General features: G+C 68.7%; 54 protein-coding genes (2 of these 54 only partly in view). 23 read left to right on the top strand and 31 right to left on the bottom strand.

All coding sequences use genetic code 11. The features are described 5' to 3' along the window. Both ABZ382_RS16585 and ABZ382_RS16580 read right to left on the bottom strand, forming a co-directional pair. Positions 1-1,129: the 5' portion of a wax ester/triacylglycerol synthase family O-acyltransferase gene (locus tag ABZ382_RS16585; RefSeq protein WP_357089360.1), read on the bottom strand. 230 nt of this gene lie to the left of the window's left edge; only the first 1,129 of its 1,359 coding nucleotides appear in the window; the start codon lies at positions 1,127-1,129; its stop codon lies beyond the left edge, outside the window. 328 nt (positions 1,130-1,457) lie between these two features. Then, on the bottom strand, positions 1,458-1,640 hold the full coding sequence (locus tag ABZ382_RS16580) for a hypothetical protein (protein ID WP_357089357.1): 183 nt from the start codon (positions 1,638-1,640) through the stop codon (positions 1,458-1,460). A 154-nt stretch (positions 1,641-1,794) separates the two neighbouring features. Here ABZ382_RS16580 and ABZ382_RS16575 point away from each other — a divergent pair, with 154 nt between their 5' ends. After that, complete coding sequence (locus ABZ382_RS16575; RefSeq protein ID WP_357089354.1) at positions 1,795-2,658, top strand: LLM class flavin-dependent oxidoreductase; 864 nt, start codon at positions 1,795-1,797, stop codon at positions 2,656-2,658. A gap of 71 nt (positions 2,659-2,729) precedes the next feature. Here ABZ382_RS16575 and ABZ382_RS16570 read toward each other — a convergent pair whose 3' ends face one another. Beyond that, positions 2,730-3,131 (bottom strand): hypothetical protein, encoded by a 402-nt coding sequence (locus tag ABZ382_RS16570; protein ID WP_357089351.1) that lies wholly within the window; start codon positions 3,129-3,131, stop codon positions 2,730-2,732. A gap of 251 nt (positions 3,132-3,382) precedes the next feature. Here ABZ382_RS16570 and ctaD point away from each other — a divergent pair, with 251 nt between their 5' ends. Next, a complete protein-coding gene (gene ctaD / locus ABZ382_RS16565) occupies positions 3,383-5,119 on the top strand; it encodes a cytochrome c oxidase subunit I (RefSeq protein ID WP_357089350.1) in 1,737 nt (578 codons plus the stop codon). A 258-nt stretch (positions 5,120-5,377) separates the two neighbouring features. After that, positions 5,378-6,907, top strand: a complete 1,530-nt coding sequence (locus ABZ382_RS16560; protein WP_357089348.1) for an AMP-binding protein — start codon at positions 5,378-5,380, stop codon at positions 6,905-6,907. A 73-nt stretch (positions 6,908-6,980) separates the two neighbouring features. Here the strand turns inward: ABZ382_RS16560 and ABZ382_RS16555 are convergent, their stop codons facing one another. Beyond that, positions 6,981-7,742, bottom strand: coding sequence for an SDR family oxidoreductase (locus tag ABZ382_RS16555; RefSeq protein WP_357089345.1), 762 nt, complete (start codon positions 7,740-7,742; stop codon positions 6,981-6,983). Between the two features lie 91 nt (positions 7,743-7,833). On the opposite strand from ABZ382_RS16555, the gene ABZ382_RS16550 reads away from it, so the two are divergent. Continuing rightward, entirely contained in the window at positions 7,834-8,676 is an 843-nt protein-coding gene (locus ABZ382_RS16550; protein WP_357089343.1) for a helix-turn-helix transcriptional regulator, read from the top strand. A gap of 15 nt (positions 8,677-8,691) precedes the next feature. Here ABZ382_RS16550 and ABZ382_RS16545 read toward each other — a convergent pair whose 3' ends face one another. The 5 genes from ABZ382_RS16545 to ABZ382_RS16525 all read right to left on the bottom strand — a co-directional run bounded on the left by ABZ382_RS16545 (position 8,692) and on the right by ABZ382_RS16525 (position 12,155). Then, positions 8,692-9,681, bottom strand: a complete 990-nt coding sequence (locus tag ABZ382_RS16545) for a cation diffusion facilitator family transporter (RefSeq protein WP_357089341.1) — start codon at positions 9,679-9,681, stop codon at positions 8,692-8,694. A gap of 110 nt (positions 9,682-9,791) precedes the next feature. Next, a complete protein-coding gene (locus tag ABZ382_RS16540; RefSeq protein ID WP_357089339.1) occupies positions 9,792-9,968 on the bottom strand; it encodes a hypothetical protein in 177 nt (58 codons plus the stop codon). Between the two features lie 194 nt (positions 9,969-10,162). Beyond that, positions 10,163-10,819: a hypothetical protein gene (locus tag ABZ382_RS16535; protein WP_357089337.1), complete on the bottom strand. Its 657-nt coding sequence runs from the start codon at positions 10,817-10,819 to the stop codon at positions 10,163-10,165. Positions 10,820-10,980: 161 nt separating this feature from the next. Further along, a complete protein-coding gene (gene dmpI / locus ABZ382_RS16530) occupies positions 10,981-11,166 on the bottom strand; it encodes a 4-oxalocrotonate tautomerase DmpI (RefSeq protein WP_036545806.1) in 186 nt (61 codons plus the stop codon). Between the two features lie 101 nt (positions 11,167-11,267). Then, positions 11,268-12,155, bottom strand: a complete 888-nt coding sequence (locus ABZ382_RS16525; protein WP_357089334.1) for a LysR substrate-binding domain-containing protein — start codon at positions 12,153-12,155, stop codon at positions 11,268-11,270. A gap of 190 nt (positions 12,156-12,345) precedes the next feature. Between ABZ382_RS16525 and ABZ382_RS16520 the strand changes: the two genes are divergently transcribed. After that, positions 12,346-13,581, top strand: coding sequence for a cation:proton antiporter (locus tag ABZ382_RS16520; RefSeq protein ID WP_357089332.1), 1,236 nt, complete (start codon positions 12,346-12,348; stop codon positions 13,579-13,581). Here ABZ382_RS16520 and ABZ382_RS16515 read toward each other — a convergent pair. The 3 genes from ABZ382_RS16515 to ABZ382_RS16505 form a co-directional block, all read right to left on the bottom strand. Further along, positions 13,565-15,043, bottom strand: a complete 1,479-nt coding sequence (locus ABZ382_RS16515; protein ID WP_357089330.1) for an NAD(P)/FAD-dependent oxidoreductase — start codon at positions 15,041-15,043, stop codon at positions 13,565-13,567. The two genes, ABZ382_RS16520 and ABZ382_RS16515, sit on opposite strands and share 17 nt — an antisense overlap. Before the next feature lie 4 nt (positions 15,044-15,047). Further along, positions 15,048-16,118, bottom strand: coding sequence for an FO synthase (locus ABZ382_RS16510; protein ID WP_357089328.1), 1,071 nt, complete (start codon positions 16,116-16,118; stop codon positions 15,048-15,050). A gap of 128 nt (positions 16,119-16,246) precedes the next feature. Then, a complete protein-coding gene (locus tag ABZ382_RS16505) occupies positions 16,247-16,879 on the bottom strand; it encodes a DUF4097 family beta strand repeat-containing protein (protein WP_357089327.1) in 633 nt (210 codons plus the stop codon). Positions 16,880-17,028: 149 nt separating this feature from the next. Here ABZ382_RS16505 and ABZ382_RS16500 point away from each other — a divergent pair, with 149 nt between their 5' ends. Next, entirely contained in the window at positions 17,029-20,190 is a 3,162-nt protein-coding gene (locus ABZ382_RS16500; protein WP_357089325.1) for a BTAD domain-containing putative transcriptional regulator, read from the top strand. On the opposite strand, the gene ABZ382_RS16495 is transcribed toward ABZ382_RS16500, so the two are convergent. Next, positions 20,174-20,986 (bottom strand): ABC transporter permease, encoded by an 813-nt coding sequence (locus ABZ382_RS16495; RefSeq protein WP_357089323.1) that lies wholly within the window; start codon positions 20,984-20,986, stop codon positions 20,174-20,176. The two genes, ABZ382_RS16500 and ABZ382_RS16495, sit on opposite strands and share 17 nt — an antisense overlap. Next, positions 20,983-21,927 carry an ATP-binding cassette domain-containing protein gene (locus ABZ382_RS16490; RefSeq protein ID WP_357089321.1) on the bottom strand — a complete coding sequence of 315 codons (945 nt, stop codon included), beginning with the start codon at positions 21,925-21,927 and terminating at the stop codon, positions 20,983-20,985. The genes ABZ382_RS16495 and ABZ382_RS16490 overlap by 4 nt, the downstream gene beginning before the upstream one ends. A 128-nt stretch (positions 21,928-22,055) precedes the next feature. Between ABZ382_RS16490 and ABZ382_RS16485 the strand changes: the two genes are divergently transcribed. Further along, a complete protein-coding gene (locus ABZ382_RS16485) occupies positions 22,056-22,337 on the top strand; it encodes a hypothetical protein (RefSeq protein ID WP_357089319.1) in 282 nt (93 codons plus the stop codon). A 198-nt stretch (positions 22,338-22,535) separates the two neighbouring features. Beyond that, positions 22,536-23,459, top strand: a complete 924-nt coding sequence (locus ABZ382_RS16480; RefSeq protein ID WP_357089925.1) for a formylglycine-generating enzyme family protein — start codon at positions 22,536-22,538, stop codon at positions 23,457-23,459. Here ABZ382_RS16480 and ABZ382_RS16475 read toward each other — a convergent pair. Continuing rightward, positions 23,422-24,783 carry an AarF/ABC1/UbiB kinase family protein gene (locus ABZ382_RS16475; RefSeq protein ID WP_357089317.1) on the bottom strand — a complete coding sequence of 454 codons (1,362 nt, stop codon included), beginning with the start codon at positions 24,781-24,783 and terminating at the stop codon, positions 23,422-23,424. The genes ABZ382_RS16480 and ABZ382_RS16475 overlap by 38 nt on opposite strands. Positions 24,784-24,898: 115 nt before the next feature. On the opposite strand from ABZ382_RS16475, the gene ABZ382_RS16470 reads away from it, so the two are divergent. Further along, the gene (locus tag ABZ382_RS16470; RefSeq protein WP_357089314.1) at positions 24,899-25,561 is read left to right on the top strand and encodes a TetR/AcrR family transcriptional regulator; all 663 of its coding nucleotides are present in this window, start codon (positions 24,899-24,901) and stop codon (positions 25,559-25,561) included. Positions 25,562-25,601: 40 nt separating this feature from the next. On the opposite strand, the gene ABZ382_RS16465 is transcribed toward ABZ382_RS16470, so the two are convergent. After that, positions 25,602-26,807, bottom strand: a complete 1,206-nt coding sequence (locus tag ABZ382_RS16465) for an alpha/beta fold hydrolase (protein WP_357089312.1) — start codon at positions 26,805-26,807, stop codon at positions 25,602-25,604. 282 nt (positions 26,808-27,089) lie between these two features. On the opposite strand from ABZ382_RS16465, the gene ABZ382_RS16460 reads away from it, so the two are divergent. After that, a complete protein-coding gene (locus tag ABZ382_RS16460) occupies positions 27,090-28,118 on the top strand; it encodes a MaoC family dehydratase N-terminal domain-containing protein (protein ID WP_357089310.1) in 1,029 nt (342 codons plus the stop codon). Here ABZ382_RS16460 and ABZ382_RS16455 read toward each other — a convergent pair. Continuing rightward, positions 28,102-29,325, bottom strand: a complete 1,224-nt coding sequence (locus ABZ382_RS16455; protein WP_357089308.1) for a helix-turn-helix domain-containing protein — start codon at positions 29,323-29,325, stop codon at positions 28,102-28,104. The genes ABZ382_RS16460 and ABZ382_RS16455 overlap by 17 nt on opposite strands. Positions 29,326-29,532: 207 nt before the next feature. Beyond that, a complete protein-coding gene (locus ABZ382_RS16450) occupies positions 29,533-29,943 on the bottom strand; it encodes an LppP/LprE family lipoprotein (RefSeq protein WP_357089305.1) in 411 nt (136 codons plus the stop codon). A gap of 430 nt (positions 29,944-30,373) precedes the next feature. On the opposite strand from ABZ382_RS16450, the gene ABZ382_RS16445 reads away from it, so the two are divergent. Both ABZ382_RS16445 and ABZ382_RS16440 read left to right on the top strand, forming a co-directional pair. Continuing rightward, the gene (locus ABZ382_RS16445) at positions 30,374-30,721 is read left to right on the top strand and encodes a DoxX family protein (protein ID WP_357089303.1); all 348 of its coding nucleotides are present in this window, start codon (positions 30,374-30,376) and stop codon (positions 30,719-30,721) included. A 40-nt stretch (positions 30,722-30,761) separates the two neighbouring features. Beyond that, complete coding sequence (locus ABZ382_RS16440; RefSeq protein ID WP_357089300.1) at positions 30,762-31,232, top strand: carboxymuconolactone decarboxylase family protein; 471 nt, start codon at positions 30,762-30,764, stop codon at positions 31,230-31,232. Positions 31,233-31,316: 84 nt separating this feature from the next. On the opposite strand, the gene ABZ382_RS16435 is transcribed toward ABZ382_RS16440, so the two are convergent. The 4 genes from ABZ382_RS16435 to ABZ382_RS16420 are packed head-to-tail and all read right to left on the bottom strand — an operon-like array spanning position 31,317 to position 34,844. Continuing rightward, entirely contained in the window at positions 31,317-31,967 is a 651-nt protein-coding gene (locus ABZ382_RS16435; protein ID WP_357089297.1) for a GAP family protein, read from the bottom strand. Continuing rightward, positions 31,964-32,983 carry a hypothetical protein gene (locus ABZ382_RS16430; RefSeq protein WP_357089294.1) on the bottom strand — a complete coding sequence of 340 codons (1,020 nt, stop codon included), beginning with the start codon at positions 32,981-32,983 and terminating at the stop codon, positions 31,964-31,966. Before ABZ382_RS16430 ends, ABZ382_RS16435 begins: the two co-directional genes overlap by 4 nt. Then, entirely contained in the window at positions 32,980-34,311 is a 1,332-nt protein-coding gene (locus ABZ382_RS16425) for a peroxidase (RefSeq protein ID WP_357089292.1), read from the bottom strand. The genes ABZ382_RS16430 and ABZ382_RS16425 overlap by 4 nt, the downstream gene beginning before the upstream one ends. An 11-nt stretch (positions 34,312-34,322) precedes the next feature. After that, positions 34,323-34,844 (bottom strand): hypothetical protein, encoded by a 522-nt coding sequence (locus tag ABZ382_RS16420; protein WP_357089922.1) that lies wholly within the window; start codon positions 34,842-34,844, stop codon positions 34,323-34,325. 164 nt (positions 34,845-35,008) lie between these two features. Here ABZ382_RS16420 and ABZ382_RS16415 point away from each other — a divergent pair, with 164 nt between their 5' ends. After that, positions 35,009-36,022: an AraC family transcriptional regulator ligand-binding domain-containing protein gene (locus ABZ382_RS16415; RefSeq protein WP_357089290.1), complete on the top strand. Its 1,014-nt coding sequence runs from the start codon at positions 35,009-35,011 to the stop codon at positions 36,020-36,022. Here the strand turns inward: ABZ382_RS16415 and ABZ382_RS16410 are convergent. Beyond that, positions 36,019-37,887: an acyl-CoA synthetase gene (locus ABZ382_RS16410; protein ID WP_357089287.1), complete on the bottom strand. Its 1,869-nt coding sequence runs from the start codon at positions 37,885-37,887 to the stop codon at positions 36,019-36,021. The two genes, ABZ382_RS16415 and ABZ382_RS16410, sit on opposite strands and share 4 nt — an antisense overlap. After that, positions 37,884-38,750, bottom strand: coding sequence for a fumarylacetoacetate hydrolase family protein (locus tag ABZ382_RS16405; protein WP_357089284.1), 867 nt, complete (start codon positions 38,748-38,750; stop codon positions 37,884-37,886). The genes ABZ382_RS16410 and ABZ382_RS16405 overlap by 4 nt, the downstream gene beginning before the upstream one ends. A 100-nt stretch (positions 38,751-38,850) precedes the next feature. Between ABZ382_RS16405 and ABZ382_RS16400 the strand changes: the two genes are divergently transcribed. The 5 genes from ABZ382_RS16400 (at position 38,851) to ABZ382_RS16380 (ending at position 46,198) form a co-directional block, all read left to right on the top strand. After that, complete coding sequence (locus tag ABZ382_RS16400) at positions 38,851-39,414, top strand: TetR/AcrR family transcriptional regulator (protein ID WP_357089282.1); 564 nt, start codon at positions 38,851-38,853, stop codon at positions 39,412-39,414. Positions 39,415-39,501: 87 nt separating this feature from the next. After that, on the top strand, positions 39,502-40,017 hold the full coding sequence (locus ABZ382_RS16395; protein ID WP_357089280.1) for a VOC family protein: 516 nt from the start codon (positions 39,502-39,504) through the stop codon (positions 40,015-40,017). Beyond that, positions 40,014-41,666: an FAD-dependent monooxygenase gene (locus tag ABZ382_RS16390; RefSeq protein ID WP_357089277.1), complete on the top strand. Its 1,653-nt coding sequence runs from the start codon at positions 40,014-40,016 to the stop codon at positions 41,664-41,666. Before ABZ382_RS16395 ends, ABZ382_RS16390 begins: the two co-directional genes overlap by 4 nt. Positions 41,667-41,691: 25 nt before the next feature. After that, on the top strand, positions 41,692-45,177 hold the full coding sequence (locus ABZ382_RS16385; protein WP_357089274.1) for an indolepyruvate ferredoxin oxidoreductase family protein: 3,486 nt from the start codon (positions 41,692-41,694) through the stop codon (positions 45,175-45,177). A gap of 97 nt (positions 45,178-45,274) precedes the next feature. Next, complete coding sequence (locus ABZ382_RS16380; RefSeq protein ID WP_357089272.1) at positions 45,275-46,198, top strand: SGNH/GDSL hydrolase family protein; 924 nt, start codon at positions 45,275-45,277, stop codon at positions 46,196-46,198. Positions 46,199-46,310: 112 nt separating this feature from the next. On the opposite strand, the gene ABZ382_RS16375 is transcribed toward ABZ382_RS16380, so the two are convergent. Beyond that, a complete protein-coding gene (locus ABZ382_RS16375) occupies positions 46,311-46,748 on the bottom strand; it encodes a DoxX family protein (protein ID WP_357089269.1) in 438 nt (145 codons plus the stop codon). 219 nt (positions 46,749-46,967) lie between these two features. Here ABZ382_RS16375 and ABZ382_RS16370 point away from each other — a divergent pair, with 219 nt between their 5' ends. Beyond that, complete coding sequence (locus ABZ382_RS16370) at positions 46,968-47,840, top strand: SGNH/GDSL hydrolase family protein (protein WP_357089267.1); 873 nt, start codon at positions 46,968-46,970, stop codon at positions 47,838-47,840. A 3-nt stretch (positions 47,841-47,843) separates the two neighbouring features. On the opposite strand, the gene ABZ382_RS16365 is transcribed toward ABZ382_RS16370, so the two are convergent. After that, positions 47,844-49,112 (bottom strand): erythromycin esterase family protein, encoded by a 1,269-nt coding sequence (locus tag ABZ382_RS16365; protein WP_357089264.1) that lies wholly within the window; start codon positions 49,110-49,112, stop codon positions 47,844-47,846. A gap of 15 nt (positions 49,113-49,127) precedes the next feature. Further along, on the bottom strand, positions 49,128-49,793 hold the full coding sequence (locus ABZ382_RS16360) for a CatB-related O-acetyltransferase (protein ID WP_357089262.1): 666 nt from the start codon (positions 49,791-49,793) through the stop codon (positions 49,128-49,130). A gap of 112 nt (positions 49,794-49,905) precedes the next feature. On the opposite strand from ABZ382_RS16360, the gene ABZ382_RS16355 reads away from it, so the two are divergent. Next, positions 49,906-50,790: a LysR family transcriptional regulator gene (locus ABZ382_RS16355; protein WP_357089260.1), complete on the top strand. Its 885-nt coding sequence runs from the start codon at positions 49,906-49,908 to the stop codon at positions 50,788-50,790. A 198-nt stretch (positions 50,791-50,988) separates the two neighbouring features. On the opposite strand, the gene ABZ382_RS16350 is transcribed toward ABZ382_RS16355, so the two are convergent. After that, the gene (locus tag ABZ382_RS16350; RefSeq protein ID WP_357089257.1) at positions 50,989-52,191 is read right to left on the bottom strand and encodes a helix-turn-helix transcriptional regulator; all 1,203 of its coding nucleotides are present in this window, start codon (positions 52,189-52,191) and stop codon (positions 50,989-50,991) included. Positions 52,192-52,362: 171 nt separating this feature from the next. On the opposite strand from ABZ382_RS16350, the gene ABZ382_RS16345 reads away from it, so the two are divergent. After that, positions 52,363-52,599, top strand: coding sequence for a helix-turn-helix domain-containing protein (locus ABZ382_RS16345; RefSeq protein ID WP_357089256.1), 237 nt, complete (start codon positions 52,363-52,365; stop codon positions 52,597-52,599). Positions 52,600-52,870: 271 nt separating this feature from the next. Next, complete coding sequence (locus tag ABZ382_RS16340; RefSeq protein ID WP_357089253.1) at positions 52,871-53,122, top strand: hypothetical protein; 252 nt, start codon at positions 52,871-52,873, stop codon at positions 53,120-53,122. Positions 53,123-53,172: 50 nt separating this feature from the next. On the opposite strand, the gene ABZ382_RS16335 is transcribed toward ABZ382_RS16340, so the two are convergent. After that, positions 53,173-53,484 carry an EthD family reductase gene (locus ABZ382_RS16335; protein ID WP_357089251.1) on the bottom strand — a complete coding sequence of 104 codons (312 nt, stop codon included), beginning with the start codon at positions 53,482-53,484 and terminating at the stop codon, positions 53,173-53,175. A gap of 131 nt (positions 53,485-53,615) precedes the next feature. Between ABZ382_RS16335 and ABZ382_RS16330 the strand changes: the two genes are divergently transcribed. Further along, complete coding sequence (locus ABZ382_RS16330; protein ID WP_357089248.1) at positions 53,616-54,518, top strand: LysR family transcriptional regulator; 903 nt, start codon at positions 53,616-53,618, stop codon at positions 54,516-54,518. A 371-nt stretch (positions 54,519-54,889) separates the two neighbouring features. On the opposite strand, the gene ABZ382_RS16325 is transcribed toward ABZ382_RS16330, so the two are convergent. Both ABZ382_RS16325 and ABZ382_RS16320 read right to left on the bottom strand, forming a co-directional pair. Continuing rightward, the gene (locus ABZ382_RS16325; RefSeq protein WP_357089245.1) at positions 54,890-55,135 is read right to left on the bottom strand and encodes a hypothetical protein; all 246 of its coding nucleotides are present in this window, start codon (positions 55,133-55,135) and stop codon (positions 54,890-54,892) included. 607 nt (positions 55,136-55,742) lie between these two features. Then, positions 55,743-55,859, bottom strand: the final stretch of a protein-coding gene (locus ABZ382_RS16320) for a DUF4189 domain-containing protein (RefSeq protein WP_357089243.1). It continues 294 nt past the right edge of the window; the window shows 117 of its 411 coding nt (coding positions 295-411); its start codon lies beyond the right edge, outside the window; the stop codon is at positions 55,743-55,745.

The following is a 55,859-nucleotide window of genomic DNA, read 5'->3' as shown; positions in this document are numbered from 1 at the left end:
AGATCACCAGGTTGAACGGCATGCGCGGCAACGCCTCGAAACCGGGTAGCAGGGAGACGCCCAGCGGCGTCATCAGCGCGGCCGACAGCAGCATCGCCTCCAGCTTCGGCAGCTGCGTGAACACCTGCTTGGCGTCGCGCATGGAGGTGCGGACCTGTTCGAGTCGCGCCACCGGGTCGGCGAGGTGGGTGCCGAGGTTCGCCAGGCAGGCCGCGACCATATTGCCCTCGGAGGTGTCGGCCTCGGCGGCATTGCGGATATTGACCGGCACCATGGCGATCAACGGCTCGTCGGGCAGCGCGTCCCGCTCGAGCAGGTAGGCGCGCAGCGCGGCGGAGCTCATGGACAGCACCACGTCGTTGACGGTGGCGCCGGTGGCCTGCCGGATGTCGTTGATCCGTTCCAGCGGCCAGGACCGCACCGCGATGCGCCGGGCCCCGCCGATGGAGGTGTTGAGCAGGGTGCGCGGCGCGGTCATGGGCAGGGTGAGCCGCCCGTCGAGGGCGCCCCGCAATGGCGCGGCGATCGATCCGCTCGCGCGCAGCAGCCGCGGCACCGCCTTCCGCGCCTGGGCCCACGGGCTTTCGGGCTCGGCGCTGTCGTCGCGCGGCACCGGCGGCGTGCCCCAGGGGACGGCGATCCGGGTGTCGAGCGGGTCGTCGGTGAGGGTGCGCTGCATCAGCCGCATGGCCGAGACGCCGTCGATGAGGGCGTGGTGCATCTTCATGTAGAGCGCGAAGCGGCCGTCGCTCAGACCCTCGATGAGGCGGCCCTCCCATAGTGGCCGGTGCCGGTCCAGCAGGATGCCGTGCAGACGCTCGGTGAGATCCAGCAGATCACTCATGCCGCCGGGCGCGGGCAGCGCGGATCGGCGCAGGTGGTAGCCGAGATCCACGGTGTCGGCATGCGACCAGGCGAGGCTGGAGAAGCCGCCCAGCAGCCGGCTGGGTTTGCGGCGGAAGCGGGTGCGGACCTGGGTGCTCGCGGCCATGGCCTCGAACAGTTCGTGGGTGTAGTCGGGGCCCGCGTCGGCGGGCGGCTCGAACAGCTGGAGGCCACCCACGTGCATGGGGTGCTCGCGGGATTCGATGGCCAGGAAGATCGCGTCGAGCGGATTGAGAAGGTCCATGGATGCCGCCTTTGCCGGGTGGGCACAACTGCCCGGAGCGGATACGGTGCGGCGACGCTGCCCCCCGCTGCGTTAACAGGAAATCAGGCTATCACTGTCTGTGATTCGGCTCTCGTTGAGACTTTGAGCAAAGTTACGGCATCACCGTCCGTCCGGGCCGCAAAGGACATGGCGACGGTGGTTCGTCGGCTGTGCGCGAACGGGTGCGCGCGATGCGGCGTGGTGTCGGTGCGGAGCGGGTGTACGCCACCGTCTGAGCGAAGCCGCCCTCGGCCGGGGGTGGGCACTCCACCACCGGATCCAGCGTGAAAGCGTAAGCGTCCCAATGTCATCGGCCGAGCGTGTCGGCGTGTCGGCGGCGGCTGACGTGGAAGCGCTCGGATTCGGGGCGGGGCAGCGGGGGTTCGGCCGCGATCACGGACAGGCTGTGCCGCAAGGGTTCACGGTCGTAGAGCTGGGGGAGGCGGGCGGTGTGGGCGGCGACGCCGTGTTGTGAACCCGCATCACGCACGCCCTTTCGGATTCGATCGTATTGCGTTGTCCGGCAACGACTGTGGAGTTGGGTTTCCGCTCGATCACGATCCGAGACGAATACCCCGCTGGACGCGCCGAATCGGCCCGATATCGCCCGCGCCCCGGGTCAGCGCGGTAGCTTGATAATTGCTATGGCGGATTACGGGCATGAGCTCAGGTTCGGCATCTTCGTCCCGCCCGATGCGGCGCGCGGGCGTGCCCTGCTGCGCCTGGTCCGGCAGGCCGACGACTCCGGGCTGGAAGTGCTGGCCGTCCAGGATCATCCGTATCAACCCGCCTTTCTCGACACCTGGACCCTGCTGTCCTATCTGGCCGGCGTCACCCGCACCCTGACCCTGATGCCCGCGGTCGCCAACCTGCCGCTGCGCCCGCCCGCGGTGCTGGCCCGCAGCGCCGCCAGCCTGGACCTGCTCAGCGGGGGCCGCGTCGAGCTGGGTCTCGGCGCGGGCGCGTTCTGGGACGCCATCGAGGCCATGGGCGGCGCCCGCCGCACCCCGGGCCAGGCCCTGAGCGCGCTGCGCGAGGCCATCGGCGTGCTGCGGGCGCTGTGGGGTGAGGCCGACCGCTCCCGCCTCCCCGGCGACTTCTACCCGCTGCGCGGCGCGAAACCCGGCCCGCGCCCGGCACATCCGATCGGCATCTGGCTCGGCGTCTACGGCCCCCGCGCGCTCCGCGTGACCGGTGAACTCGCCGACGGCTGGCTCGGCAGTGCCGCGTACGCCCCGCCTGTCACCCTCCCGGCCCGGATGGCCGCCATCGACGACGCCGCCCGATCCGCGGGCCGCATCCCCGCCCTGATCCGCCGCGCCTACGTCATCGACCCCACCATGGGCCCGGCCCAGCTCACCGATCTCGCCCTGACCCAGGGCATCAGCCAGTTCCTGCTCCCGGTCGACCCCGATGGCGAGCGTCCCACCCACCATTTCGCGGCCGAGACCGCACCTGCGGTTCGAGCGGCGGTCGCCGCGGCGCGCGCCGGGCACCCGCCTCTCTAGGGGTGCGGGGCGGACCCCCTCGAATCTCGAGGGGGTTCGGGGGCGAAGCCTCTGAGAGTTCCGAGAGTTGATCAGGCCCCGAAGAAGTGGTGGTGCATGATCTGGCGGATCGGGGAGAGCAGTCCGTCGAAGGCGACGCGGTCCGACTTCACGGTGTGCAGGCTGGCGTCACCGCGTTTGGGGTCCTCGCAGATCACCCGTAGTCGTTTGCCGCCGCGATACGCCGCGCCGAGGGTGAGGTTCACCGTCCCGTCGGCTCCGACGACCCCCCACGGCCCGCTCACGTCGTGTCCCGCGATCTGGCACTTGTTGTTCGGCTTCTCGCCGGTGACGTGCGCGGTCACCTCGCCCCGCCCCTGGATGACTGCCCGGGGTTCGCCGTGGGCGGTGGTGGCCGACCCGACGGCGAGCAGGAGGCCGAGGCTGCCGACCACGGTGACGGTGAGTACGCGGTTGCGCAGCGATCGAGACATAACACTGATATTGGACCGCGCCATATGAGCTTTTGATGATGTCGCGGCGTGAATCGCTGGTGAACAACACGCCAAACCTGGGCGGCGGCCGCTGTGAGCGTCACGGTTGCCCTGCAGTATCTTGCATTTCGATCGCTATCCGTGCCGACCGGAGTGTTTTCGGCGAAGATCTAATTGCTGTCGGTACGCTGTGCGCCGTTCTATGTGCCCCGATTGGTAGAGCTGGACGGAACCCTCCCGAGGAGGATGTGGTGACTGCGGTATCTCCAAAGCCCGAACAGGACCTCGAGGCGGTCCGGCCCTACCCGCCCCGGAAGCGCTCCAAAGGATCGTTCATCTATCAATTGGTCACCACGACCGACCCCAAGATGCTCGGTCAGATGTACCTGTTCACGTCGATCTCGTTCTTCCTGATCGGCGGTCTGATGGCGCTGCTCATGCGCGGTGAGCTGGCGCGGCCCGGCATGCAGTTCCTCTCGACGGAACAGTTCAACCAGCTGTTCACCATGCACGGCACCATCATGCTGCTGTTCTACGCCACCGCCGTGGTGTTCGCCTTCGCGAATATCATTGTGCCGCTACAGATCGGCGCGCCCGACGTCGCCTTCCCGCGACTGAACGCGCTGAGCTACTGGCTGTACCTGTTCGGCGCCAGCATGGCGACCGCCGGCTTCCTCACCCCCGGCGGCGCGGCCGACTTCGGCTGGACCGCCTACACCCCGCTGTCGGACATCGTGCACACCCCGGGCGTCGGCGGTGACCTGTGGATCCTGGGTGTCGCCGTCTCCGGTCTGGGCACCATCCTCGGTGGCGTCAACTTCATCACCACCATCGTGGTGTTGCGCTGCCCGGGTATGACCATGTTCCGGATGCCGATCTTCACCTGGAACATCCTGATCACCAGCCTGCTGATCCTGCTGGCCTTCCCGATCCTGACCTCGGCCGCGCTGGCCCTGTTCTACGACCGGCACCTGCACGGCCACATCTACGACCCGGCCAATGGCGGCAATCTGCTGTGGCAGCACCTGTTCTGGTACTTCGGCCACCCCGAGGTGTACATCATCGCGCTGCCGTTCTTCGGCATCGTCTCGGAGATCTACCCGGTCTTCAGCCGCAAGCCGATCTTCGGTTACACCACCCTGGTGTACGCGACCATCGCCATCGCGGCGCTCTCGATCGCGGTGTGGGCGCACCACATGTACGCCACGGGTGCGGTGCTGCTGCCGTACTTCTCGTTCATGACCTTCCTCATCGCGGTGCCGACCGGGGTGAAGTTCTTCAACTGGATCGGCACCATGTGGCGAGGTCAGCTCACGTTCGAGACACCCATGCTGTGGTCGCTCGGCTTCATCGTGACGTTCCTCTTCGGCGGTCTGTCGGGCGTCATCCTGGCGAGCCCGCCACTCGACTTCCATGTGTCGGACTCGTATTTCGTGGTGGCGCACTTCCATTACGTGCTGTTCGGCACCATCGCCTTCGCGACCTTCGCGGGCATCTACTTCTGGTTCCCGAAGATGTCGGGCCGCATGCTCGACGAGCGCCTGGGCAAGTGGCACTTCTGGACCACGTTCATCGGTTTCCACCTGACGTTCCTGGTGCAGCACTGGCTGGGCAACATGGGTATGCCGCGCCGCTACGCCGACTACCTGCCGAGCGACGGGTTCACCACGCTGAACACCGTCTCCACCATCGGCTCGTTCATTCTCGGGGCGTCGATGGTGCCGTTCGTCTGGAACGTCTTCAAGTCCTACCGCTACGGCGAGGTCGTGACGGTGGACGACCCGTGGGGCTACGGCAACTCGCTCGAATGGGCGACCTCCTGCCCGCCGCCGCGGCACAACTTCTACGAACTGCCCCGAATCCGTTCGGAGCGACCGGCTTTCGAGCTGCACTACCCGCACATGGTCGAGCGGATGCGCGCGGAGGCCCACGTGGGCTGGGGTTCGGGCCAGCACACGGTGCACGAGACCGAGAAGGCCTCCACCTAGCTTCCCGCACGTCGAACGCGGCGGTCGTCTTCGGACGGCCGCCGCGTTCGCATGTCAGGGCCGGGGCTGGATCACAGCGTCGGGCGCCACCGCGGCCGCGGCCTGATCGGCCGTCCATATATCCCCTGATCGTGCGTCCATTTGCGGCACGAAAGGAATAGCAGCAGACTTGCTGCCTCGGTGCTGTACTGTCCGCAGCGGGAGCGCGAAACCGCCGCGCTCCGGCGCAATCCGCAGGTCTCGACTTCGGGAGGGACAATGCTCGCCGATTCTCCGGATGTTTGCGATGCCGCACCGGCTTTCGCCCGTCGCACCGCCGAGTCCATCGACTCGCCCTACGACTGGCAACGGCAACTACGGCGCTGGAACGACACCAGCACGGCCGTCGCGCTGACCCTGCCCCGCCTGCTGACCCGGGCCGCCTCCTACGATCCGGAGGCCCCGGCCGTGGTGTGCGGGGGCCTGACCCTCAGCTATCGCGAACTGGACGCGCACGCGAACAGACTGGCGCGCAGGCTGATCGGTGCGGGCATCGGCCCCGAGGACGTGGTGGCGGTGGCGCTGCCGCGGTCGCCGGAATGGGTGGTGGCGGTGTGCGCGGTGGCCCACGCCGGGGCCGCCTTCCTCGCGGTCGACCCGGACGCGCCGATCACCCGGATCGCCCCGATCCTCGCGGATTCCGGTGCGGTCGCGGGGATTACGGCCGATTATCGACGGGAATCGCTACCCGCGTTGGGCGCCGGTCCGTGGCTGAGCATCGGCCCGGTCACGTCCTTCGACGGGGACGGTGACGACGCGCTGGCGGTGCTCGACGCGCGGGCCCGGGAACTGGTGGCCGAGGGCGCCGACGCGCCGCTGCACCGGACCAGTGGCGAGAGCGCGCCCGGCCCGGCCGGGGTGTGGGCGGCGCCGCTCGCCGAACCGGTCACCGATGCCGAGCGGGTCCGCCCACTGCACCTGCGGAATCCCGCCTACCTCGTCTACCCGCTGGAATCGAGCGGTGTGGTGCGGGGCGCGACCATGACCCATGCCGCGCTCGCCCATCTCGTGGTGACCCAGGCGCAGCGCTGCGACACCGATCCCGACGCCCGGGTGCTGGCCGCCGCCACGCCGGGTCGTGACACCGCCATCTGGGAACTGTTGCTGGCCTTGGCCTCCGGGGCCACCCTGGTGCTCGCTCCGGCCGGGCCGTACGCGGGTGCGGACCTGTACGAACTCATGCGGGACGCCCGGGTCACCCACGCCGTGCTGACCCCGTACATCCTGGCCACCCTGCCCGGCGCGGAACCGCTCCCGGACCTGCGGCTGCTGGCCACCACGGGTGCGGCCTGCCCCGCCAAGCTGACCGGAATCTGGTCGGCCGGGCGGTCGTTCGTGAGCGGCTACGGCTGGGCCGAGACCGGCCTGCACGCCACCGTGAGCCGCCCCCTGACCCCGGTCGCGCCGCACGTGGCGGTCTCGATCGGCGGCCCGGTGGTCGGCACCCGCTGCTACATCCTGGACGAGAAGCTGAACCCGCTCCCGCCCGGCGTGATCGGCGAAATCTATGTCGCCGGTGCGGGATTGGCCCGCGGCTACCACCGCCGCCCGGCCCCCACCGGCGAGCGCCTGGTCGCCGACCCGTTCGGCGATCCGGGCGACCGCATGTTCCGCACCGGCGAGATCGGCTGCTGGCGCGGCGACGGCGAACTCGACCATCACGGCCGCCTCGGCATGCTCCCGATCGGCCAACTGGTCGGCTACGGCGACGGCACCGTCCTCAACAACACCGCGGCCGTCTGGCGCTGACGGAGGTCTCGGAGTCGATCTAAAAGTGCTGCCGCGCGGCTGATTTCGCCGCGCGGCAGCTGCTGTCGGGGATTCACGCCTGCTGGGTCGGGAGCACGATGACCTGACGGAGATTCACGTGCGCCGGCCGGCTGGTGGTGTAGGCGATCAGGTCGGCGATGTCGGCCGCGCCGAGGGCGTCGATGAGACCGAACATGCCGTCGAGCTGGCCGCTGATCTCCGGATTGTCGATGTGGGTGCCGAGTTCGGTGTCGGTGAGACCGGGCTCGATATTGGTGACGCGGACCTTGCGGGCGCCGAGTTCGGTGCGCAGGGTGGCGGAGAGCTGGGTGATGGCGGCCTGGGTGGCCCCGTACACCGAGTAGGCGGGGAAGGTGACGTGCGCGCCGATGGAGGAGATGTTCACCAGGTCCGCGGGGCGGCCCGCGTCGGCGGCGGCGAGCAGGTCGGGCAGGAAGGCGCGGATGACGCGCAGGCGGCCCGCGACATTGGTGTCGAGCATGCGGGTCCACTCGTCCTCGCGGCCCTCGGTGATCGGGTTGGGCAGCATCACGCCCGCCGAGTTCACGACGAGGTCGGCGGGGCCGAGGGCGGCGTGCACGGTGGCGGCCGCGGCGGTCACGCTCGCCGAGTCGGTGACGTCGACGGTGACGGCCAGCGCGGTCCCGCCGTCGGCCTCGATCTTGGCGGCCAGGGTTTCCAGGCGGTCGGCGCGGCGGGCCAGCAGGGCGACGCGGGCCCCGTTGCGGGCCAGCAGCAGGGCGGTGGCCTCGCCCATGCCGCTGGCGGCTCCGACGATGACGGCGGTACGGCCGGACAGGTTCTCGTAAGTCATGTCCTCATCCTGCGAGCGTTTTCAGCGCGTAACGAGGGTTGCGCTTTTCCTGGGTCTGCCGGTACCAGGATGGGTTCGTACGCTGGATCCCATGCAGAACGGCCTCGGTGACTTCCTGCGCTCCCGCCGCTCCCGTATCCAGCCGGGCGACGCCGGGCTGCGGGAATACGGCCGCCGCCGGGTCCCGGGCCTGCGCCGCGAGGAGGTGGCGCAGCTGGCCGGGGTGAGCGTCGACTACTACATCCGCCTGGAACAGGGCCGCGGCAAACATGTTTCGGACGCCGTGCTGGACGCCGTGGCCCGCGCGCTGCGGCTCACCGATCCGGAGCGGCTGCACCTGTACGCGCTGGCCCGGCCGGGCGGCACCGTCGACGCGCATCCCACCACGGCGTCGGGCGTGTACAGCGCCGCCATCCATCCGGGTGTCCGCCTGGTGCTCGACGCTCTCACCGCACCGGCTTTCGTGCTGGGCAGGCGGATGGATGTGCTGGCCTGGAATGCCCTGGGCGACTCGGTGTCCGGTTTCTCCCGGGTTCCGGCGGAGGAGCGCAATCAGGCCCGCTACCTGTTCCTGGAGCCCGCCGCGCCGGCCTATTACCCGGAGTGGGAGACGGTGGCCGGTGAGACGGTCGCGTTCCTGCGCCGCGACGCGGGGCTGCATCCCGACGATCCGCGCCTCGCCGCCCTGGTCGCGGAGCTGTCCGAGCGCAGCCCGGATTTCCGGCGGCTGTGGGAGTCGCATCCGGTCAAGGAGAAGACGCGCGGCGCGAAGCTGATCCAGCATCCCGAGGTGGGCCGTCTCGAACTCGGCTACGAGACCTTGGCGCTGCCCGCCGATCCGGATCAGCTGCTGGTGGTCTACACCGCCGTGCCGGGTTCGCCGACCGCCGAGGCGCTGGCCCGGCTGGCGGGCCTGCGGTCGGTCGGCGTCTGATCCGCGGGCCGGATCTCAGTTCGTCGCAATGGTCTTGCGGTGCACCGGGCCGTGCGCGTCCTGGCAGTGCGGGACGTGGTCGTGGTCGTCGTCGGGGCATTCCGCGTGGTCGGTGTAGTCGACCTGCAGCACGCTGTGGTCGATGTGGTGCTTCTCGGCCAGCATGTGGGCGACCGCGGCCCGCACCGCCTGGCTGTCGGCGTCCTCGGCGACCAGGATGTGCGCCGACAGCGACGGGGTGCCCGAGGTGATCTCCCAGATGTGCAGGTCGTGCACCTCGATCACGGAGTCGACCGCGGCCATCTCGGCGCCGATCTCGACCGGGTCGAGGTAGGCGGGCGCGGCCTCGAGGAAGATGCGGCCCGAGGCGCGGACCAGGCCCAGGCCGGCTTTCACCATGAGCACCACCACGATCAGGGTGGCGATGCCGTCGGCGCGGGCGAAGCCGGTGAGCATGATGATCAGACCGGCGACCGCGGTGGCGATGAAGGCGAACAGGTCGTTGAGGATGTGCTGGTACGCGCCCTCGACATTGAGGCTGGTGCGGTTGGCCTTGCTGATCATCCAGCCGGCCAGCACGTTCACCACGATGCCCGCCAGCGCGGTGACCAGCACCAGGCCGCCGGTGACGTCGGGCGGGTCGATGAGGCGGCGGATGGCCTCGTAGGTGAGCCAGCCCGCCAGCCCCAGCAGGGTGAGGCCGTTGGCCTGGGCGGAGAGGATCTCGGCGCGCTTCCAGCCGAAGGTCATGCGGCCCTCGGCGGGCCGGGCGGCCAGGCGGATGGCCCACAGCGCCAGCACGATCGAGGCGGCATCGGTGAGCATGTGCGCGGCGTCGGAGAGCAGGGCCAGCGATTGGGCGACCAGGCCGACGACGACCTCGCCGAGCAGGAACACGACGATGACGGCGAGCGCGCCGGCCAGCCAGCGCTTGTCGCTGTCGGCGGTCGCGCCGTGCGAATGCCCGGCGTGATCGTGTCCGTGTGAATGCCCGTGGTCGCTCATAACCCTCCTCCGTTGCCGCTCGAACAAGACCATATGCATAAATCGCTATGTGTGCAATGTTTGTGACACGTTCGATTCGACCGGATTGCCGGAAATATGCTTCGACCTGGTCATGAGAGATCGCGGAAGGTCATGAGGAACCCGGCGAAGGCGATCACGAACAACGCGATGAAACCCAGCGCCCGCAGCCACAGCCAGGGCCAGTCCCGGACCCAGAGTCCGGTGAGCATGACCCCGACCAGCATCAACGCCCCGTAGAGGGGGGTCCGCTGCGGATGGCGACCCATAACTCCTGCATACGCCTTTTCCCGCGATCGGGCATGCGTGACCCGCCGGGTCCATAAAATCGAGAGGTGGACGCAATCCTGACAACCATCGGTGTCGTCGCGGTGATCGGTCTCTCGGGCGCGGCCTACGCGGCCTTCCTGCTGCTACGGGGGCGTAAATAATTCGCTGACAACGGTTTTCACACCGTCCACGATCAGCTCTGCACGCGCGGCCAGGGGTAGAAGGCCAGGTGGATCAGCAGCACCACGAGTCCGGCGAGCAGGAGCGCGGCGACCGGGTGCGCGCGTCGCTCCAGGTAGCCGATGGTGCGAAACAGCGTGGGGAACGGGACATCTCGGGTGAAGACCATGGCCAGCACGCTGGGCACGATGACCCACATCAGGGCGATCAGTCCGTAGAGCACGTACGCGCCCAGGTAGGAGTGCGGGTTCATGCCGCGGTCGGTGATGGCGAACAGGACGCCGAAGGCGTAGGTCGCGAAGGCTGCCGTGAGATAGCCCGCGCCCAGGAGCGTGATCACCGAATCCGTCTTGGTGACACGGCCGTTCACGGTGATGGTGCGTCCCGCCACCTGCTGCACGACGGGTTCGGGCGGGGTGGTCAACTGCGGGACCGCGTAATAGGCGAGCAGCACGATCACCGTCACCACGACCACCCGCACGATCGAATGCTGGGTCTCGAGATGGCCGACCGTGTTCGAGATGGTGGGCCAACTCGCCAGGCCGAACACCGATGCCAGTTCCGATACGGCAATGGCCAGCGCGGCCAGCCCCCACATGCAATAGCCCCAGAATTCGACCGAGTGACCCGCGGGTGTGGGTACGAGCTTGGGGACGACAACCTCCGTCATGCTGCCGTTGTATCACTGAAATTGGGCTCTACCTGCGAGTATGTGCAGTCGATGCCAGGTTGTCACGGGGCCGACATCTCGCGGTACCGGCGGGTCGGTTCAGGTCTGCCGCAGTCGATTAGGACCGCGGGGTCCGGTTCCAGCGACCCGCCGGTTCACCGCTACTTGCCGTCCGCGGTCAGACGTCCGGCGGTGCCCCAGCTGTCCGCGGGGGTCTCGTGGATCCAGACCTGCACGGCCTCGGCCGGAATCTGATACGCGTCCACGAACGCGTCGGTGATGCGGCGCACCAGATCCCGCTTCAGCTCGACGGTGCGAGGGCCCTGCTGCACGGTGACGATCGGCATGATGTGTTCTCCTTCGTGAAATCCATTGGGACCGAGAACAGTTCACCGGATTCTCCGAAGCGGACCAATGGGCGGCTCGTACACGTAGCGATAAGCGATCCTTATCGCGCGCCCGCCAGTAGCGCGCCCAGCAGGCGCAGATTCGGCGAGGCGGCATCCGCTCGCACGGCCAACGCGATCGGCAGGCTCATTCCCGGATCGGTGAAGGGCCGGAACGCGACCCGAGGGTTGTGTACCTGCCGGGCATTGGAGGCGTACACCACCGTCCACATGGGCGAGCCCGCGCCGATGGCGGCGAGGGTGTCCTGCAAGGTGGTCGACGACGGCGCGGGCACCGGTTCGAATCCGGCTCGTGCGCACGCGGTCAGCACCAGATCCACCAGGGCCGGATGATTGCGTCGCTCGGTCAGCCGCAGCGGCACCGCGGCCAGATCGGCCAGTCGCACCGAATCCTCGTTCGCCAGTGTGTGTTTGGCGGACAACGCCACCACCAGTGGATCGTCCCAGGCGGGCAGGAAGTCCAGGTCCGGGGTCTCGCCGGGTTCGGGGGAGCGGACGAAGGCCGCGTCCAGGCCGCCGTCGGCCACCTGTGCCAGCCGGTCCCGCACGGGCAGCGCCACCAGCTCCACCCGCACCCCGGGCGCCTGCTCGGCGAAGGTGTCCAGGACCGCGTCCAGTCGTTCGGCGAGCCCGGTCACCGTCCCGAGCCGGAAGACCTCCGCCCGGCCGCCCGCCAGGTCCGCGACCGACGCCCGCGCCTGATCCGCGGCGGCCAGCACGGCCCGGGCCGCGGGCAGGAAACGTTGTCCGGCCTCGGTGAGCAGCACCTTTCGCGGCGAGCGGTCCAGGAGCTGCACCCGCAGGTCGCGTTCCAGCCGCCGCACCTGCTGGCTGACCGCCGGTTGCGCGATGTGCAGACGCGCGGCGGCCCGGCCGAAGTGCAGTTCCTCGGCGACGGTCACGAAGTACCGCAACTGGCGCAATTCCACAGCAGGCTCCACGGGTCTCGGCACGGCTGCTCGACCCGCGGCCGTGGTCCACCGCCCATGAAACCATCGGCCGGCGCCCGGGAAACCATCGGCCGGCGCCCGGGAAACCATCGGCGGGCGAGCGGGAAACCATCGGCGGGCGAGCGGCCGCGCACACGATATGCCCGGCTTCGTCTGCCAAGATGACTGAATGATTGCCACCATGGCCGCGATCGCCGTCGCACTGGTCGTCTGGGCGTTGTTGGCCACCCGGCTCGACCGCTGGCGCATCAGTCCGCCGATGGTCGCGGTCAGCACCGGCGTGGTGGTGGGCCTGACCGTGCGGGACAGCATCGCGGGCACGCTCAACACCGATGTCGCCCTGCATTTCGCGGAAATCGTGCTGGCCGTGCTGTTGTTCGTGGACGCGACGGAGGTGCGCGGCGGCCTGCTCGGCCGCAATCCCGGGGCGACGCTCCGGCTGCTGCTGATCGCGCTGCCGCTGTCCCTGGCCGCCGCTGTCGGGCTGGGAATGTGGTTGCTGCCCGGTTACCACTGGGCGGTGCTGTTGGTCGTCGCCTGCGTGGTGGTGCCCATCGACTTCGCGCCCGCCGCGGCCATCCTGCGCGACAAGCGGATTCCGGTGCGGGTGCGCGATATCCTCAACAGCGAGAGCGGCTACAACGACGGAATCGTCTCGCCGATCATTATTTTCGCGCTGATCCTGGCCGGTGATCACACCCAGGAGCACACGCCGCTGACCGCGCTCGGCACCGCCTTCCCGGCCGCCGCGAAGGCGATCCTGGTGGGCGCGGCCTGTGGTGCGGCGCTGGCCTACCTGGTCAATCGCGCCGACGCGGCGGGGCTGATGACCGCGCAGGCCAAGCGGGTGATTCTCGTGGCGGCCCCGCTGGGTTCGTACGCGTTGTCGGTCGGCATCGACGGCAACGGCTTCGTGGCGGCGTTCGTCTGTGGTCTGGTCTTCCAGCGGGTCCGTGACGAGGATCGGCACAAGGAGGAACTGGAACTCATCGACGATGTCGGGTTCCTGCTCACGATCATGATGTGGTTCGTGTTCGGCGTGGTCGTGGTGTTCACGCTGTGGGGCGGGGTGAACTGGCGGCTGTGGCTGTACTGCCTGGCCGTGCTCACGGTGGTCCGGATGGTTCCGGTGATGCTGGCGCTGACCGGAACCCGGCTCACCCGCATCGAGGATCTGCTCATCGCGTGGCTCGGCCCGCGCGGCACCACCTCGATCGTGTTCGGCCTGCTGGCCTTCAACAAACTGCCCGATTCCGACGCCGAGCTGGCGCTCACCGCCATGGTGATCACGGTGCTGGGCAGCGTCTTCCTGCACGGGCTCGGTGCGCCGCTGCCCGCTCTCGGCTATTACCGCCGCCGGGGCGCGGATCGCGAGCCCGGCAGCGGTGTCACCGGTAGGCGTTGATGTCGAAGGCCCCGTTGGACGCCCGGAACGATTCCGCCGAGTCCGGCCACAGCAGGGTGACCCGGCCGGTCTGTTCGTCGCGATACCAGCTGGTGCACCGGCCCTGGGTCCAGACGGTGTCGCGGGCGCGGTGCTCGATATCGGCCATGGAGGATTCGACCGCCTCGGGTGTGACCTCGAGGACGGTTTCCGGTACCCCGGCCAGGTGGTCGAAAGCGCTGAGCACGTAATCGATCTGGGTCTCGATCACGTAGATGGCCGAGTTGTGGCCGAGCGCCGCGTTCGGCCCGTCCAGGACGTACATGTTCGGGAAGCCGTCCACGGTGGTGGAGGCGTGCGCGACCATGCCGTTGCTCCAGCGCTCGGCCAGCAGCCGGGCGCCGCGGCCGCGGATGTGCTTGGCGATGGAGGGCCGGGTGGCATTGAAGCCGGTGGCGAAGACCAGCACCTCGGGGTCGTAGGAGTCGCCGCTCGCCGCGATGGCCCGGCCGTCGCTGATGTGGGTCAGCTCGGTCGACTCCAGCCGCACATTGTCCTGCTGCAGGGCCGCGTAGTACTCGTCGGAGAACAGGATTCGCTTGCAGCCGATCTCGTAATCCGGGGTCAGCCGCCGCCGCAGTTCCGGATCGCGGACCTGCCCGGCCAGGTGGTCGAGCGCGCGGCGGCTGAGCAGATCGATCTCCGGGTGCCGGCGGCGGCGCGCGGCGATGCTGAGCTCCGCCTCGGCGAACAGTTCGTCCCGCAGGGCGGTGATGGACCGCGGGTCGGCGGCGAATCCGGCCAGCTCGTCGGGGGTGTAGAAGCGGTCCCCGCGCGGCAGCACGTAGGGGGCCGAGCGCTGGAAGACCACGACCTCGCTGGCCTCGCCCGCCAGCCGCGGCAGGATCTGCACCGCGGACGCGCCCGTGCCCACCAGTCCGACCCGCTTGCCGACCAGGGAGACCTTCGGATTCCAGCGCGCCGAATGCCAACGGCGGCCCCGGAATTCGGTGAGATTCGCGATCGGCGGGATCTTGGGTTCGGTCAGCCGCCCGGTGGCGATGACCAGATTCGCCGCCGAGAACTCACCCTGTGCGGTGCGGACCCGCCAGCGCTCCTCGGCTTCGAGCCATTCCGCCTGTTCCAGTGCGCAATTCAGCCGCAGATACGGTTCGAGCGCTTCCTGCTTCACGCAGGAGCGCAGGTAGTCGTGAATCTCCGCGCCCTCGGCGAACACTCGCGACCAGCGCGGGTTCGGCAGGAACGAGAACGAGTACAGGTGCGCCGGAATATCGCAGGCCACACCGGGATAGCGGTTGTCGCGCCAGGTGCCGCCCACATCCTCGGCCTGTTCGATGATCACGAACGATTCCCGGCCGCGGCGGGCCAGCTGGATGCCCATGCCGATACCGGCGAACCCCGCGCCGACGATCAGGACGTCGACCTCTTCCGGGGCCGGTGCCGCGCTGAAATTCGAAGCCATGGCGTCAGATCCAGCCGTACTGGGTGGTGCGCTGCCGCAGGGTGCGGCCCAGCTCGCCGGCGATCCGCTCGACATCCTCGACGGTGAGGGTCAGCCCCGCCTCGGGACCCGATTCCGGCGCGAGCCGCCCGTCGAGCAGCAGCCCGCCGAAATCGTTGGCGCCGCAGCTCAGCAGCTCGACCGCCGCCGTCACACCCAGTCGCGGCCAGGCGGCCTGGATATTGTCGATCCGCCCGTGCAACAGCAGTCGCGCGACCGCGTGAACGGCCCGGGACTGCCGCCGCAGGCGTTCCGGCACCTCGGGGGTGCGGAATCCGGCCGCCGCGGTGACGGGATCCATGGGCATGGCGATGAATTCGGTGAAGCCGCCGGTGCGGTCCTGGATCTCGGCGAGCAACCGCAGATGCGCGAGCTGCTGCGCGGGGGTCTCGATATGCCCGTACACCATGGTCGCGGTGGAGGTCAGCCCCGCGCGATGCGCGGCCTCGATCACCCGAACCCATTCGCTCACCGGCAGATCCGGCCCGCCCTTGAGCCGGGCACGAACGTCGTCGTCGAGAATCCGCGCCCCGGTGCCGGGCACCGACCCGAGCCCGGAAGCCTTGGCCCGCACCAGGTATTCGTCCAACGGCACTCCCAGCCGCGCTGCCCCGTCGAGCAGCTCCTCGGGCCGGAAGGCGTGCAGATGCAGGGGTGCGCTGCCGGTGACGGCCGCAACCAGCGACAGATAGTCGTCATCACTGTCGGCGGGCAGCGGGCCCTGCATGCAGATCTCGGTAGCGCCGAGCTCATACGCTTCGGCGACGAGGGCGGCCAGCCGATCCCGCGCGGCCGAGCCCGACACCGCGGCCGTGTCCAGGTTCCGATTCACGACATAGGTAACGGCATCGCCCACACTCTGCTTCCGCACCGCGTCCGCGAGTTCCCCCAGCCGGTCCAGCTCGGGGCCGTCGGTCTCCAGCAGCGCGAGGTACCCCGCGTCCGGCAGGCCCGCGGGATTCCGCTCCGCCTCGGCCAGCCATTCCCGCACCTGACCCACGTCGGGCGACCCGACCTCGGCGATACCACCATCCACGATCGCCACGATACCGCCGCCCTTCCGAGCCGCTACCGCGCCTGCTGGTGGCCGGGACTTCCGTACGGACACGCGTTCGGCCCGGCGCCGCGGGGCGGCGACCGGGCCGGTCAACGTGGTCGGAAGGGTCAGGCGGCGGACTGGCCGATGCTGACGTTGCCGAAGGACGTGTGGGCGTACACCTGGACGAGGTCCTGGGGCTGGTCGACGGCGGCGAGGCGGTTCTGGACCGAGCCGGACTTGGTGTTGGACTCCAGCTGCGCGGCGCTGCCGGGCTTGATGCCGACGGTGAGGTCGCCCATGGAGGTCTCCAGGCGCAGGACGCCGCGGGCGGCCTCGGTGACATGGATGTCGCCCTTGGCGACCTTCGCGGTCACCGAGCCCTGGGGGCGTTCCACGGTGATGTCGCCGGCGGACACCTCGAGTTCGCAGTCGCCGAGGCCGCCGGTGCCGTACAGGTTGCCCAGGCCGACCGTGCCGGTGAGGCGGGAGCCGGTGGGGACGGCGATGGTGACCACGATGGTCCCGACGGCGGTGAACGGGTTGTGGGCGCGCCAGCCGGTGGGGGTCTTCACGGTGAGGACGCCGTCGGTGAAGTCGACCTGGACCTGATCCGCGGCGCGCACGTCCTCCTTCTTGGCGGGGTTCGCGGGCCGGACGTCGACGACGGTCTCGGTGCGGTCGGCGGCGGTGACGGTGACGTTCCCGGCGGCCACGGCGACGGCGACGGTGATGGGGGAGAGGGTCTCGAAGGCGGTCATGACGTGCTCCTTTGGGTGCGATTCCCGGGGTGGTACCGGGTTGATGGGAGTAACTCTGATCGCCCGTGCTGACAGCGGGCTGACGCTGTCCTGACACGGCCGCTGATACAGGTTCTGCCCCGGTCACGGGTTGACGGCACAATGGTCCGGTGCAGATCAGGATGCTTGGACCGCTCGAGATCCGAACCGAGGACGGTGGATCCCTGGACGTGCCGGGTGTCCGGTTGCGGGCCTTGTTGATCGCGCTGGCCCTCGAACCCGGCCGCGCGGTCGCGAAAACCTCGCTGGTCGACTGGATCTGGGGCGAACAGCCGCCCGCCGACGCGGCGAACGCCTTGCAGGCGCTGGTGTCGCGGCTGCGAAAGGTGCTGCCGGACGGCGTGATCGACGTGCAGCCCGGCGGCTACCGGCTGGCCGTGGCGCCCCGCGCGGTGGACGCCGTCCGCTTCGAACAGCTGCTGGACGCGGCCCGCGGCGGCGTGGAGGCCCAGCAGGCGCAGGCCCTGCGCGAGGCCCTGGAACTGTGGCGGGGAGCGCCCCTGCAGGACCTCGCCGCGCAGGAGAACGCGGCCGTCGACGCCGCGATCACCCGCTTCGACGGCCTGCGTCTGGCCGCCGCGGAGGATCTCTACGAGACGGAGGTCCGGCTCGGACGCGGCGCGGGCCTGGTCGCCGAGCTGACCGAGCTGGTGGATCGAAACCCGGTGCGGGAGCGCCTCGCCGGTTCCCTGATGCGCGCGCTGGCCGCCGCGGGCCGGGGCGCGGAGGCGTTGACCGTCTACCAGCGCACCCGCGAGGCCCTCGCCGACGAGCTGGGTGTGGACCCTTCGCCGGAACTGTCCGCGCTGCATGTCGCGTTGCTGCGCGGCGAGGTGGGCGCGCAGCGCGAGGAGGACCGCCGCACCAATCTGCGCGCCGAGCTGACCAGTTTCGTCGGCAAGCAGGCGGACCTCGACGCCGTGCGGGAACTCGTTGCGGCGCACCGGCTCACCACGGTGACCGGTCCCGGCGGTTCCGGCAAGACCCGGCTGGCCACCGAGACCGGGCGTGCCATGCTCGCCGAGCTGCCCGACGGCGCGTGGCTGGTGGAGCTGGCGTCGGCGGGCGCGGGCGGCGATCTCGCCCAGTCGGCGCTGGCCGCGCTGGGCCTGCGCGACGCGCTGCTCGGCGGCGCGCCCAACGCGGAACCCGTCGACCGGCTCATCGCGGCCGTCCGCGACCGCGACATGCTGCTGATCCTCGACAACTGCGAGCACGTGATCGAGGCCGCGGCCGCCTTCGCGCACCGCATGCTCGGCGAGTGCCGGCGGTTGCGCATCCTCGCGACCAGCCGTGAGCCCCTGGGCATCACGGGGGAGGCGCTCTGGCAGGTCGAGCCGCTGGCCCTGCCCGCCGGGAACGCGGGAGCCGCCGAGATCGAATCCTCCCCGGCCGTCCAGCTGCTGCGCGATCGGGCGAGCGCGGTCCGCAAGGATCTCGCGACCGATGCCCGCACCCTGGCGACCATGGCCCGGGTGTGCCGGGCGCTGGACGGGATCCCGCTGGCCATCGAACTGGCCGCCGCGCGCCTGCGCACCATGTCCCTCGAGCAGCTGGCCGACCGTCTCGACGACCGCTTCCGCCTGCTGACCGGCGGCAGCCGCACCGCGATCCCACAGCACCGCACCCTGCGCGCGGTGGTCGACTGGAGCTGGGAGCTGCTCACCGACGCCGAGCGAAAGGTCTTGCGCCGCTTGGCCGTGTTCTCCGGCGGCGCGACGCTGGAAGCGGCCGAACAGGTGTGCGCGGCCGCCGAGTTCGGTGCGGACACGGCGGTCGAGCAGTGGGAGGTGCTCGAACTGCTGACCACGCTGACCGAGAAGTCCTTGCTGCGCACCGCCGGTGACGACGAGCCGCGCTACCGCATGCTCGACACCATCAAGCAGTACGCCCGCGATCGGCTCGTCGAAGCGGAGGAGTCCGACGCCGCGCGCCGCGCGCACCTCGCCTGCTTCACGGCACTGGCCGCGACCGCGGAACCGCATCTGCGCCGCGCCGAACAGGTGCAATGGCTGGCCGTCCTGGACGCCGAGTACGACAACATCGCCGCCGCCATGCGCGGCGCGCTCGCCGCCGAGGACGCGCTCGGCGCGTTGGGTCTGGCCGCCGCCGCGGGCTGGTACTGGTGGCTCAGCGGCCACAAGGCCGAGGGCCTGGAACTTGTCAGCGCCGCCGCGGCCCTGCCCGGCGGGGCGGTCGACGCCGAAACCCGGGCCACCGTATACGGACTGGTCGTGCACTTCGTGACTTCCGGTCCCGGCGACCAGCATCAGGTCGAGGAGTGGATTCATAAGGCGACCGAGGTCAGCCAGGGCATCCACGCCAGTCATCCGGCCCTGGCCTTCCTCTCCGCTCTGGAACGAATGCTGAAGGGGCCCGACGAGTTCCTGCCCGCCTTCGAAGCGCTGCTCGACGACGCGGACCCGTGGGTGCGGGCCCTGGCCCGGTTGCAGACCGGCAAGCTGCGGGTCGTGCTCGGTCAGGACGGGGAGCAGGCCGACGAGCAGCTGGAGCTGGCGCTGGCCGAGTTCCGGGCCATCGGTGAACGCTGGGGCATGTCGTTCGCGCTGACCGAGCTGGCCGACCGGATCGCCATGCGCGGTGAATTCGGCCGCGCGTGCGCGTATTTCGAGCAGGCGGTGGCCGCGGCCACCGAGGTCGGCGCGATCGAGGACGCCGTCCGGATGCGGTCACGGCAGGCCCAGTTGTACTGGCTGCTCGGCGATTTCGATGCGAGCGCGGCGGCGCTGACCGAGGCGCAGCGGTACGCGGATCAGGCGGCGTGGCCCAGCGGTCTGGCCGAACTCGCTTTGGCGCGAGCGGAATTGGCCCGCTGGAACGGTGACGGCGCGGAGACCGAGCGTCAGATCGCGTTCGCGACCACGATGCTGGGTGAGGATGTGGGCCAGCCCTTCATGAGCGCCCTGATCCACGATCTGCGCGGCTATCTGGCCGAGGACACCGTCGCCGCGAGAACCGAACGCGCCGCGGCCTTTCAGGCGGCGACCGCCGGCGGGCACGCGCCCCTGCTGGCCCGGATCATCGTCGGCATCGCCGATCTGGCCCTGCGCGACGGTCAGGCCGAGCAGGCCGTGCGGCTGCTGGCGGCCGGTGACGCGGTCCGCGGCCTGGCCGACCGCTCGCATCCGGATGTGGCCCGCATCGAGCAGACGACACGAAGCCGCCTCGGTGAAGACGGCTTCACCGAGGCGGCGGGGGAGGGGACCCGGGCGGACTGGCACGAGCTGGCCCGGGTCACGCTCGCTTGCTGAAAGTGGCTCGCGACCACAGGTATCCGACGATGGCGAACCCGGCGCACCAGGCCAGCGCGGCGGCGGTGTAGCCGCCCGACGGGTGACCGGTCAGGAAGCCGCGCAGGGCTTCGATGATCGGGGTGAAGGGCTGGTACTGGGCGAACTGCCGCACGCCCTGGCCCATCTGGTCGGCCGGGACGATCGCGCTGCTGACGAACGGCAGCATGATCAGCGGCACCACCGACATGCCCGCCGACTCCGGGGTCTTGGCCGCCATGCCCAGCGCGACGGTCAGCCAGGAGGCCGCGAACGAGGTGGCCACCATGACGCCGATCGCGCCCAGCCATTCGGTGGCCGAGGCCGGGGACCGGAAGCCCAGGGCGAAGGCCACGCCGAGCACGGCGGCGATGGCGATCAGGTTGGTCAGCATGGTCGCCACCACGTGCCCGGTCAGCACCGCGCCGCGGGAGACGTCCATGACCTTGAACCGGTTGATGATGCCCTTGGCCATGTCCGAGCTGACCGACACCGCGGTGCCGGAGAGTCCGTAGCTGATGGCCAGCAGGATCATGCCGGGTGTCGCGTAGTTGATGTAGTCCTCGCCGACATTGAAGGCGCTGCCGAACACGTAGACGAAGATCAGCAGCATCATCACCGGCATCAGCGCGGCATTGAAGATGGCGACGGGGTTGCGGGCGATGTGTTTGAAGTTGCGGCGCAACATGATCGCGGAGTCGCCGAGCGAGGCGGTCAGGCCGCCGGTGGCGCCGGTGCGGTCGGTCGCGGTGGATTCGGTGGAAACGATGGTGCTCATGCTGCGTCGGCCTCCGTGGTGGCGTGCCCGGTCAGGGCAAGGAAAACGTCGTCGAGATCGGGGGTGTGGATGGAAACGTCGGTGGCCTCGACCGCGTGGTCGGCGAGCCGGTTCAGCAAGGCGCGCAGGGCATTCGACCCGCCGTCGCCCGGCACCTGGAGGGTGAGGGCCTCGTGGTCGGCGGTGCCGTCGGGCAGGATCCGCGCGGCCGCTTCCAGTTGCGCGTTGTCGCGGAACCGGAGTTGCAGGTAGCTGCCCGGCACCCGGCGCTTGAGGTCGTCGGGCGTGCCCTCGGCGACGATGCGGCCGCCGTCGAGCACCGCGATCCGGTCGGCCAGCTGGTCGGCCTCCTCGAGGTACTGGGTGGTGAGGAAGATGGTGACGCCGTCGGAGGTCAACTCGCGCACGATCTCCCACATGGTGCGCCGGCTGCGCGGGTCCAGTCCGGTGGTCGGTTCGTCGAGGAAGACGATGTCCGGCTTGGTCACCAGGGTCATGGCCAGGTCCAGTTTGCGGCGCATGCCGCCGGAGTAGGTCGAGGCCGGTTTGCGCGCCGACTCGGTCAGCTCGAATCGCTCGAGCAGTCCGGCGACCACCCGCTTGCTCTCGCTGCCACGCAGGCGGTGCAGGTCCGCCATGAGCCGCAGGTTCTCCTCGCCGGTGAGCAGGTCGTCGACCGCCGCGAACTGACCGGTGACCCCGATCGCCGCTCGCACCGCGCGGGTTTCGGTGGCGATGTCGTATCCGGCGACGCGGGCCGTCCCCCCGTCGGCCCGCAGCAGGGTGGTCAGCACGTTGACCGTGGTCGTCTTGCCCGCCCCGTTCGGTCCGAGCAGCGAGAAGATGCTGCCGGTCGCGATGGTCAGATCGATGCCGTCGAGGATCGTCTTGTCCCCGTATGCCTTCCGCAGCCCGGAGGCGGCGATTGCTGTGCTGTTCATGGGGAGAACTTTCGACCGGGCGCCTGATATCGGCCTGATGCCGACCTGATACGGCTCCTGACACACCTGACACGGCATTGGACCTGGGTTTACCGGCGATGGAGACCCAATCGGACTACCGTTCAGTCATGGCAAGCAGGGACATCGTGGTGAGCGTCGGGGATGACGACTGGCTCACCCTCAGCGATGCCGCCGAATGCGCGGGGATGAGCGTGGCGGCATACGTGGCCTGGGGAGTTCGGGTTTTGGCGTTCCAGGCGCGCCCGGGCGGCTCGAAGCGCCGGCCGTCGACGTCCCCGTCGGCGACCCGCCGTCGCGCGAAGATCACCGACGAGACCGAGTCGATGGCCTGGACCGAGACGTTCTCCGAGCGACTATCCCACCGCACCGAGCGCTATCGCGGCTTGTAGGTGGGCTTCGCCGAGCGGTGACCAGCCGGTTGCCCGAATATTCCGCGTTGGGGTGACGCTTCGGAAACACCTCCCGTCAGCTTTCTGATTCGCCCGATTCTCGGTGTTACCGTGAATTTGCTGATGCGAAGGAGTTGATGGATGCGGTCGTCGCTGCCCGATGCGAGCCCGAAACGCCCCGATACCAGCCCGAAAGGCATGGCGCGGGTGCCGGGCGGCAGCTTCGTCATGGGCTCGGAGGACTTCTTCCCCGAGGAACGACCGGTCCACACCGTGACCGTCGAACCGTTCTGGATCGACGAACACCCGGTGACCAACGCCGAGTTCCGCCGCTTCGTGAAGGCGACCGGCTACCTGACCGTCGCCGAAAGACCTTTGGACCCAGCCGATTTCCCGGGCGCGGATCCCGCCGACCTGGTGCCCGGCGGACTGGTCTTCCAACGCACCACCGGACCGGTACGCCTCGACGACTACCGGCAGTGGTGGGCATACGTGCCGGGCGCATCGTGGCGGCATCCGCGCGGCCCGGGCAGCACCCTCGACGGCCTCGACCGTCATCCCGTCACCCAGATCGCCCACGAGGACGCCACCGCCTACGCCACCTGGGCGGGCAGATCGCTCCCGACGGAGGCCGAATGGGAATTCGCCGCGCGCGGCGGCCTGGCCGCCGCCACCTACGCCTGGGGTGACGAATTCGAGCCGCGCGGCCGCCGCATGGCCAACACCTGGGCGGGCCGCTTCCCGTGGGAATTCCTCCCCGCCCGTGGACAATCCGACCAGCCCGGCACCACGGCCGTGGGCGCCTATCCGCCCAACGGCTACGGCCTGTCGGACATGACCGGCAATGTCTGGGAATGGACCAGCGACCTCTTCACCGCCGACCACCGGCGTCCCGCGCCCGCTTCATGCTGTGCGCCCGCCAATCCGGTGGTCGCGGAATCCGATACCGCGGAACGCTTTCCGCGTCGTGTCACCAAGGGCGGCTCGTTCCTGTGCGCCCCCAACTACTGCCTCCGGTATCGACCGGCGGCCCGGCAGGGTCAGACCGAGGACACGTCCACCTGCCACCTCGGCTTCCGGACGGTCATGCGTGAAGGCGTAGTCGGCGGCCGATCTCGGTGACCGGCGGTTCGTCGTAGAGCCATTCCCGGGCGATCCGGTGCCAGTTGCCGGTCGCTCCGAGTTGGCCGAGCGCCGCGAAGGTGAGCAGGTCGGCGCGGCGGGAGAAGACGTGCTCGGGCGGGAGGAGCTGGCGGCGCATGCCGCGGAAGTCGGCCGAGCGCGGGTCGACGGCGTGGACGACGGCAGCCGTGGCGAATTCGGGGGTGATGGTGATCTCCTCGTCGAGGAGGTGCCATCCGGTCGCGGCCCACACGTATTCGAAGCACTCCTGGGGAGTGACGCCCGCGGCGGGATCGATGATGCCGCGGTTGGTCCACAGGTCGTACAGGTCCTGGGGCCGGTTCTCGGCGGCGGCGCGCAGGGCGGCGCGTTCGAATTCGACGTGCTGCGGATCCATCCGGTGGTAGAGGCCGAAATCCACGAAGCCGACGCGGCCGTCGGCGGCCAGCAGCATATTGCCGGGGTGCGGGTCGCCGCAGAATTCGGCGTCGGTGAACAGGCTGGTGATGTAGAAGCGGTAGATGAGTTCGCCGATGCGGTCGCGGTCGGCGGCGGGCAGGGTGCGGATGTGCTCGAAGGGTGAGCCGTCGATGAACTCGGTGACGAGAACGTGTGGCGCGCAGAACTCTTCGATGGTGTCGGGGACCACGATGTAGGGGTGGCCGCGGTAACGGGCGGCGACGCGATGCTGGGTGCGGGCCTCGCGCAGGTAGTCGAGTTCGGTGCCGATATTGCGGGCGATCTCGTCGAGGACACCGCCGTCGGCGGCGCTGGGTAGCGCGGATTTCCAGAGCCTGCTGAAGAATTCGAGATTGCGCATGTCGGCGGCGACGGCGTCGTCGACGCCCGGATATTTGGCCTTCACCGCCACGGTGCGGCCGTCGTGCAGGGTGGCGCGGTAGACCTGCCCGATCGAGGCGGCCGCCACCGGGGTCTCGTCGAAATCGGCGAAGACGCGGGACAGCGGACCGAGGTCGTCCTCGATGACCTTGCGCATGGCGGCGAATTCCACGGCGGGGGCGCGGTCGCGCAGTTCGGCGAGCTTGGCGCGGAACATCTCCCGATGCGCCTCCGGGATCAGGTCGAGCTCGAGCACCGACAGCATCTGGCCCAGCTTCATCGCCGCGCCCTTCATGCCGCCGAGGACGGTGACCAGCTGTTGCGCCGCCTGCAAGGTGGACCGTTCGGCGAGGATGCGCCGGGCCTCCTCGGTGCGACCGATCATCTGCAGTCGGGTTCCGGTTCCGCGCAGGGCTTGTCCGGCGGCCAGTTTTCCCAGCTGGCTGCCCCGAGCCACCCGGCCGCCGCGTATTCGACCGGTCATGGATGGCACCTCCGTGTGGGCCTTCGAGCTTGCGTGGCAACAACATACAGCCGGGTCGCACTCGTCACTCTAAGATGAGCAAAGCTCATTTTCGCCGCACAGCAGGGAGGCTGTGATGCCGCCGAAGGCAGCGCGACAGCGTCGCGGACCCACTCAGGAGCGGTCGAAGGCCACCCGCGCGCACATCCTCGATACCGCCGCGCGGCTGTTCGGGGAGCGCGGCATCGCCGACACCTCCACCAATCGGATCGCGGCCGAGGCCGAGGTCAGCATCGGCACCGTCTACCGGTACTTCGCCGACCGCGGCGTCATGGTGGACGAACTGCTCGAGCAGATGCTGCAACGGGTCGAACAGCGCTTCACACAATGGCTTTCGGGACTGCCGCAGCCTTCGCAGTCGCAATCGATCGTGACCCGTACCCGGGTGGTCACCGAGCTGCTCGAGCTGTTCACCGAGGAACCGGTCGCCAATGCGAAGCTGGTGCGGGCGCTGGTCGGCGGCGTGCAGTTCTACAACAGCGGCCTGCCCGAGTTCGAGCCGCGGCTGCGGCTGCTGGTCAAGGTGATGCTGATCCAGCTGCTCGGCCCGGGCAACGACCACAAGTACGACGTGATGGCCGCTGTCCTGGTCAATACCGGCTTCGCGGGGGTGATGCGAGTCTCCGCGCTGGAGGTCGGCAGTGACGAACGCGAGGAAGTGGTCACCATGACCGCGCGCATGATCGCCGCCTGGATCGAGGCCGAGATCGACGAACATCCGGCGGACGCTGCCCGATGACATTGCGGGCAGCGCCCGCCGAACCCCCGTCCGGCTGACGCTAGATCCCCCCGCCGCCGCCGATCACCCACGGGTTGAAGGTGCACTGCAGGGCCGGGAACCGTTCCGGGTCCAGGGCCCGCAGCGCGATCGACAGTGCCCGTGGCGAATACATCAAGGTCAGGTGGTCGGACACATCCTGCTCACAGCCGTCCTGCAAGACGATGTTGTTCACCTGCGCACCTGGCCCCGCCTTCAGATAGGTCAGCTCGGAGGGGTTCGTGATCTCGTCGTAGCGGGTGCCGACGACCGTGTAGTCGATGCCGGCCACCGTGTCGCCCCCGGCGTTGAGTTTGTTCACGAAGTCCGAGCCGATGGTCTGCTGAATGCCCGCGTGCCCGACGAACAATTCCACGAAACCGAGCACGTCGATCCCGAAATTGTTGACGGCCCGGCCCAGTGCGCCGATCCCGTCCAGCGAGGTGCCGTGATGGGTCGCGCCGTAGGTGATCAGGTGCTTCACCTTCGGCCCGCCGCCCTCGAACTTGGTGTACCAGCCCGACATCGGCCCGCCCTGGGAATGCGCGACGATATCGACCTGTGGCGCGCCGGTCGCCGCCAGCACCCGATCCACGAACCCGGCCAGCTGTTTCGCCGAATCCTGGATGTAGCCGGTGCCCATCACGCCCGGCAGCACCGCACCCAGCCCGCCGCCCTGCACCAGGCCGGAGCGGCCGTAATTGAAGGTGAAGGTGCAGAATCCGGCATCGGTGATCGGCTTGCTCATGTACGCGAATCCGTTGTAGGCGTTCATCCAGGTGCCGTGCACCAGCACCACCGGACGTGGATGTTCGGCCGTGGGTTTGCACTTCCAGTCGTTGGTACCGGGCGGGGCGGCATCGGGATTGGCGAGGCCGTAGGCGAAGGCGGCCACCCAGGACGTCATGGGCGGGCCGTAGCCGACGGTGTCGGAGGCGTAGCCGCCCGACAGTCCGGCGCTGGACCCGGAACCGCCGTAGCAGTCGCCGGACCCGTTGCCCGATCCCGCGCCGCTGCCGGAGGTGCAGGCCGATCCGGTGCCGCTGCCGGTGTCGGCGATCGGCGCGGCAGGCTCGAGGCCCCGCGCGATGTAGTCGGCCAATTGTTGTTCGGTGGGCGTGGGCGCCGGGTCGGCCCCGGCGGTCGTCGCGGTGAATGCGAGCGTTGACAGCGACGCGATCAGGACGGCCGCCGCGCGTAGTGCGAGCGGACGGTTTCTTCGTCTCATTCGGATTGTCCTTCGGACTTCGGATTGTTCGGAATCGCGCCAAAGTTATGGCTGGAACAATCGATTCGAAGGGCGCTGAGCTGCGGTTTGGAAAGGTGCCCGGATGTGCGACGGCAATCTCGTGATGCGCGACAAGAGGGCGTCGCCGTCACAATTTCGCGGCCACGCGGCAGTGACTTTTCTTGATTCGGAGCGGAATTCGAATATCGCGGGGCGGGCGGGGAATCATCGTCGGTGTCGACCGGAACTCCAGTGGCGCATTATTTCTGCGAAGGGACGACGATGAACAGCAGTGCGCGTGGCGCGGCCGCGGAACAGGTGCGGGCGCTGGTCGGGAGCCACTATCGGTGTACCGGCTCGTTTCCGGTGGAGCCCGCCCGGATCCGGGAATTCGCCCGCGTCGTGCAGGCCTACCATCCCGCGCACTGGCACGAATCCGCCGCGGCGCGACTGGGATTCGACGCTCTGGTGGCCCCGCCGACCTTCGCCGCCCTGATGTGGCAGCAGGCCCGCCGGGAACTTCTCGGACGGTTGCTGCCCGAGTATCGGGTCGATCGGGTGCTGCACGTCGATCAGACCCTGGAGATCGGGCGGCCGCTGCTCGCCGGTGACGTGCTCACCTGCGACTTCTCGATCGAATCATTCCGGCACTTCCGGTCTTTCGACGTGGTCACGCTGACCGGCGCGCTGGCCGATCAGCACGGGCGGCCGGTGCAGACCGGCTCGACCGCCTTGCTCGTCGGCGGGCAGGAGGACGGGGGAGCGCCGGCGCGGCCGCCCGTGCGCGCGCACCTCACCGAATGCGCGGACCCGGTCGTCCGGGCGGCGGTCCGGCGCAGTCGGTGGCCGCATTCCCGGATCGACTGCGCCCCGGTCGATTTCCACGGCCTCGGGGTCGGCAGCGCGCTGCCCCCGGCGGGGGCCACCATCACGGCCGACGATCTGGCGAATTACGCGCTGGTGGTGGGTGACACGGAGACTTGGGCGGCCGGTGACTCGATCGCGGCGGCCGACGGGTCGGTGCTGGTCGCGCCGGGCCAGCTGGTGCTGGCGCTGGCCGCCGGGTACATCAGTGCGTGGACCGGGGACCCGGCCGCGGTGGTCAAGTTCTGGGCCGAATTCGCCAATCACGTGCATTATCTGACGGTTCCGCGTTTCGCGGGCGCGGACATCGAGTTCAACGGCCGCGTCATTGCCCGTGATCGGCGGCGGCGCACGGCGACGATCTCGATCGACGCCCGATCGCAGGGCCGCAAACTGTTCGGCTATGCCACCGCGGAGGTGTCGTTCGCGGCTACTCGCGGACGGTGAAGGAGCGGGCGATCAGCGCCGCGCGCAACTGCCACAGGCCGGAGGTGACGGTCGGGTCGAACCCGGTGATCTGGCAGATGCGTTTGACCCGGTAGTCGACGGTATTGGTGTGGATGTGCATCAGCCGCGCGGTGCGGCGGCGGTTGAGGTTCGTGCTGATGTGGCAGCGCAGGGTTTGGAGCAGCTCGGGATGGTCGTCGAGCGGATCCAATAGCGCGCCGAGGGTTTCCCGGCCCAGGCCGGGCCGGGTCAGCTGGTATTCCAGGGCCATGTCGGTGAACCGGTAGAGCCCCGGCTCGCAGGCCAGGCGGTGCACGATGTCGAGCAGTTCGTGGGCGCGGTCGGCGGCGGACGGGATGTCGGCCGGAGCGGCCAGGACGATCGTCGCGGTGATGGGAACGCGCGCGGCCGCGGACAATTGCGTGATCAGGTCGTCGAGCTGTTCGGTGATCGGGCTCGTGGTGGGCAGCAGGACGGTGCCGCCGTCCACGCTCAACAGGGCCAGCGCGGATTCTCCGCAGCGTGTGGCGAGTTCGGCCTGCACTCGGCGTAATTTGCGGCGGGCCACCACCTTTCCGTCCAGCATCGGATGCTGTTCGTCCGGGTGCCGCGGAATGTCCAGGGCGACCACCGAATACTCGGCCGCGATATCGATGCCGCATTCGCGGGCCATGGTGGAGGTCGGGTGGCCGCCCAGCAGCGCCGAGGTGAGGGTGTGCACGGCATTGTGGTGTTCGCTGACCACCGCCCGGAGCTCGCTCACGTACGCCCGCGCCACCGTCGCGCTGATGGTGTCCAGCAGCTCCACCACCAGTCTCGCGGCGTCCATCAGGTGCGCGTAGTCCTGTGCGGTGGCCCCGGAGGTGATCAGGTCCATCCCGACCTTGAATCCCTCGTGGACCGAATGCAGCACGGTGTCGATCGGCACGCCCTCCCGCGCCCACCCCGCGGCCGCGTCGGACAGCCGTTCGATCTTCCCGGGAATGTCCTTGCCGTCCAACATGCTGACGGCCAGTTCCAGGCAGACCCGGGTGACCCGGGTGACGTCCCCGGAGATCACGTCCCCGGGCAGGGTGCCGCAGGGGATCACGGTGTCGACGAAATGTCCCACCAATTGCCGGGACAGCGTGCGCACGTCCTGCAGCGGCCGGGACATGGGACGGCCGGACACGGTCAGCCCGGTGCGGAGCGCTGGGTCGGTTGTCATCATCGACTCCCTTCCGAGGTGATCTACCGCAAGTTCACGGTGATTCGAACTCTAAAGTGACCACCAGCTCACCTTCTACTCCCTTTCGGACCACCCCTCCGCATCCCCGGAATACCCTGCCCCACCAGCGTATTCACGCTCCAGATACAGCGAATCCCGCCGCTCCCGGTCCACCGGAGCAGCAGGATTGCTCACTTTTCGGCAGATCTACTTGGGATTGGTCACCTCGGTCGGGAAGTCCCGATCCGGCGTCACCGTATGACCGTCCGCCCCCAACGTGAGCGTCACGACCACCGGCCCACCCGACGGACAGCAGCTGGGGTCGCTCCCCGCCAGCCACCGGTACTGCACCTGCACACTGCGATCCGACGACCCGACCACCGACGTATAGGACGTCGACTTCTTGGTCGCGGTCCCCAGGAATCCGGCCTGGTTGAACAACATCACCTGCCACGGCGAACTGGCCGTCCCGTGCGGCGTGTCCGCCAGCACCCACATCAGCGCCGGGCAGGACCCCACCTTCGCCTCGGTCCCGCTCTGCGCGGAGAACCCCTCCCCACCCACATTCGCCCCGAGCTTCCCCAACGCCGCCGTCACCACCGGCGACTTCAAATCCACACATTTCCCCCCACCCGCTGTCGCGGGCACCCCATCCTCCGCGGGCTTCGTCACCACCGGCGCCTGCTCCCGACCCGGTGTCTGCTCCCCACCCGTCGGCTGCGCACCCCCGGGCGCACCCACCGTGGTGGTCGCCACCCCACCCGGCTTCGGCACCGTAGCCCCATCCTGACAAGCCGTAGCCAGCCCCAAAGCCGCCACCGCCACACCAATCCCGACGATCTTCTTCATGACCAGTCCTCTCCCCTCGGTATTACCGAGTTATTCGCGGACCACCCGAGAAACGTTGCGCGATAGGCCGTGTCACACATCCCCGGGCTGCGTCGTCACCTTGACGAAGCCGACCGGAACACACCGCGTTCCGGGCCCCGGCTGCACCACTCGCAGAGGGCGGCTATCGCCTTCTCCCGCATGGAAATTGGAGCCTGTCATGTTCATCGCCTATGTGATCGTCACCGTCGTGGCCGCCGCTTGGGTGGGGTTCTCGGCGTTCTCGCTGTACCGCCGGGCCGAGTTCGTGGTCGAGCCGCTGCGGCAGTACTCGGTGCCCGAGGCGTGGTGGACCCCGCTGGCCCTGGCCAAAGGGGCGGGCGCGGTCGGAATTATCGCCGGGCTGTTCATCCCCTTCGTCGGGGTGGCCGCGGCCATCGGCTTGATCCTGTACTTCGCGGGTGCGGTGATCACCATCGTACGGGCCCGCCATTTCGGCAGCATCCCGTTCCCCCTGCTGTACCTGGTGCCCGTCGCCGTGGCCATGGGCCTGGGCTTCGCCGCCTGACCGAGTTCTACCAACCCATCAATCGAGAGAAGAGAAGATCATGGAACCGCGTTTCAACCTGTACGCCAATGACGTTGCCGCCAAGTTCAACAAGCGACTGGTCACCGCCGCCCGTGTGATCGACGAGTCCAGCCTGCCCAAGGCCACCCAGGAACTGGTGAAGATCCGTTCCTCGCAGATCAACGGCTGCGGTATGTGCCTGGACATGCACACCAAGGACGCCGCCCACGCCGGTGAGACCCCGGTCCGCCTGGCCATGATCGCGGCCTGGCGCGAATCCACCGTCTTCACCGACCCCGAGCGCGCCGCCCTGGCCCTCACCGAGGAGGGCACTCGCCTGGCCGACACCTCCTCCGCCATCTCCGACGACACCTGGGCCCAGGTCCGCAAGCACTACGACGACGACCAGATCGGCGCCCTGATCTCCCTCATCGCCACCATCAACGCCTGGAACCGCCTCAACGTCCTCGCGGGCATGGCCGGCGGCTCCTACACCCCCGGCCAGTGGTAACCCGCCCTCACCCCTGAAGATCACCGCTCTCGAGAAACTCCTCGACAGCGGTGATCTTCACTGTCCGCCACCGCCGCCGACTTGTCAGAATCCGCTCACGCCCTTGGCGATGGCGGTGGTGCCCATGACCATGAACACCACGGCGATCACCGTGTGATTGTTCGCCTGGAGCCAGTTCTTCAGGCGGGCCAGGGCGCCGCGCAGTTGGTCGGCCGCGACGGCGTACCCGCCGACGGGGACCAGCACCGAGGCCGCGCCCAGCAGGACGAAGACGGCCAAGGCCGCCGCCGTACCGGTCGGATTCAGGCCCGCGGTGCCGATGGTGATTCCCGCCGTGATGCACAGCAGCAGGTTCTTCGGATTCAGCAGGGACACCAACAGTCCGAAGCCCGCGGCCTTGGCGACCCCGAGTTCGTCGATGGCCTTCATCCACCCTGGAATCGAGTCGTCCTTGCGGCTGCCCCACTGGCGGACCGCGATGTACACCAGCAGCAGTCCCATGGCGGTCTTGATCACCGAGGCCGCGATCGACGGCTGGCTCGCCGACCGCATCAAACCCGATGCCGCGGCGGCGGTGACGAGGCCCGTGACCGTCACGATCCCCGTCACCCAGCCGAGCGCGAAGCCCGCGCTCGCCCGTCCGGCGTTGGCGGACAACAGCATGAGGATGGCCGCCACCACCGGAATGGGCGAGAGCGCCACGCCGATCGCCAAGGGCAGCAGGTCTGCGATCACGAGGCCATCGCCGCGAGATTGCGCCAGAAGTTGGCGAGGCTGTCGGTGCCGCCGAACAGTGTCGTGAAGTTGGTGGAGTCGGCCATCACGATGTCACCGGCGCGAACATCGTTGGGCGGCAACCACAGCAGGGTGTTGAACTCGGTATTGCCCGCCTCGATGAACGGGTGCGGACGGGACAACTCGATCGGCTGCCGGCCGAGCAGTCGCACCGAATCGCTCTCCGGCTCGGTGAGCTCGTAGTGCGGCAGGTGCGGGTGGAAATTGAAGGTGGTGACGTTGTCGAGCAGGCGCGGCGTGTCCAGGTCGCGGAACGTCGTGAGCGGCGCGATCGACCGGGTGCCCTCGACGACCGCCGGACGCAGGCCGTACACATTGTGGACGGGGACGTTCAGGGCCGTCATCAGCGAACGCGTGTACGCGCCGAACCGCTGCTGGCGCGGCACCAGCGGGTCACCGTGGTGCTCGAACTCCATCTGACGCTGCGCCAGGTCATCGGTGAAACCGACATCGTGGTGCGGGGCGAGCAACAGGCACGTGCCCTCCCGCTGCAGCCACTGCTGGATGGCCGCGATCTCCTCGGGCGCCGCCGCCTCCTGCGCGAGCAGGTGGTCCAGGCCGAACACCATGAGGGTGTCGGTGTCGGCCAGGATGCGCTCGTCGATCGGCTGCTTGTATCCGGCCTGGTCGATGCGCTGGAACACCGCCACCGGATGCCCGGTCACCTCACCGGCCAAATCCTGGAAGTGCAGGGTGGAGCGGTGGAACAGTTCGAGGGTGCCCGCGATGCCCTGCAGGAAGTGGGCGGCGTCGTATTCGGGGGTCTCGTAGGCGGGCCAGAGGGCCTGGCGTACCTCGGTCATGGTGGAGAAGCGGTTGTCCAGCTCGGCCGGATTCCGCTGGGACTCCCAGGGATAGCTCCACGTCCAGTAGATGCTGATGCGGCGCTTGCCCGGCGTGTAGGGGCGGGCCACGTGGTACTGGTTATAGGTTCGAGCCGGGGTGAACGAGCTCATGCTTCCTCGCTGTCGGTGAGAGTGGTCAGATAGCGCAGGGCCCGCAGCCCCGGCAGGAAGAAATACGCGCCACCGCTGACATTGGTGAACGCGGGAATTCCCTTGATGGTCTTGCGAATCGGGCGCTTCGGAATCTTGTATTCCAGGGTGCCGTCCTGATTGCCGATGATCGGATCGCGTTCGTTGCCCAGTTCGTGGAATGTCTTGTCGTTGGCCCACACGTTCTGGGCGAACTCGAACTGGCGCACCAGGCTCGCGCACAGCACGAAGGCCGCGATCCCGCGGTCCGCGCCGTCCTCGGGCGTGCCTTCCGGCAGGTGGGGGCCGTAGGTCGCGCCGCGTCGAATCATCCTGCGGCGCTGGATGTTCACGGCGGTATCGCGCGGATTCATGCGGCGGATATGGGAGCCGAGCGGCACCGCGTATCCGTGCGGATCCTGCTCCTTGTAGTTGAAATCGTTGTTGCGGGACAGATCCGCGCCCAGCTCCGGGTCATCGGTCTCCGGGGCCAGGACCAGGGGCGCGCCACTGCGCCACCGGCCCATCAACTTGGCGGCCACCAGCTCCTGGTCGTCGGCGGTCTCGCCGTGCTCGGCCAGGAAGTCGCGGAACCGTCCGACGTGCTCGCGCAGTCGCCGGTAGGCCATGAAGGTGCCGTTGCGCGAAAGTACTTCCGGCTGCGGCAATTCCTTCGGCTCGCCCCGCTCGTCCGGATAGCCCAGGATGAATTCCCCGGCCTTGACCGGCGCCCCGCTGCCGGGCGTGGGCTCCTCGCCGCTGCCCTCGATCACCGGTTGCGACAGGCGATCCCGGTAACCGAAGTGGTCGTGGGCGTAGTCGAACGGCGGCACCGCCTCCAGGTCCAGCGAGGACAGCACGGTCACGCCCGGGCAGCCGGCGAGTACGGCGTTGTGGTCGGCCACCTGGCGTTCGCGTTCGGCGGCGTCGCGGGCGAACAGGATCACGATGGCGTGCAGGTCCTCGCCCGCGGTGCCGTCGATCCAATGATCGGGATGGTTGGCGCCCTCGTCGCCCAGGATCTCCGCCCGGGCGGCCATGCCCTGGCGGAATTCCTCCGGGAAACTGGCCAGCGAGTACTCCGGGACGCCGAGCGCGCGCAGGCCGTTCCAGGTGAAAGCCACTGACACCCACTGCTTGTCGGTGTCCACCGATTCCTGGAGATCGGCGACCGTGGGCACGCGGTCGGTCATGGCCGCGAGCCAGGCGCGCGCCCCGGCCGGATCGGTGAAGGAGAGGAATTCGTAGCGCCCGGTCAGTGCGGGCACCCGCGTGATCAGGATGTGCTGGATATCGTCGAATTCGAGCACGATCGATCCCGCTACTGCATCTCGTCGAGCATGTTCGAGAAGGCCGACTTGAGTCGCAGGGCCTTCTTGATCTCGTCCGAGGTCACGTACGGGTACTCGCCGTACTCGAGGAAGCTCGGGAACTGGTGCGCACGGAAGAACTCGATCGCGGCGGCGCGGTTGGTGCGCCAATCCTCGGGGAACCCTTCGAGATTCACGAACGCGGTGGTGATGCCCGTGGCCAGGAACAGGTCGAGGGCGTCCTCGAGGTACTTGTCGAAGTCGGTGTCGAAGATGCCCTGGTACTGGAAAGTGAGGCCGTCGCCGATATCGAACAGCACCCAGCGCAGGTAGTGCAGCCGCAGGGGCGCGAGCACGGTCGGGTCCTGCTCGACCGCGGACTGAATGACCTTGCCGTGCTCGCGGAGCGCCGCCTCGTGTCCGGGCTTCACCTTGGCGATGATCGAGAAGCCGAAGTTGGCGGGGGTGCGGGGATAGACCGGTCCGTACCGTCCCTGCTCGAATTCGAAATATCCCGTCTCCGGGATCGCCATTGCCGCCGGCTTGGACCAATCCTCGTTGCTCGTGGCCACGTTCTTGTCCTTCCACTTCGATCTGGGGTCGGTAGCTGGAACGTAACCAACTCTAGGCAGCTCAGGTGACGGTCGCTTATCATTCCGGGACGGACTATTGATCATTTGGGGACATCGGAGAGACGTTGAAACCGCTGGCCCGCTACGCCGCGCTGAACGAGTACGTTGACCTGGGAAGATCGCTGGGAATCGACCCGGTGGGGTTACTGCGCGCCTCGGGTCTGGATCCGGCCGGGCTGAGCCTGCAGGACCGATGGGTCCCCGCCGCCGCGATAGCTGATCTACTCGAAAGCTCGGCTGCCGCGGCCGACTGCCCCGATTTCGGGCTGCGCCTGGCCGCGCGCCGCCGCTTCGCCAACCTGGGCCCGCTCAGCCTCGTCATCCGCGAGGAACCCGATGTGCGCAGCGCCCTGCGAGTGATGTCGCGGCACGAGGACACGTACAACGAGGCACTGCGCACCCGGTTGACCGAACAGAGCGGCCTGGCCACCATCCGCTTGACCCTCGATATCGGCCAGCCCGGCGAGACCCGCCAATCGGTGGAGCTGGCCGTCGGCGTGCTGCACGGCCTCCTCGCCGGCTTCCGCGGCGCGGCGTGGCAGCCCGTCGAGGTTCGCTTCACCCATCCCGCCCCGGCCGATCCGCGCGCCCACTACCGGACCTTCGGCCCGCACGTCACCTTCGGCCAGGACTTCAACGGAATCATCGCCTACACAAGCGATCTCGACGCCCCCAACGCCATGGCCGACCCCCAGCTGCGTGCCTACACCCAGCAGCTCCTGGACCCCGTCCTGCCCATCCGCCCCGTCACCACCGCCGAACGCGTCCGCGAACTCATCGAACTGCTCCTCCCCACCGGCCGCTGCTCGGTCGACAATGTCGCCCGCAGCCTCGGCGTCGACCGCCGCACCATCCACCGCCGCCTGGCCGCCGAAGGCGAAACCTTCAGCGGCCTCCTCGACTCCACCCGGGCGGAACTGGCCCGCCACCTGGTCGCCAACCCTCGCCGCTCCCTCACCGAAACCGCCGGTCTCCTCGGCTACTCCGCCCCCGCCAACTTCTCCCGCTGGTTCCGCCGCCACCACGGCTGCAGCCCCGCCGAATGGCGTCGCGCCCGTCTGGGGGACGGCCTCGACTAGGTCCGATCGACGGTGTGGGAGAACGAGTACGCGTCCAGCCGTCCGGTCAGCACCGCGACCGGACCGTCGGGTGCGGCGTGGTCCAGCGCGATATGCGCGTGCGGGCGGCCGTGCCGGGTGGAAACGGCGATATCGCCACGCAGCCCGGCCTGTCGCAGCTCCTGCGCCGCGACCTGGCGCACCGCATCGTGGATCAGCGGCACTTTGTGGACCTTGCCGACGGCCGTGAGGGGAATCGCGGCGACGCGGTCGACGAACTTCGGGGCGGCGGCCGGTTCGGGTGCGTGGGCGGCGGCCCAGGCCAGTAGTTCGGTGGGCGGTGTGGTCGCCTCCGAACGCAGCACCACGTACGCGGCGGGAACCTCTCCGGCATAGGCGTCCGGTCGCGGAACCACCGCGGCGGCAACGACATCCGGGTGCTCGAGCAGCGACTCCTCGACCAGGCGCGGGTCGATATTGTGTCCGCCGCGGATGATGACGTCGCGGGCCCGGCCGGTCAGGGTGACGAATCCGGCGGCGTCGACCCGGCCCAGATCGCCGGTGATCAACCAGCCGTCGACCACGATTCCGGCGGGGTCGGGCTCGGCTCCGGCGGTTCCGGCTCGAAGATATCCGGGAAACACATTGGGGCCCTGGATGGCGAGCACTCCGGGCTCGCCCGGCGCGCAATCCGCGCGGGGGAGTCCGTCGTCGTCGACGTGGACGGCCTTGATCCGCTGGTACGGCAGCCGCAGCCCGACCGCGCCCGGCCGGTTGCCGGTCACCGGGGCGAGCACGCTCACGCAGGTGCCCTCGGTGAGGCCGTAGCCTTCGAGCATCGGTATCCCGGTCGCGGATTCGAAATCTGCCCGGACCCGGCTGGGAAGCGGTGCGGCCCCGACGATTCCGGCCCGCAGGCTGGAGATGTCGACGCCGTCCGGCACCGCGGGCAGTCCGGCGTACACGGTCGGCACCGCCGAGAAACCGGTGATGCCATAGCGTTCCACGATCCGCCAGAAGTCGGCCATCGCCGCGCGATCCCGGTAGCCGAGGGGGCCGAGCGAGACCGTGGACTGCCCCGCGTAGAAGGGCGCGAGCGCGGTGATGTGCACGGCATTGACATGGAACAACGGCAGCCCGGCCAGCATGACCGACTCGCCCGTGAACAACGCGTGCTGCGCGAGAGCCCAAGCGACGTAAACCTGATTCGCGTGGGTGTGCGGCGCTACCTTGGGGGTGCCGGTGGTGCCGCCGGTATGGAAATACGCGGCCAGATCCGTGGGCCCGGGCCGCCGGTCGATCATGAGCTCCGCGGGCTGGGCGGCGGCCAGCGCGTCGAAGTCCCCGGCCCAGTGCCGCGGAGCATCGTCGACCCGGCCGCCGACGGAGATCAGGGCGCGCAGGTCGGGCAGCGCCGCGGCGACCGCACAGGCTTTGTCCCAGGCCGCGGCATCGAGTTCCGGTGCGGGAGCGACCAGTACGCGCGCACGGGTGAGCCGGAAGATCTCGACGATGTGCTCCGTCGCGAGCATCGGATTGACCGGGTTGGCAATGCCGATCACCTGCGCGCCGAACAGCGCGGCATAGGTGGTCCCGGTATTGGGGAGCATCAACCCGACGACGTCGCCGGGCTCGAGTCCGAGCGCGGCGTACAGATTCGCGGCCTGGTGGACGCGCCGCAGAAGTTCACCGTACGACCAGGTTTCGGGCTGATCCCACCCCTTCCCGCCGGGTAGCAGACGCAGCGCGGGCCGGTCGGGATGGCGGCGGGCCGTGCGCGTGATCAGCTCGTAGGTGCTGCGCGGCAGATCCCGGTCGTCGAGCGGGATCGATTCGAGGCGCGCGAGTTCACCGGCCGCCGGGTTCGGGTCGAGCCGGGCGGTCACGCGCGCACCACCCGGTTCGCGAGCACTCCGATGCCCTCGACCTCCACCTCGACCAGATCGCCCGCCCGCAGGTACCGCCCGGAGAACACACCGGCTCCGCGCGGCGTGCCGGTGCAGATCACGTCACCGGGTTCGAGGGTCTGATACCGCGACACGTGCGCGATCAACTCCGGTATGGAGTGGATGAAGCCGCTGGTCCGATCCTCTTGGCGCAGTTCCCCGTTCACCCGGGTCCGGAGGGCGAGGTCGGGCGTCTCGGTGAATTCGTCGGCGGTCACCAGGCAGGGACCGAGGGGTTTGAAGGTGTCGAAGCTCTTGGCGACGCCGATGGACGCGGTGGCGTCGCCGGTCATCGCGCGCAGCTGGATATCGCGCGCGGAGGCATCGTTGACGATGGTCAGCCCGGCCACATGACGCCAGGCCCGGTCGACGGGCACGCCGCGGGCGGGTGTGCCGATGACGACCGCGACCTCACCCTCGTAGTCGACCTGGTCGGCCGCGACGTCCGGCAGCACGATCGGGTCACCGGGCCCGATGACCGCCGACCCCGCGGTGACCTGCATGTTCGGTTCGCTGGGTAGTTCGATGCCGGTCTTCCCCATGGCCGCGAACATGTCGAGGGCCTCGGTCGCGTGGCTCCCGTAGTTCAATCCGATGATCAGGACTTTCCCCGGACGCGCCACCGGCGGCCGCAGCACCGCCCGGTCGACGGCCAGTTCGCGCAGCACCGGCGCGGTGCGGGCCGCGTCGAGTCCCGGACCGCGCAATAGCGCTCCGATGTCGGCGTAGGGCAGGTCGAGCACGGCGAGCACGCCGGCGCGGTCCTCTCGCGCGAGCCCGTCGTCGGTCGAGTAGAGACGCATGCCGAACCTCCTTGTTCACCGGCACCCCACCGGCCTTCTCTTGATTATCAGTTAAGAGCACGTCTTAGCTCTCAGTCAAGAGCGGGCCTAGAGTTGCCCCATGCCCAAGAATCGCCAGGACATCCCCAAGGCCGAACGGCAGGCCGAACTGGTCGCACACGCCCGCGAACTGTTCGCCGCGAACGGCTATCGCGGCACCAGTGTGGCGGCGGTCGGCCGGGCCGCCGGTATCGCGCCCGCCGCGGTGCACTGGTATTTCCCCACCAAGGACGACCTTTTCGCCGCCGTCGTCGATTCGGTCTTCGCCGAGACGCGCGCCCTCGTCGAGGCTGAGTCGGCGGGGGATCCGCGCGATGAGCTGGTCGACCTGCTGGTGCGTATGGAGCCCTATCGCGGACTGCATCGCGTCGCCTACGAGCGCATGGACGAGACCGAGTCGCTGCGTGAGGTCTACGGGCGCATGCAGGACTGGCTCGAGGAGCGACTGCTGACCGCGATCTCGCGGCGGGCCGCCGCCGGTGCGGACCTGGCGTCGATCACCGATCTCGCCCACGTGCTGTTCGAGGGGCTGCTGATCAGCGTCCGCCGGCTGGATCGGCCCACCGGTGAACTGGTCGACCTGCTCATCACCTCGCTGGTGGCCACCGCGGAGGCGAGTCGATAGTCACCTCTTGACTTCCATTCATGAGCGGGCCTAGCTTCTCTTGTATCGCATTCAAGAGATGTTCTCGGCTCGAAGGAGAGTCCGCTCATGGCATCACCAGCCAAACTCGCCCACGTCGTCCTGCGCACCGGCCGCCTGCCGGAGATGGTCGACTGGTACGTGCAGGTACTCGAGGGTCGCCTCGTGTTCGGCACCGACATGCTGGCCTTCGTCACCTACGACGACGAGCATCATCGCGTCGCCTTCCTCGCCACCGGCGCGTCCCAGCGGCCCAGCGACGCCCATACCGGGCTGCACCACGTCGCCTTCACCTACGACACGCTCGGTGACCTGCTCGGCACCTATGAGCGTCTGAAGAGCGTTGGCGTGCAACCGTTCTGGACGATCAATCACGGACCCACCACCTCGATGTACTACGAGGACCCCGAGGGCAATCACATCGAATTGCAGATCGACAACTTCGCCACCGACGCGGAGCTGGACGCCTTCTTCGACTCCGGCGCGTTCGAGGCCAACCCCATCGGCGTCGAATTCGACGCGGACGACCTCGTCGCCCGCTTCGAGTCCGGCGAGCCGCTCGCCGACCTGGTGCGGCGGCCGTGAGCGCGGCCGAACAGACCCCGGTGCTCATCGCCGGAGCGGGCCCCGTCGGTCTCGCGACCGCGTATGTGCTGGGGCGACACGGTATTCCGAGCATCGTCTGCGAGCGCTACGGGTCGGTCAATCCGCACCCCCGGGCGCACGTGGTCAACACGCGATCGATGGAACTGCTGCGCGCGTGGGGCATCGCCGCGGCCGTCACCGAGGACGCGGTCGCGCCGGAGTGGATGCTGAACATCGTCTGGAAGCAGACCCTCGCGGGGGAGCCGCTCGGCCGGATCAATCTGGCAGACGGCGGCGCGGAGCGAATCGCGCGCCGCGGCAACGCCTCTCCGGAGCTGATCACCTCCTGCGCCCAGGATCGGGTGCAGCAGCGGCTGCTCGACGCGCTGCGGGAGCAGGGTCTGGCCACGCTCCACTTCGACACCGACGTGGTCGGCGTCGTCGACACCGGGGAGCAGGTCGAGGTCACCGTCGCGTCCGCGGGCGCGACGAGAACCATTGCGGCGCGGTACCTGGTCGCGGCCGATGGGGCGGCGGGCACGCTCCGCGCCGACCTCGGCATCGGCATGGCGGGACTGCCCGAACTGGGCCACCAGGTGAACATCTACTTCCACGCCGATCTGTCGCCGTGGACCGACACCGATCCGGCCCTGCTGATCTGGATGATCAACGCCGCGTCGCCGGGCGTGCTCATCGGCATGGACGGCAAGCATCGCTGGACGCTCAACCGGCCGTTCGACCCGGATCTGGAATCGCTGTCGGACTACACCCCGCAGCGCTGCGTCGACCTGGTCCGCACCGCGGTCGGCAGCCCGGACCTCGCCGTCGACATCCGGTCGGTCGGCGCCTGGACCATGGCCGCCCGCACGGCCGAGAGCTACCGCAAGGGCCGGGTGCTGCTGGCAGGCGACAGCGCGCACCAGTTCCCGCCGACCGGCGGGCTCGGCATGAACACCGGCCTCGCCGACGCCGACAACCTCGGGTGGAAGCTGGCCGCGGTCCTCGGCGGCTGGGCTCCGGAAACCCTGCTGGACAGCTACGAAACCGAGCGCAGCGTGATCGCGCTCAGCAATACCGAGCGCAGTGTCGCCAATGCCCTGAAGATGTTCGACGCCGGAATCGGTCCGCTCACCGTCCAGATCGCCGAGCGCCTCGACAGCGCGGAACCGTCGGTCGCCCAGCGGGAGCGCGAGCTGCTGGCCACGGCGATTCCCCGGCACCGAGCGCATTTCGACGACCTGGACCAGGAATTGGCCTACGTGTACGGCGAGCAGGAGGACGGCCCCGATCCGATCGCCACCGCGGTACTCGGCGCTCGGCTGCCGCACGCCTGGACCACCCACGAAGGCGCCACGGTGTCGACCCTCGACCTGCTCGGTCCCTGGTTCACCCTCATCGCCGCGCCGTCCGGAACCGGCTGGGTCACAGCACTGTCCGAGGTATCCGGGCGAATTCCCTGCCGGGCCTTCATCGTCGGACACGATCTCGACCTCGACACGGATCGATTCGGCATCGGCGTGGCCGGCGCCATCCTGGTCCGGCCGGACGGGCATATCGCCTGGTTGACCGATTCCGGATCCGACACACCCGCCGCCGATCTCGCCGCCGCGCTCCGAACCGCCTGCGGCGCACGCGAATCCGTCGCCTGACGCGGCCTCACGCAGGAGCCATCCCATGACGAATCAGATCGCCCCGGCGGCGCTGTCGGACCGCTACACCCGGCAGGCCGGAGCCGTGCACCTCACCGGCATCCAGGCGCTGGCCCGGCTGCCACTGGAATTGCGGCGCGCGGACCAGCGAGCCGGACGACGCACCGCCGCCTTCATCTCCGGCTACGAGGGCTCACCGCTCGCCGGTTACGACACCGAACTCGCCCGCAACGCGGCGCTGCTCGACGAGCACGACATCGTGTTCCGCCCCGGCGTCAACGAAGAACTGGCGGCGACCGCCGTCCAGGGCACGCAATGGGCGGCGACCCAGGACGACAAGCGGGTCGACGGCGTGCTCGCGCTCTGGTACGGCAAGTCGCCGGGCTTGGACCGCGCCTCCGACGCCATCCGGCACGCGAACCTGATGGGCACGCACCCCGAGGGCGGGGTGCTGGCCCTGGTCGGGGATGACCCGGCCGCCAAATCCTCCACCGTGCCCGGCGCGTCCGAGGGGCTGCTGGCCGATCTCGGCCTGCCGACGCTGTATCCGGCGGATCCGCAGGAGGCCTTGGACTTCGGGCTGCACGGGGTGGCGATGTCGCGGGTGTGCGGACTGTGGGTGGCGCTGAAGATCGCCACCAATGTGGCGGACGGTTCGGGGACGGTCGATCTGGACCCCGACCGGGTGCGGCCCGTCGTGCCCGACCTGACGGTCGACGGCGCCGCCTACCGGCACGAGGTGACCGCGCACGTCCTGCAGCCGACGCTGGGCGTGCTCGAACGCAGTCGGGAGGGCGCGCGGCTCGAGCTGGCGCGACGCTACGCCCTGGCCAACGACCTCAACCGGATCACCCGGTCCGGCGCGGGCGACCGGCTGGGGATCGTCGCCGCGGGCAAGACGTATCTCGATGTGCGGCAAGCCTTGCGGATGCTCGGCCTCGACGACGCCGAGCTCGCCCGCCGCGGCGTCCGGCTGTTGCGGCTCGGGATGATTCATCCGCTCGAGCCGTCGATCGTCCGGCGATTCGCCGAGGGCCTCGACGAGATCCTGGTGATCGAGGAGAAGCGACCCTTCCTCGAAGTCGCGGTCAAGGACCTGCTGTACGGCAGCCCCGGAGCGCCGCCCGTCCACGGCAAGCGGCTGCCCGACGGCACGGTATTCCTGCCCGCGGACGGCGAACTCGACCCGGACATCATCGCCGCGAAGCTGGCCGCCCGGCTGTCCGTGATCGGCGGATTCCCGTCCGCCGAGCAGTGGCGGAGCCGCCGCCGCACCGGAATCGGTTCGCGCGCACTGCCACTCGTCACCCGAACGCCGTACTTCTGCTCGGGCTGCCCGCACAATATCTCCACCAAGACGCCCGACGGGTCCGCCGTCGGCGCGGGCATCGGCTGCCACGGCATGGTGTCGCTGATGAGCCCGGACCAGGTCGGCGACATCACCGGCCTCACCCAGATGGGTGGTGAGGGCACACAGTGGATCGGCATGGCGCCGTTCCTCTCCCGCACCCATCTGATCCAGAATCTCGGCGACGGCACCTTCCACCATTCGGGCAGTCTGGCGGTGCGTGCGGCGATCGCCGCGGGCAGTCACATCACCTACAAACTGCTGTACAACTCGGCGGTGGCGATGACCGGCGGTCAGCAGGCCGTCGGGGTGATGCCGGTGCCGGCGATCTGCACCGCCATGCTCGCCGAGGGCGTCGCGCGGATCATCGTCACGACCGAGGACCTCAAGCGGTATCGAAAAGTCCGGTTGCCCAAGGAGGTTCAGGTCTGGCACCGCGACCGTCTGATCGAGGCGCAGGAAACCCTGTCCCGCACAGCCGGTGTCACCTTGCTGATCCACGATCAGGAGTGCGCCACCGAACTGCGGCGCAAACGCAAACGCGGGCTCGCGCCCACCCCGGTGGACCGCATCGTCATCAATGAACGCGTCTGCGAGGGCTGCGGTGATTGCGGACAGAAGTCGAATTGCCTTTCCGTGCAGCCATTCGACACCGAATTCGGTCGCAAGACCCGTATCGACCAGTCCTCCTGCAATATCGACCGATCCTGCCTGGCGGGGGACTGCCCGTCGTTCCTGTCCGTCGTTCCCGCCGGGAAGAAGGCCCGGACCGCGCCCGCGGCCCTCGACCCCGACGACCTCCCCGACCCGCCCGGAACCTTCCCCGGCACCCACACGACACGCATCACCGGCGTCGGCGGGTCCGGTGTGGTGACGCTGGCCCAGCTGCTCAGCACCGCGGCCACGCTCGCCGGGCATCGCGTCCGCGCGCTCGATCAGACCGGGCTCGCACAGAAGGGCGGCGCCGTCGTCTCCGACCTCAAGTTCTCCGACCGCCCGATCGAACAGGGCAGCAAGGCGACCGCCGACGAGTGCGACCTCTATCTCGGCTGTGACCTGCTCGTCGCGGTGGAACCCCGCTACCTCGCGGCCGTCGACCCGGCCCGGACCGTCGCGGTGATCTCCACCAGTGAGGTCCCGACCGGGCAGATGGTCATCGACCCCAGCGTCTCCTTCCCCGCGTCCGGGCCCATCCAGGACACGATCCGGGCCGCTGCCGCCGACGCCCGCTTCCTCGATGCGCGCGGCGCGGCGACCGCGTTGCTCGGTGCCGATCAATTCGCGAATCTGCTGCTCGCGGGTGCTGCCGTACAGGCGGGGGCGCTGCCGCTGCTGCCCGCCGCCATCGAGGAGGCCATCGTCCTCAATGGTGTTCAAGCCGAGGCGAATACGGCCGCGTTCCGGTACGGCCGACTGTCCGTCGCCGACCCCGCGGCCTTCGCTGCCGCCCTGGAGCGTGCTCGCGGCTCGATCGAACCCGCTCGCCCACTGTCGAATACGGCCGCGGACCTCATCGCGACCGTGGGCGCCGAGCCCGCCTCGGAGCTGCACCGCCTGCTCGGTATTCGTGTCCCGGACCTGATCGAGTACCAGAACCTCACCTACGCAAGGCAATACAGCACCTTCATCGCCCACGTCCTCCGCGTCGAAGCCGAACGGGTTCCCGGCTCGACCGCCCTCACCGAATCCGTCGCCCGCAACCTGTACAAACTCATGGCCTACAAGGACGAATACGAGGTGGCCCGCCTGTCCCTGGCTCCGGAAGTCCGCCGTGCGGTCGAAGCCGAATTCGGTCCCGGCGCCCGCATCTCCTACCGCCTGCATCCACCGGCGCTGCGGGCCCTCGGCATGAAGAACAAACTGGAGCTGGGCCCCTGGTTCCGTCCCGTCTACCGCGCGCTGGTGGCCTGCCGTCGCCTCCGCGGCACCCGCCTGGACCCCTTCGGCCCCGCCGCGATTCGGAGAACCGAACGCGCCCTGATCACCGAATACCGGACTACCGTCACGGAACTGCTCGACGGCCTGAATCCTGGCACCCACGCCCTGGCCGTCGAAATCGCCGACCTGCCCGACATGGTCCGCGGCTACGAGTCCATCAAGGCGGCCAACGTCGACGCGTACCGCGCCCGAGTCGCCGAGCTCCTGCGCGTGCTCACGACCTGACGCCTCCCGAAATCGGGAGTGGGCGGGCCTCCGGTCGGATACGCTGCCCGGTTGAGTTGAAAAGATCTCGCTTCAGTCTGGATTCGGGGTGTCGATAGTGTCTGTTGGGTCGCTGGGTACTGGCCGACGGTGGATGTGCGCCGCCATCGCGGCGCTCGCGGTCACCACGGCGACGGCGGGCAGCGTTGTCGCGGACCCGGCTCCGGCGGGCAAAGAGCTTGTGGTGCTGGGGGACTCGTTCTCCGCCAATGACTGGGATCACTTCGAAGGCAAGAACGACTGCAACCGGCACGGCGCCACCGCCTGGCCGGTGCAGCTGGCCAAGCTGATGGGCGTGCACGGAACCGAGCAGGTATCCGACCCTTCCTGCCCGGGTGCCTCGATCGACAGCGGTCCCGGCTGGACCATGGCCCAGCAGGCGCAGCGCGCCGACAAAGAGGGCGCTTTCGGTCCGAACACCGAACTGGTGACTCTGCAATTCGGGATGAACGACAAATGGGGAAACTCGGACCAGACCCTGTTCACTTCCCTGCAGTCCTGCGTCTTCAATCTCGAACTGGGCTGTGACCCCGACTCGGTCGAGCAGGGCCGCATGACCGACTACACCGGTGTCTCCGGCGCCCTGATGGCCAAGCGAATGAGCAACGCCGTCACCTACATCAAGTACTACGCCCCGAACGCCCGCATCGTCTTGGTCGGCTACCCGGAGGTCTTGACCCCGGGCAGCACCACCATCTGCCTCTCCGTCCTGGGCGTCGCGCCGTTCGTCAACCCGCGTGGTCGCGCACTGGTGGAGTTCCTCGACCGCATCGACGTGGCCCAGCGAGAAGCCGCCCAACTGCTGGGTATCGACTTCTTCGACGCCCGAGCCCTTTCCGTCGGCCACGACCTCTGCTCCCCGCAGCCGTGGCTGAACGGAATCCTCGACCCTCGTACCGGAATGGACGGGCTGCCTTTCCATCCGTCGACCCAGGGCGACACCGTCCTCGCGAACGCGATCCACAGCCGCTACCGGAACTGAGCGATGAGCGTGCCGGATCGATCGCCGCCAACCCGACAGGCGATCGATCCGGACGCGTGCGACCGGCGATCGGTGGACGTGCCACCTATCGCCGGTCGTGTCTATGGAGTTGTCATCGCGAGAGCGCGGCGCGCAGATCGGTGATGCCGGCGCGGCGCTCGTAGGCGATCCAGGCGAAGATCGCGGCGAGAACCAGCGGGAAGATCGCCATCGAAGGCTTGTCGGCGATGAAAGCCTGCGTCGCGGCGGCGAGCACGGTGAGCACGGACAGGCCCGCGGCGGCCAGGGCGCTGAGCCGGGGCACCATCACGCCGATGCCTCCGGCGACCTCCGCGACGCCGATGAAGATGAGCAGCCCGAAGGGGATGGTCAGGTTCTCGGGGGCGTTGTCCATCAGGGTGTTCGGGATGACGAGCTTCGGCCCGCCGGAGGCGATGATGAAGAACAGGCCCAGCAGGATCTGCAGGGTCCACAGGATGCGATTGCGGATCTTGCCGGGACGGTAGGCGGCGTCGGTGGTGAAGGCGGGAGCGGCGGCGGTGGTGGTCATTGTCGGTCCTTCGGGTCGGTCGCGCCGGGTTGGTAGCGCGTTCACCAGAGAGGACGGAGCCCGCTCCGAGGATTCATCGCTCCCCGCGAAGGAATTTTCGGCCGTGGGTCGGATACGCTGCCGAGTCAATATGAAGTGATTGTGCTTCAGTGTGGATTCGGGGTGTCGATGGTGTCGGTCGGGTCGCTGCTCGAGGGCAGGCGTTGGATGTGTGCCGCCATGGCGGCGCTCGCCGTCACAGCGACGGCGGGCAGCGTCGTCGCGGATCCGCCCGCGGCTGGCAAAGAGCTTGTGGTGCTGGGGGATTCATTCTCCGCCAACGACTGGAATCATTTCGACGACAAGCGGACCTGCAACCGGCACGGAGCCACGGCTTGGCCGGTGCAATTGGCCAAACTGATGGGCGTGTACGGGACCGAGCGGGTGTCGGACCCTTCGTGCCCGGGCGCGTCGATCGACAGCGGGCCGGGCTGGACCTTGAGCCAGGAGGCGCAACGGGCGGACAAAGAGGGCGCTTTCGGGCCGAACACCAAACTGGTGACTTTGCAGTTCGGAATCAACGACAAATGGGGATCGTCGGATCAGACGCTCTGGGATTCCTTGCAGTCCTGCGTGTTCAACACTGAACTGGGATGTGATCCGGAATCGGTCGGGCAGGGCCGGATGACGGACTACACCGGCGTGTCCGGCGCCCTGATGGCCGATCGCATGAACAGCGCCGTCACCTACATCAAGTATTACGCGCCGAACGCGCGTGTTGTGGTGGTCGGATACCCCGAGCTCTTCGCCCGGGGCAGCAGCACGATCTGTCTCAACGTCGCGGGCGTCGCTCCGTTCGTCAATCCGCGCGGCCGCGCCCTGGTGGAATTCCTCGACCGGATCGACGTAGCCCAGCGAGAAGCCGCCCAACTCCTGGGCATCGACTTCCTCGACACCCGAGCCCTCACCGCAGGCCACGACCTCTGCTCGTCACAGCCCTGGCTGAACGGAATCCTCGACCCCCGCACCGGAATCGACGGGCTGCCTTTCCATCCGTCGACCCAGGGCGACACCGTCCTCGCGAACGCGATCTACCACCGCTACGGACGCTGAAGGTCAGTGGTCGATGCCGTCGGCCACGGTGGAGGTCGGGGTGTGCAGGACGCCGTCGAATGCGGTCGGGACCGGTGTGTGTAAGAAGCTGCTCTGCAGGCGGATTCGGTCGGGGCCGGTGTCGTGTGCGCGGGCCGGGCGCAGGTCGGCGATGCTGAGGCCGAGGTTGGTTGCGGCGAACGCCGCTTCGATGCTGTCGGGCTCGGGTGGGCTCAGGGGAGTGGGTTCGACGGTGAAGCCGAAGGCGGCGTGTTCGTCCCGGACCATTTCGGCGGTGTGGCCGCCGGTGCTGGTCAGCGCGAGGGCGAAGTAGTCGTCGCCCAGGACGATGTGCAGGTGCTGGCCCATCGGGAATCCGGTGAGGTGGCCGTCGAAGGAGATGGGGGACTTCTGGATGTGGGCGTTGTGGGCGGCCAGCATGATGCGGGTTCCGGGGGCGGCGCGGTCGAGATGCCAGAGGACGGATTCCGCCATGTAGCGGTCGCGGGCCGAGGTGTCCGCGGTGAGTCCGGTGCCCGCGAAGAGTCCGGCCATGGCCCGGAAGCCGTAGTCGGCTCGGCAGGCCCCTTCGAGGCTGCGCAGGGCGACGTCGTAGCCGCGTCGGTCGCTGCGGTCGAGGTACAGCGGCTCGACGGCGCGGAATCGGATGAGCAGGCGGGTCAGGGCCGAGGTGAGCGCGTCCTGGTCGGCTGTGGCCAGGCGCGTCCACGCCGGTGCGGCGGCGGCCGCGGAAGCGCCGGCGAAGGATTCGGCGATCCGCGTCGCCTGCTGGATCAAAGGGACGGTGTCGGGGTCGACCCGGCGGAGATAGTCGGCGACCGGCCCCAGGGCGGGCAGGAGGGAACCGCCCGCCGCGGGGATGTCGATGCCGGCGAAGCGCACCGGTGTGGCGGCGGTGCGATTGTGCGCGCGTATCCAGCGCGAGGGTGCGTCGACGCCGATCGGCACCGTCCCCGCCAGGTGGGCCGTCAGATCGTCCTCGGCGCCTTCGCCCAGGCCCCAGGCGTCGAGCGAAAGTCCTTCGCTGAAGCCGTATTCGAACGCCAGGACGGTGAAGCCGCAGCGTTCGACGAGAAACCTCAGGACACGTTGGCGCAGGTGGATGAATTCGTTGATGAAATGGGAGTGTTCGCCGACCGCGACGACCCGCGCGTCGCCGATCAGGTCGCGCAACGGCTCCAGGTCGTCGATCGGCGCGTCGGGGTCGAGATGGGTGAGCGGGACGGCCAGGGAGCCGAGCCAGTCGGTGAACGCGTGGGCGGCAACAGGCATGGGGGACAACTCGATTCAGGTTCGCGGGTCGGCGGAGATCGCGGCGGCGGCCCGCTCCAGGTCGTCGACGCTGCCGGACATGAGGGTGGCGATGTTGTCGGTGATGTGCCTGGTCGGCCAGTCCCACCAGGCCAGCGTCAGCAGCCGGGCAATGTCGGCGTCGCCGTAACGGGTGCGGATGAGCCGGGCCGGATTCCCGCCGACGATCGCGTAGTCGGACACGTCGGCGGTGACCACCGCGCCCGCGGCGATGATCGCGCCGTGCCCGATGCGAACGCCGGGTAACACGGTGGTGTGGTGGCCGAACCAGACGTCATTGCCGACGACGGTGTCACCGCGGTTGGGCAGGTCGGTGAGCAGGTCGAAATGCTCGGTCCACGAGCCACCCATGGTGGGGAAGGGGAAGGTCGACGGACCGTCCATGCGATGGTTGGCGCCGTTCATGATGAACCGCACCCCGGTGCCCAGCGCACAGAACTTCCCGATGACCAGCTTCTCCGGGCCGTAGTGGTAGAGCACGTTCCGGGTTTCGAATGCCGTCGCATCGTGTGGGTCGTCGTAGTAGGAATACTCGCCGACTTCGATCAGCGGCGAGGTGACCAAGGGTTTCAGCAGAACCACGCGGGGCTGGCCGGGCATCGGGTGCAGCACGGTCGGGTCGGCGGGAGCAAGGGCGGTCATGGATGCCTCCTCAGGCAAGCGTCCGACCAGTTTCATTGCGCGCGTTTACCGCTGACAATGCCGCCTTCGATAAGGTGTCTTAACCTGTCGGTTAACCACGAACAGAGTGTGTGTGGAACTCCGCGACATCGAGATATTCCTGACCTTGGCCGAAGAACTGCACTTCGGCCGCACCGCGCAGCGGTTGCACGTGACGCCTGCCCGCGTCAGCCAGGCGATCAAGAAGCAGGAGCGGCGGATCGGCGCCGCACTGTTCGAACGCGACAACAGGTCCGTGAGTTTGACGCCCATCGGCAGTCAGCTGTTCACCGATCTGCTGCCCATGTACCGGGGGCTGCACGAAGGCATCGAGCGCGCGATCCGCGCCGCCGCCGGCTCCGCCGCCGTGCTGCGCTTGGGCATGCTCTCGAGCAACGTCCAGGATTTCCGGCCGCTACTCGATCGGTTCGCCGCCCGGCATCCCACCTGCCACGTGCAGATTCGCTACGTCGGATTCGGTGATCCGTTCGGGCCGTTGCGCGCCGGCGAGGTCGATGTGCAAATCGCGTGGCTGCCGATCCGGGAATCCGATCTCAGCGTCGGCCCGGTCGTCCGCATCGAGCCCACCGTCCTCGCGGTCGGAGCCGGGCACCGCCTGGCCCAGCGCGAATCGGTGTCCTACGAGGACCTGGCCGACGAAATCGTCATCGGCGGAGCCCAACCCGACTACTGGCGCGAGGCCCTCACCCCCGGCCACACCCCGAGCGGGCGACCGATCCGCATCGGCCCCGCCGTCGCCACCGAGAGCGCGATGCTCCCCATCCTGTCCAACGGCGAAGCAGTCGCGGTCGTGCACTCCCACGCCAGCCGCAACTACGCCCGCAGCGACCTCCGCTACATCCCCATCCACGACGCACCCCCGTCCCGCTGGGTCCTGCTGTGGCGCACAGCCACCGAAACCGATCTGATCCGTTCCTTCGCCCACATCGCCCGATCGACCGGGCCGACCGCTCCCTGACCGGGGACTTGCCTTCTCGCGCATTATATTTCGACCATCCGGCCGACAGCAGCCTGCAGAGTGTGCCCTCGGCGGTATTCGAACCTGCGGCACCCGCCCGGCCGGGGCGAGGGTGAGCCCGTCGCGTAGGTCGCGCTGAGAGATGGCGTGGTGCCAATGCTGGTCGGAGTGGGTTTTCGGCAGGATCCTGCGGATCGGTCAGGCGGGCACGACGCCCACGCGCTGTGCCAGCTTGCCCAGGTCTCCGGTGGCGAGATCGCGCCGGGCTTCCCGCAGCATCGCGCCGACGAGTTCACGCACCGGTGCCAGCCCGCGAACATGTTGGGGCGCAGCGTGTTCTGCCCTCAGCAGGGCATGAAGTGTCGCACGGTGGTCGCGCTTCATCGCGTACGCGCGGCCGACCTCCACGAAGTAGAGAGCGTGGCGTGAACCCTTCGGCAGGTCCGCTGGATTCAGGGTCTCCGCGATGCGCAGCGCCTGGCCGGGTTCGCGGCGTTCCACGGCCGAACTCAGTTGCCACAACGCGACGTTGGCAGGGCCGAAGGTTCGATTGCGTGCGGTGCTGTGGCCGGTCGGTGCGCCGGTGAGCCTGCCCGCCATCTCGGCCGCTTCATCAAGGTGGGGTTGCGGGTCACCCCCGGCCAGGGTCTCGACGAACCCGGCCTGGAGGCGTGTCATTCCTACTGTTTCCAGTTCACCGCGCGTGCGTGCATCGGGTGCCTGATCGGCTACGCCGGTCGCGACCGTCAGTGCGGCCGACAGAGCGCCCGGTCGGGCTGCGAGAACCTGGGACTTCAGGAACTGGGCGGCGGCGATCGGGGCCAGCGAATCGGCATGCGCCGCCGCACGTTCCGATTCCTGCACAGCCGTCCATGCCAGGGCGTCATGGCCCCGCTGCCGGAGCGCGGAGGACACACCATAGGCGGCGGTGGCCAGTAGATCCCACGCCGCGACGCCGCCCCGCTCGGTGAGGTGATAGGCGTCGTTGAGGAGATCGGGCAGCAGCGGGCCGAGTGCGGCGTAATCCCCGCCCTGCCGCAGCCGTGACGCTTGCTCGACGGCGGCGCTCAGTTCGTCCAGGGTGCGCGGCGGGCGGGTGTCGGTCACATCGCCCCGGGTCCACAATGCCGTTTCGATTGCGGGCACCGCGCGGTGGAATGCGCTGGTGGACGGGTCAATCCGGTCGTCGCTGCCGGTCAGATCGCCGAGCGTGCATCCGAGGGCTTCGGCCAAGGCCAGCAGGGTGCGTCGGGAGTCCACGGGCCGGAGCCCGGTCTCGAACTTCGCGATCACCGATCGGCTGATCCCGGAGCGATCGGCCAGCACCTGTTGCGAGATCCCGCGCCGCGCCCTGATCTCGCGGACCCGCTGCCCGATATAGGTGTCCTGTTCGTCGATCATGAGCCGCTCCCTCCGATGCGCCCTGACAAGGCACAGGTTACGTGCCTTGTGTTCCCGGTGGGAACAAAGTTCGGTGCCCGCGCTGCGAAGGTCAGGAAGCGGGTATCCGCCGCCGGTCCACCTGGCGCTCGGTACTCGACCACAAACGCATCGGCGACCAAGGGGGTAGCGATGGGAACCGGGTCCATGGCGGAGGCGGCGGTGCTGGGCGTGCTCGCGCCCGGCGAGATGCTGACCGCCGCCCAGATCAGCGAGCAGGCCCAGATCACCGGCTGGTCGGCCCGCCGTGCGATCGGGCAACTGGAGTCACGTGGTCTGGTGATGGCCGCTCCGTACGCGTCCCGCTGGTCGATCACTCCTAGAGGGCGTGCGGCTTGGACCACGAAGTTCAGGAGGTACGCCCGATGAGCCGCCGAAGGGCCTGGCCCGCAAGGCAATCCGTACCGCCCGGTAGCGAACCCGGAGGCCGCTACCTCCAGTGCTCGGATGGGTCCTGGTACGTGGTCGGGGCGGACGGGTGGCCTGTGCCGATGGACGAGTACCTCGCGCAGCGGCGCGAACTGGACGCCGACGTCTCGGCCCTCGAATCCCTCGGTGTGACCGTAATCGACGCGGAACCTCCGAGTGTCCGCGAAATGTCCTGGGGTGCAGTGAATTCCGAACGAGGGGAGCTGGAGCGATGATCACCGACCTGGTCGGCCAGGAGACCGCACTTTTCTGGGGATGGATGTTGGCGTTCCTGGTCCCCGGCGCCGCGCTGCTCCGCGCCGCGCTCCGGCCGCAGCGAATTCCCCCGGAAAACAGCGTGGGCGCGATCAAGGCCCGGATCGAACGGGAGCGATGGGCCGCGGCCGCCGACGCGAGACGACCGCGCCCTGTGCGGCCCGCGAGGCCCGCCCGAAGGGCGGCTTCACACCGCAGCGCAGCCTGACGGCCGCGCTCGGCCGGGGACGTCGGCCGACCTGGGCGTGCCGTCCTGCCTCAGCCGATGCCGTTCTGCACCGGATAGTCGATGACGTCCACACCGCCGGTGGCGTAGTTGACGACATCGTCGGCCGCCCGCTGGCCGTACTCCGACGCCCGCATTGCGGCCAAGGCGTCGGCGTCGGCGAAATCGGCTTCGAAGACCGCGAAATACGGCGCGTCGCCATTCCTCGACGCCACGTCGAAGCTGTATCGCCACGCGAGCACGCCGGGCCAATTCGCGACCAGCGGAAGGTGGTTGTTCACGTAGTAGTCGCGGAAGTGGTCGGGGTCGACGGGCTTGGGATAGAGGACCACCAATTTATGCATGCCTGCCTCCTGCGGCTACCACGGTCGTTTGAATCGTCATATGCGCAGGTTAGGGCTTGATATGTGGTCGAGGGAAAGACCGGGACGCGATAGACTCAGAACGGATCGTTATCAATCGGCAGGGAGGGTGTGTGGCGCCGGATACGGTGAGCCTGCGGTACTTTCTGGTGCTGGCGCAGGAATTGAACTTCACCCGCGCGGCCGCACGAATCGGTATCGCGCAGCCCGCACTCAGCGCCCGGATGCGCCGATTGGAGGCGGAACTCGGCACGAGCCTGCTGGTTCGCGACACCCGTAGCGTCGTATTGACCACGGCCGGTGCGGCTTTGGCGGAGTCCGCGCCGCCCGCGTTGGCGGCGCTGGACCGGGCCTGGGACGCCGCCCGGATCGCAGGGTCCGGTGAAATGGGCCCGCTGCGTGTCGGATACAGCATCAGCACGGGGGCCGAAACGGTACCGGCCCTGGTGGACAGGCTCATTCGCAGCAGCCCGGGACTCGAGGTCGCCGCGGTCCCGATGGCGACACCCGAAATCTCTCCCGCGGTCGCCGACGGTCGCATCGATGCCGGGATCACCCGCGGTGAACAGCCGGGTCGCGGCGTGCGCCGTTTCCTGCTGCGGACCGAACGCGTCGGGGTCCAATTGGCACAGCACCACCCCCTGGCCGACCATCCGGAAATCGAGATCGCCGCCGCCGCCGCGTATCCCCTGCGACTCCCCGACCGTACGGCCAACCCCGTGATCCACGATCAGCTGTCCGCACTATTCCGCGACATCCGTCCAACCCCCCAATTCCACACGCCCGCAGTCTCTTTCGACCTGTCCCAGCGCGACCTACGCGACGGCCTCACCCTCGCCCCGGCGGGCGAAGTCGCGGCCACCACCCAACCGGCCGGCCTCACATGGCGACCACTCCAGGGCGCCCCCACCATGACCATCCACCTGGTCCTCCCACGCGAGCAATCCCCACTACACCGCCGCATCCGCACCGTAGCCAAAGCCCTGGCAGACGAACTGCACTGGCTGCCGGACTGACGCCGACGGCGCTGGACCGATCAGCCGTCCTGTAATGCCGAATGCAGGGCATCTACTACGAGGATGAGCCGGGACTCGATGTCCCCTATTGCCAGAGCCTGGGTGGCGGCTGGTACTACTGCACCGAACACCCGCACCTTCTGGGTGGGATCATTTTCGACTGATAAGCGCGCTGCCGACCGAACTGGCCGCGTACACCTTCGGAGAATGAGTTTTCAGTGGTCAACTCCGAGTAAGGCCTGGTCGGTGCTGATGCACTCACACGCCACGACCGGAGCTTGTAGAGACTGGTCGGCGAGTACGGGCACATGCAGATGAGCAACTATTACGTTGACCGGCGTTCGTGGAATCCAGGCCTGTCGTTGGGGTGGTCAGGGTGTGGCCCACAAAATGAATAGAGCGAGCGCCACGTACAGAGCAACCAGCAGTGCAGCAGCGACGAGCACCGACCAGAAGACAAATATCAGCGACGGAATCGCAATGCGGCGCAAGAAGGCTCGGATCCCGTCCTTCCTGGACGCGGAAATCGCTGCCGCGACGATGACCGTCGGCGCTACAACCAGCACGACGACCGTAAAGACTTCCAGGATTGTTCCCATCCCTTCGTGCATGTGCACAGGCATTCCGCGCACGTATCGAATCGTCCTGTAACGCCGCTATTGCACGCTGATCGAACCGGCAACCGCAGCGCTGAGGAGGATCAATCGGCCGTAGCGATCCGAGGCCGGCCGAGCGTCCGCGACTGGTCGGCGTATTTCAGGGAGACAGAAAGAGTTCACGGCCGTCCATGATCTCGATCCCGGTCACCGCCGAACCGGTGGGGTCGATGTCCAGCGTCGCTACCGACCTGCCGTCGCGTTCAAGAGTGAGCACGTACGGAGTCGGCGAGCCGGGTGGCGCAGTCAATAGGACTGTGCACGTGGGCTTACAGTCGCATCGACCGTAGAACCTCAGGCTTGGGATGGTCCGAGCAAGATCCGCATTTTCAGGCTCCAACAGCTCGGCAACCTCGTTGGCGAGATCTGGGAGTACTTCCGCCAGGCGTGGTGGCTCTTCCACTGTCATCCGCCGAACCATACATCGCCCGCACAAGCTGAGCAGTCGACGAACGCATTGATCTGCCGCATACCGAGCTGACCGAACCGGCCAGCGCGAGGCGACGCCGGCCGGAACCTGTTGCGCCGCAGAACGTCCGCTACTGTCGAGGACCGTGCTGGAACTAGATCAAGGCTGGGTGCAGGCGTGTTCGCGATTGAACGAGCCGACGCTTCCGGTGCCGGTGGGGAGGTTGCGGGTGGCGTCTGCGTATGCCTCCGCCGGGGTCGCCCCCTTACCGAAGCC

This window comes from Nocardia sp. NPDC005825 (assembly GCF_040630175.1).
Taxonomy (GTDB): Bacteria; Actinomycetota; Actinomycetes; order Mycobacteriales; family Mycobacteriaceae; genus Nocardia.
This window is presented reverse-complemented; position numbering and strand designations above follow the sequence as displayed.

Excerpts from the sequence above, each read along its gene's own strand:
- ABZ382_RS16575 (WP_357089354.1), top strand. The coding sequence starts at position 1,795 with ATGGCGGATTACGGGCATGAGCTCAGGTTCGGCATCTTCGTCCCGCCC.
- ABZ382_RS16570 (WP_357089351.1), bottom strand. The coding sequence starts at position 3,131 with ATGTCTCGATCGCTGCGCAACCGCGTACTCACCGTCACCGTGGTCGGC.
- ABZ382_RS16560 (WP_357089348.1), top strand. The coding sequence starts at position 5,378 with ATGCTCGCCGATTCTCCGGATGTTTGCGATGCCGCACCGGCTTTCGCC.
- ABZ382_RS16555 (WP_357089345.1), bottom strand. The coding sequence starts at position 7,742 with ATGACTTACGAGAACCTGTCCGGCCGTACCGCCGTCATCGTCGGAGCC.
- ABZ382_RS16550 (WP_357089343.1), top strand. The coding sequence starts at position 7,834 with ATGCAGAACGGCCTCGGTGACTTCCTGCGCTCCCGCCGCTCCCGTATC.
- ABZ382_RS16545 (WP_357089341.1), bottom strand. The coding sequence starts at position 9,681 with ATGAGCGACCACGGGCATTCACACGGACACGATCACGCCGGGCATTCG.
- ABZ382_RS16540 (WP_357089339.1), bottom strand. The coding sequence starts at position 9,968 with ATGGGTCGCCATCCGCAGCGGACCCCCCTCTACGGGGCGTTGATGCTG.
- ABZ382_RS16535 (WP_357089337.1), bottom strand. The coding sequence starts at position 10,819 with ATGACGGAGGTTGTCGTCCCCAAGCTCGTACCCACACCCGCGGGTCAC.
- dmpI (WP_036545806.1), bottom strand. The coding sequence starts at position 11,166 with ATGCCGATCGTCACCGTGCAGCAGGGCCCTCGCACCGTCGAGCTGAAG.
- ABZ382_RS16520 (WP_357089332.1), top strand. The coding sequence starts at position 12,346 with ATGATTGCCACCATGGCCGCGATCGCCGTCGCACTGGTCGTCTGGGCG.
- ABZ382_RS16515 (WP_357089330.1), bottom strand. The coding sequence starts at position 15,043 with ATGGCTTCGAATTTCAGCGCGGCACCGGCCCCGGAAGAGGTCGACGTC.
- ABZ382_RS16505 (WP_357089327.1), bottom strand. The coding sequence starts at position 16,879 with ATGACCGCCTTCGAGACCCTCTCCCCCATCACCGTCGCCGTCGCCGTG.
- ABZ382_RS16495 (WP_357089323.1), bottom strand. The coding sequence starts at position 20,986 with ATGAGCACCATCGTTTCCACCGAATCCACCGCGACCGACCGCACCGGC.
- ABZ382_RS16490 (WP_357089321.1), bottom strand. The coding sequence starts at position 21,927 with ATGAACAGCACAGCAATCGCCGCCTCCGGGCTGCGGAAGGCATACGGG.
- ABZ382_RS16485 (WP_357089319.1), top strand. The coding sequence starts at position 22,056 with ATGGCAAGCAGGGACATCGTGGTGAGCGTCGGGGATGACGACTGGCTC.
- ABZ382_RS16480 (WP_357089925.1), top strand. The coding sequence starts at position 22,536 with ATGGCGCGGGTGCCGGGCGGCAGCTTCGTCATGGGCTCGGAGGACTTC.
- ABZ382_RS16475 (WP_357089317.1), bottom strand. The coding sequence starts at position 24,783 with ATGACCGGTCGAATACGCGGCGGCCGGGTGGCTCGGGGCAGCCAGCTG.
- ABZ382_RS16470 (WP_357089314.1), top strand. The coding sequence starts at position 24,899 with ATGCCGCCGAAGGCAGCGCGACAGCGTCGCGGACCCACTCAGGAGCGG.
- ABZ382_RS16465 (WP_357089312.1), bottom strand. The coding sequence starts at position 26,807 with ATGAGACGAAGAAACCGTCCGCTCGCACTACGCGCGGCGGCCGTCCTG.
- ABZ382_RS16460 (WP_357089310.1), top strand. The coding sequence starts at position 27,090 with ATGAACAGCAGTGCGCGTGGCGCGGCCGCGGAACAGGTGCGGGCGCTG.
- ABZ382_RS16455 (WP_357089308.1), bottom strand. The coding sequence starts at position 29,325 with ATGACAACCGACCCAGCGCTCCGCACCGGGCTGACCGTGTCCGGCCGT.
- ABZ382_RS16445 (WP_357089303.1), top strand. The coding sequence starts at position 30,374 with ATGTTCATCGCCTATGTGATCGTCACCGTCGTGGCCGCCGCTTGGGTG.
- ABZ382_RS16440 (WP_357089300.1), top strand. The coding sequence starts at position 30,762 with ATGGAACCGCGTTTCAACCTGTACGCCAATGACGTTGCCGCCAAGTTC.
- ABZ382_RS16430 (WP_357089294.1), bottom strand. The coding sequence starts at position 32,983 with ATGAGCTCGTTCACCCCGGCTCGAACCTATAACCAGTACCACGTGGCC.
- ABZ382_RS16420 (WP_357089922.1), bottom strand. The coding sequence starts at position 34,844 with ATGGCGATCCCGGAGACGGGATATTTCGAATTCGAGCAGGGACGGTAC.
- ABZ382_RS16405 (WP_357089284.1), bottom strand. The coding sequence starts at position 38,750 with ATGCGTCTCTACTCGACCGACGACGGGCTCGCGCGAGAGGACCGCGCC.
- ABZ382_RS16400 (WP_357089282.1), top strand. The coding sequence starts at position 38,851 with ATGCCCAAGAATCGCCAGGACATCCCCAAGGCCGAACGGCAGGCCGAA.
- ABZ382_RS16395 (WP_357089280.1), top strand. The coding sequence starts at position 39,502 with ATGGCATCACCAGCCAAACTCGCCCACGTCGTCCTGCGCACCGGCCGC.
- ABZ382_RS16385 (WP_357089274.1), top strand. The coding sequence starts at position 41,692 with ATGACGAATCAGATCGCCCCGGCGGCGCTGTCGGACCGCTACACCCGG.
- ABZ382_RS16375 (WP_357089269.1), bottom strand. The coding sequence starts at position 46,748 with ATGACCACCACCGCCGCCGCTCCCGCCTTCACCACCGACGCCGCCTAC.
- ABZ382_RS16370 (WP_357089267.1), top strand. The coding sequence starts at position 46,968 with ATGGCGGCGCTCGCCGTCACAGCGACGGCGGGCAGCGTCGTCGCGGAT.
- ABZ382_RS16365 (WP_357089264.1), bottom strand. The coding sequence starts at position 49,112 with ATGCCTGTTGCCGCCCACGCGTTCACCGACTGGCTCGGCTCCCTGGCC.
- ABZ382_RS16360 (WP_357089262.1), bottom strand. The coding sequence starts at position 49,793 with ATGACCGCCCTTGCTCCCGCCGACCCGACCGTGCTGCACCCGATGCCC.
- ABZ382_RS16350 (WP_357089257.1), bottom strand. The coding sequence starts at position 52,191 with ATGATCGACGAACAGGACACCTATATCGGGCAGCGGGTCCGCGAGATC.
- ABZ382_RS16345 (WP_357089256.1), top strand. The coding sequence starts at position 52,363 with ATGGGAACCGGGTCCATGGCGGAGGCGGCGGTGCTGGGCGTGCTCGCG.
- ABZ382_RS16340 (WP_357089253.1), top strand. The coding sequence starts at position 52,871 with ATGATCACCGACCTGGTCGGCCAGGAGACCGCACTTTTCTGGGGATGG.
- ABZ382_RS16335 (WP_357089251.1), bottom strand. The coding sequence starts at position 53,484 with ATGCATAAATTGGTGGTCCTCTATCCCAAGCCCGTCGACCCCGACCAC.